Origin of the sequence: Pseudofrankia coriaricola (assembly GCF_001854805.1) — a bacterium.
Taxonomy (GTDB): domain Bacteria; phylum Actinomycetota; class Actinomycetes; order Frankiales; family Frankiaceae; genus Pseudofrankia.
The window spans coordinates 115,344-161,872 of sequence record NZ_MBLO01000243.1 but is presented as its reverse complement, the minus strand read 5'-3'; the positions used below and the strand labels follow the sequence as shown (position 1 = coordinate 161,872).

Here is a 46,529-nt window from a genome sequence, read left to right as displayed (position 1 = left end):
GTCCCCGGCTTCTTCGACGGCGACGAGCCGGCTGAGCAGGTCGTTCTCGGGGTGGGCGCGGCGGCGCTCCATGAGGTCCATCAGGTATGCGACGACGCCTGCTCCGGCCTGGTCGCGGCGGGTGATCTCCTCGGTGGTCAGCAGCGGTTCCGGGTCGGTGCCGCGGGCGATTGCCAGCTCCCAGGCTCGCAGCTGGTCGGCGTCCTGTTCGGGTACGCCGAGCAGCCGCTGGCCCACCATCGCGAGTGCGAGCGGCGCGGAGAGGTCCCGGACCACGTCGAGCCCGCCGGCCTCGACGGCCCGGTCCACGAGGGTGTCGACCAGCCGGGTGATCATGGGGGTGAGGTCGGCGACCATCCGGGCGCTGAAGGCCTTGTTGACCAGGCCGCGCAGGCGTCGGTGGTCCGGGGGGTCCATCCGGATGAACGAGCCCGGCAGGCTCGCTTCCTGGTCCCAGAACGGGCTGAGCCGGTCGGCGTTGCCGTGCCCCCAGGTGGCGCTCTGCAGCACGGCGGCGCAGTCGGCGAACCTGGACAGCACCGTCACCTCGGTGTCGCCGAGGCGGATGTCGGTCAGGCTGGGGGCCTCGCGCAGCCGGCGGTAGCCCGGGTAGGGGTCGAGGCGGTGGGCGGTGGTGAACAGGTCGACCGCGTCGGGGACGACGTTCTCGATCTGGGCTGAGGTCATGGGTCCCGCTCCTTCGTGGTGCCGACCCGGGCTGTTACCTCGGGTGCGCATTGCGAGAAGCACCGCCGTCCGGCGGCGTTATCGTCTGGTCGCGGTCCGTGCGGTGCTCGGGGCCGGACGCGTCGAAGACGAAGCCCGCCACGGCGTCGTCCGCGCCGCCGGAGGTGGACTGGGCCGGCTCGGTGGGCGCGGGGTTGAAGACGGTACGCGGCATGGCCGAAGTCACGTATCCACCCGGAGCTGGTCGTTGCCGGCGGCGGTCGGCCCGGGGATACGGCCGGCGGATTCTGGCCGCTTCCCCTCAGCCCGGTGGCGAGCTTTTCACGACGGCCTGCCCGAGTATGTCGCGAAAGCGATTAACATCGGTGTCGGCCGGAGTGGCGATCGGACATCGGTATCGCGCGATGGGTGGTGCTGATCGTGCTTGTCGGTGAGCGGGGACCGGTCTAGAAAAGCAGTGGAATGCTCTTTGGACCCAGGCAGAGAGAAACCGGGTCACCCACCGCGGACACCATCGAGAAGTAAACATTCACATGGTTTCGTGATCTTGCTGTGAGTGGTTGGCGTTCGAGCCGGGTGTCGATGTTGTTCGGTGTTCGGGGTGTCGCGCGTGGTGGCGCGGGTCGGGTTGTGGTGATCTGGCCGGGTGGCGCCGGAGGAGATGTCGCGTGAGGAGCTGCTGGCCGTGGTGGCCGCGCAGAGCGCGACCGTGGCGGCGCAGGCGGAGCTGATCGAGGAGCTGCGTGGGCAGGTCGTGCGGCTGACGGCTGAGGTCGACCGGTTGCGGCGGGCGTCGTCGCGGAACTCGGGAACTCGTCGTTGCCGCTGTCGTCGGACGGGGTGCTGCCGGGCCGGGAGGTGCCGAACCGGGCGGATCGCCGCGCCGCCGGCGGGGGAGAGGAAGCGCGGCAAGCAGCCGGGACAGGACGGGCGGACGCTGGCCTGGGCGGAGCGTCCGGACCGGGTCGAGGGGCATCTGCCGGCAGGGGCGTGCGGGTGTGGGTCGGGCCGCTGGCCGGGTCGAGCGGCGCGGTCCGCTTCACCGTCACGCCCTGGGAGCCGCTGGTCGAACTCCGCGCCGCCGTGGACAAGGTCACCGCTGCGTGCGGCCTTCCCGCCGTCGAGCAGCGTTTCCGTCCGCACGTCGGCATCGCCTACTGCAACCGCGACCTGCCCGCAGAGCCGATCATCCGCCGGGTCGCGAAAGGAGCGCATCCCTGGCCGGCCGGCTCGACTCGCGCACCACCAGCAGGTACTCGCCGCGTCGCTGCCCGCGCTCTCTGAAATGGCCCGGCCCGCTGCCCAACCATCCAACAGGCCGACAGCACCGCTTCCCGCTACCCAGTAGGAGAACCACGCCATGACCCCCCTGCACGCCTTCCCCCTGGAGCCCGCCCCGATCCATGTGTCCGACGAGGTCCTCGATGACCTGCGCGCCCGTCTCACGCTGACCCGTCCGCCGCTGGACGAGGGGAACGGGGACTGGTCCTACGGCGTCCCGGACAGCTATCTGCGTGAGCTGGTCGCCTACTGGCGGGACGGCTACGACTGGCGCAAGGCCGAGGCCGCCATCAACGCCTACGAGCACTACCAGGTGAGCGTCGCCGGTGTCCCGGTGCACTTCCTGCGCAGGCCCGGCCACGGCCCCCGCCCGATCCCGTTGATCCTCACCCACGGCTGGCCGTGGACGTTCTGGCACTGGTCGAAGGTGATCGACCCGCTCGCCGACCCGGCCGCGTTCGGCGGTGACCCCGCCGACGCGTTCGACGTCATCGTGCCCTCCCTGCCCGGCTTCGGTTTCCCCGGCCCGCTCACCGACTTTTCCGACGTCAACTTCTGGAAGGTCTCCGACCTCTGGCACACCCTGATGACCGAGACCCTGGGATACGAGAAGTACGCCGCCGGGGGCTGCGACATCGGCGGGATCGTCTCCAGCCAGCTCGGCCACAAGTACGCCGACGAGCTGTACGGCATCCACATCGGCTCCGGGCTGCCGCTCGACTTCTTCACCGGCCCCCGCGCCTGGGACTTCGCCCGGAATCGGCCCCTCACTGACGACCAGCCCGCCGACGTCCGCGCCCGGGTCATCGAGCTGGACCACCGCTCAGCGTCCCACCTCGCCGTGCACATGCTCGACGGCGCCACCCTGGCCCACGGGCTGAGCGACTCACCCGCCGGACTGCTCGCCTGGCTGCTGGAGCGCTGGAACGCCTGGAGCGACAACGGCGGCGACGTCGAGTCCGTCTTCAGCAAGGACGACCTGCTCACCCACGCCACGATCTACTGGGTGAACAACTCCATCGCGACGTCGATGCGGTACTACGCCAACGCCAACCGCTACCCCTGGGCCCCCGCCCACGACCGCACCCCGGTCGTGCAGGCCCCGGTCGGCCTCACCCTCGTCACCTACGAGAACCCGCCCGGCATCCACACCGCCGCCGAGCGCGTCCAGGCGTTCAAGACCGGCCCGCAGGCCGACTGGTTCAACCACGTCAACGTCAACGCCCACGACCACGGCGGCCACTTCATCCCCTGGGAGAACCCCGACGCCTGGGTGAGCGACCTGCGCCGCACCTTCCACGCCCGCAGGCCCTGAACGACGCTGGCCAACCTCGGTCACATCCGGCGTTCTGCCGCTGGCCAACAACCGCGATTCGCCAGCTCGGAGTGGGACTCCTGGACAACCCACCCTGCACCTGACCACGCCGACCGACATCACAACACCCCCAGGTTGGCCATCAGACCCGAACCGCCCCCCGACCGGACACGAATACGACAGCAACCATCGGAACCACCGTTAACGGGACAGTCCTCGGCCCGACGGGAACCGGGCGGACCAGTCGACCACCCCACCGTGGGCCCGGGACGCCCCGGATAATGCTCATGGACGCTCGAGGCGGACGCGCAGCGTGTCCAGGGTGCGGATCGCCACATTGGGACGGTAGACGGGAGGCTCGGCCAGCTCCACGGAGCGGGTGGCGGCGGCCAGCGCGGTGAGGGCGGCCTCGATCTGCACGCGGCCGACGAGGGCGCCGATGCAGAAGTGCACACCCAGGCTGAAGGCGAGGTGGCGGCGGGCCGGCAGCGGGCCGTGGTAGCGGGTGAGGTCGAGCCGGTCCGGGTCGGTGAACACCGCGGGGTCGCGGTTCGCCGAGGCGAGGATGACGACGATGCCGCTGCCGCGGGGAAAGAGCTGCCCTCCGACCGTCAGGTCCCGCAGCGCCACCCGGTGGGTGAACTGGACCGGCGGGTCGAACCGGATGAGCTCCTCGACGGCCGAGGCAGCAAGCTCCGGGCGGTGGCGCAGGAGATCGAGCTGGTCGGGATCGCGCGCGAGCGCGAGCACGGCGTTGCCGAGCATGCTCTCCGACGTGCCATAGCCACCGATGATCATCAGGGCGGCCAGCGCGCGCAGCTCGTGGCTGATGGGACCGTCGGGGCTGGCCGCGGCGGCGATCGCGCCGAGCAGGTCGTCGGTCGGCGCCCGCCGGCGCTCGTCGAGGAGGGCGCCCAAGGCGTCCTCCAGCACTCGCTCGCTCGTCGCACGGGCGGCGACGTCGGCTGGGGAGAGGAAGACGTCGGGGTCCACCCCGCGCGACATCGCGCGCAGCGGGCCGCGCAGCTCCTCGGCCAGTGACGTGGGTATGCCCAGCATCGTGGCGATGGTGTACAGCGGCAGCGGGTCGGCGAGCGCGGCCATTACCTCCGCCTCGCCCGCCCCGACCATGTCGGCGACCAGTCGCTCGGCGGTGGCCCGCACGCCGGCGCGCAGCCGCTCGACCGCGCGCGGCGTGTACCCCCGGCCGACGACGGCCCGCAGCCGGGTGTGGTCCGGCGGGTCGAGCACGAGGAACGAACCGGGGACGTCGGCCGCCGGGACGCCAGGCCGGAACGGGTTGATACCGGCGTCGTAGCCGTGTCCCCATGCCGGCTCGTGCAGCACCGCGGCGCACTCGTCGTAGCGCGGCGCGAGCCACACCGACGGAGCGAGCGGCTGCAGCGCCCCGCCCGCATGGATCCGGCGGTAGACCGGGTAGGGGTCGGCCCGGTGCTCCGGCGCGAAGGCCGCGAGCGGGTTCTCGGCCGCCGGGGCGCTCGTCATCCCAGCCACTCCTTCGATGGGTCGGGTCCAGCCATCCGGGTCGTCGGCGCCGCTCAGGAGAGGCGGACCGGAAGGCGGGCGAGGCCGCGCAGCACCAGGTTCGGCTTGTAGGTGGGCGCGTCCGCGCCGGGCTCGAAGTGGCGCACCCGGCGCGTGAGCGCGTCCAGCAGGATCTCCATCTCCAGGCGCGCCAGCGGCGCACCCAGGCAGTAGTGGATGCCCATGCTGAACGTCAGATGCTTGGGCGTGGTCGAGCCGCCGGCATACCGGGCCAGGTCGAGCTCGTCCGGCCGGTCGAACGCGCGCGGGTCCCGGTTGCCCGACCCGAACAGCAGCACGATGGCCTCGCCTGGCTCGAAGACGCGACCGCCGAGGACCAGCTGGCGGCGGGCGACCCGGGTCGTCAGGTGCACCGGCGAGTCGTGGCGCAGCAGCTCCTCCACCGCCGGTGCGGCGAGCTCGGGGTGCCGGCGCAGCAGCTCCAGCTGGTCGGGGTGGCGCAGCAGGGCGAGCAGGCCGTTGCCGACGAGGTTGACCGTCGTCTCGTGGCCGGCGACGACCAGCGTGACGCAGGTGGCAAGCATCTCGTGCTCGGTGAGCACGTCACCCCGGTCGTGCACGGCGCCGAGGCCGCTGACCAGGTCGTTCGCGGGCTCGGCACGCCGCAGGGCGATCAGGTGGGCGAAGTAGTCCAGCAGCTCCAGCGCCGCGTCCGATCGGGCCTTCGCCTCGGCCTCGCTGAGCAGCAGGTCGGGGTCGAAGCCGCGGGCCAGCGCCGGCGCGCACCAGTGGATGCGGTGCTGGTCGGCCGGCGGGACGCCGAGCAGCTCGCAGATGACCGTCAGCGGCAGCGGGTAGGCCAGCGTCTCGACGGCGTCCACCTCGCCCCGGCCGAGCACCCCGTCGAGCAGCTCGTCGACGATCTCGGTGATCCGGGGCCGCAGGTCCAGCACCCGCCGCGCGGTGAACGCCTTGCTGACCAGGCCGCGCAGCCGGGTGTGGTCCGGCGGGTCCATCCACAGGAACGAGGCCGGCAGCTCGGTGTGCTCCACGTCCGGGTGGAAGATCTCCGCCTCGTCCGCGTGGCTCCAGGCCGGCTCGGACAGTGCGGCCGCGCAGTCGGCGTACCGGGTGACCAGATATGGGCCGAGCGCGCTGCGCACGAGCGGCGTCGCCTCCCGCACGGCCGCGTACCGCGGGTACGGGTCGGCGCGGTGCTCCGGGTTGAACGCGTCGAACTCCGGGACCGCGAGCTCTGGCACCACGAGCTCCGGCGTCGCGCCACTGCCGGGCATCGCGCCACTGCCGGGCACCGCGCCGCCGTCGCGCGTCGCGTCGGCGTGTTCCGCGCCGGCCGTGTCCGTGACCTGGCTGGCGAGCCCGCCGGTCATGACGGCGCTCCGGCGGTGGTGGAGCGGCAGGCGTCGACGAAGCGGACCAGCTCGTCGACCCGGTCGGTGCGGGCGTCGACCGCGTGGTTCACGATCCGGATCAGGTGCCCGTAGGCGTCGGTGTGGTCGTAGCGGGCGGTGTCGGCGATCCGCAGCGCCCAGCGCCAGTAGCCGCGGATCGTGTCGGCCAGCGGCATGCGGAACTGGGCGACGACCTCGCGGATCGGCTCGACCACCGCGTCGCCGTACAGCCGCAGGTACCGTTCCACCACGTCGGCGAGGAACGCGAAGTGCCGCGCCTCGTCCCTGGCGAGGTAGCCGAGCACGTCGGCGAGCACCGGGTCGCCGACGACCGCGCGCAGCTGCTGGTAGTAGATCTGGGTCGCCTTCTCCTGGACCAGCGCGTAGGCGAGCAGCGAGACGGCGTGGTCGTGCGGCAGCTCGAAGGGCTTGCGCCCCTCCACCGCGAGCTCCCGGCGCAGGCTCGCCGGGTCGGCGAGGCCGGAGGCGACCTGGTAGCGGAACAGCGCCCGCGCGTGCGTGTCCTCCTCGAACCCCCACCGGATCGTGAAGTGGTACAGCTCCCGGTTGTGGATGAACGTCTCGAGGTCGACGTCCTCGTCGAGCGGGAAGGCCCGCTCGTAGACGCCGATGTAGCCGGGCAGGTGGTCCTCGATCAGCGTGATGAACTGGACCGCCGAGGCCTGCCCGTCGGTCAGCCGGCCCGCGTCGGCCACCTCCCAGGCGATCGAGGACTCCACGTCCCAGCGCCGGGCGGACGGCGCGGCCCGGTGAAACGCCTCGGCCACGTCGGCGATGTCCGCCGCCGGCAGCAGCGGCCCGAGCGCCGGCCGAACCGGCCCGGAGCCGGGACCGGTGCCGGTGCTCGCGTTGACGGCCCGCATGTCGTGGGCTGACCGGCCGGGGGTCGACAGCCTCGCGGACGTGGTGTTGGTGGCGGTCGGATCGGTGGTGGACTGGCCGGTCGTCAGCGGGTCGGCCGCGGGTCCGGGAACGGGCATCGGGGTTCTCCGTAAGCGTCGGTCGGGGAAGGCGGGGGCCGGCGTACCGACCGGCGTCTAGCGGGCGCGGCGGCAGACGAGGGCGTAGTGCTTGGTCGTGTAGCCCCAGCCGGCGTTGGCGACCTCCAGGTAGCGGCGCAGCGTGGCCGCGGTGCCGGGGCGGATCGCGTCGAGCTGGTCGGTGGCGGCGTCGACGTTCACCAGCCAGTCGTCGATCGTCCGCCGGTAGTCGTCGGTGAGGTCGTCGACGCTGGCGATGGAGAAGCCGGCGTCCTCCGCGGCGCGCACCAGGTCGGACAGCGGCCGCATGTCGCCCCAGCCGAAGATCGCCGAGCGCACGAACTGGGTGCCCTCCCGCGCGTCGAAGGCCGCGCGGGCTGCCGCGTTGCGAAAGCAGCTCTCCGACACGTAGAGCCGACCGCCCCGGCGCAGCAGCGCGCGGGCCCGGCGGAAGACCACGTCCAGGTCGGGCATGTGCACGATCGAGCCGAGCATGGTGACCGCGTCGAAGCCGCCGGCCGTGAGCTCGCCCGCCTCGACGGTCTCGAAATGGCCCTGCACGGTCGAGACCCTGTCGGCCAGCCCCAGCTCGGCCGCCCGCCGCGCTATGTAGGCGTGCTGGTTGCCGGCCGGCGACACCCCGACCACCTCGCAGCCGAGCGCGTCCGCGACGAACAGGGTGAGCGACCCCCAGCCGCAGCCGACGTCGAGCACCCGCTGGCCCTGGCCGAGCTGGAGCCGGCCGGCGACGAAGCGCAGCTTGTTGAGCTGGGCCTGCTCCAGCGTGTCGCCCTTGCTGAGGTACAGCCCGGAGCTGTACTTGCGCAGCGGGTCGAGGAACAGGCCGAAGACCTCGGCGGGCAGGTCGTAGTGCTGGTTGGTGTCGCTGAGCTCCACGCCGGCGGCGGGCGCCGCCGCGCTGGGCGGGGCGGTCGTCGTGGTGGTCACGCGGCGTCCTGGGCGAGGGCGACGAGGACCACCGCGGCCACGCCGTCGATGGAGTTCGTCGAGAAGACCTGCTCGTCCTCGAGCTCGACGTCGTACTCCCGCTCGACCTTGGCGATCATGCGAAGCACCTTGACCGAGTCGGCGCCCTCGACCGAGCGCAGGTCGGTGTCGGGGGCGAGGCTCTCGGCGGGGACGCCGAGCTCCTGGGCGACGATCCCGGTCACGGTCGCGACGATCTCGTCATGGGTGGTGGTCGCCTGGGCGGTGGACATCAGTGCTCCCTGTGGTGGTCGGTGACGGCCGCCGGCGCGACGGCCCGCTGGGGAACGGCCTGCTGGGGAACGTCCTGGTGGGGGACGTCCTCCTGGTGGGCGACGGCCCGGGGGGCGATGGCCGCCCGCGAGGCGGCCGGCGCGGCGGCGTGGGACGCGACCGCGTCGAGGGCGGCCGCGACCCGGTCGGCCTCGTCCGGGCGCAGCGCGAAGCGCTCGCGCGCGACCTCGATCGGCGTCGGCAGGTAGCTCGCGGTCGCGGTCGCGAGCAGCGCGCCGGCCGCGTCGAGGATCTCGGCCTCGGCCTGGAGGACCCCGCCCTCGGCGCCGGCGGCCGCGCCGTCGGGCCGCGCGGCCTGGCCACGCCCGCCGGTGGGGCGCAGCCGGGCGACGCAGGTGTACTCGACGCCGACGCGCAGCGGCTCCAGGTAGCGCAGCCGCATGCCAGTGGTGAACGCGGTGCGGCCGAGCCGCAGCACGATCAGGTTGCCCATGGTCTCGTCGCAGATCACGCTGACGATCCCGCCGTGGACGACGCCGGGGTAGGACTCGTGGCCGCGGTCGAGCCGGAACGTCGTCGCGATGCCCGCGTCGTGGGCGGTGAAGCGCAGGCCTAGGCCGCGGGGGTTGTGCGGCGAGCAGCCGAAGCAGTGGTAGTCGTCCAGCACCGACCACGGCACGCGCAGGTACGCCGGCTCGTCGGGGCACGCCGGCGCCTCCGTGCCGGGCGCCGTGTCGACCGGCGCGCTGGCCGCCGCGGCGGGCGGGGGCGGGTCCTGGAGCGGCTCCTGAAGTGGCGTGGCGCCAGGTGAGCCGGTCACAGCTCACCCCGGTCGAGCAGGCCGCGCACGGCGAGGCGCTGGAACTTGCCGCTCGATGTTCGGGGCAGCGTCCCCGGATCGACGAGCCGGGCCGCCACCTCGGCGCGCCCCAGCCCGAGGGCCGCGGCCGCGGCCGTCGCCAGTTCGGCCGCCAGCCGGTCCCGTTCGGCCGGCTCGGTCAGCGACGTCTCGCCTACCAGCGTCATCGCCGCGTCCGCCGCGTCCGCCACGTTGCCGTCGGCGGGGCCGTCCGGCCCGCCAACGGCGACCACGCGGCGGCGGTGCAGGCCCGGCAGGTCGCGGACGGCCTGCTCCGCGTCTTCCGGGTAGTAGTTGACGCCCCGAATAATGATCATTTCCTTGGCTCGGCCGGTGACATAGAGCTCGCCGTCGCGCAGGAACCCGAGGTCGCCCGTGCGCAGCCAGCCGTCCGCGGTGGGCGCCGCACCCGGTGTGCGGGCGGCGGTCAGGTAGCCGGCGGTGACCGGCGTGCCGCTGATCTCGATCTCGCCGACCCGCGTGTCGTCGTCGCCAACGCCGGTGGCGTCCACGGCCGGCAGCCCGCCGTCGTCCTCGCCGCCATGCACACCGTCGCCGTCGCCCGCGCGGATGCGTACGCGCACGCCCAGAACGGGCCGGCCGACGCCGACGAGACCGCGGGCGCGCGGGTGGTCCCGCCCCAACGGCACGACCACGCCGTCGGCCGTGAGCCGGTCGCGGTCGACCCACAGCACGACCGGCGGCCGGCCCAGCGGCGGGAAGGTGACCGCGAGCGTCGCCTCCGCCATGCCGTAGACGGGAAGCATCTGCTCGGCGGCGAAGCCCGCCGGCGCGAAATGCGCAAGAAAGCGCTCGAGGCTGTGCGGCGAGATCGGCTCCGCGCCGTTGAGCGCCACCCGCCAGTGACGCATGTCCAGGCCGGTGACCTCGCCGGGTTCCACCGCCGCCACCAGCTGGTCGTAGGCGAAGTTCGGCGCCGGGGAGACGGTGACGCCTCGGTCGAGGAACTCCCGCAGCCAGCGTGCCGGGTCACGGATGAACGCGGCCGGCGACCAGACGGTCATGTCGATGCCCGTCATGACCGCGCTGAGCGTCGCGAACAGGCCCATGTCGTGGTACATCGGCAGCCAGCTGCCGCCGCGGTCGTCCGGGCCGAGCCGGACCCCGGCGATGATCGCCCGGATACCGGCGAGCACGTTGCGGTGGGTGAGGACCACGCCCTTGGGCATCGCGGTGCTGCCCGACGTGAACTGCACGATCGCGACGTCGTGCGCGCCGACCTCCGGCGGGCGCCCCGCGCCCGGGGCTCCAGCGGCGAGCTCGTTCGCGGGCAGGAGGCGCAGGCCGTCCAGGCCGGCGCCGAGGCGGGCGAGCACGCCGGACAGACGCCGGCCGGTGATGACGCGGCGCATGCCGGCGGCGGCGGTCGTGCGCGTCAGCCGGCTGGCGTAGCCGGCCAGGTCGCCGGCGGCCGTCGGCAGCGCGAGCGGGCTCGCCGCCGCCCCCGCGCGGCTCACCGCGAACAGGGCGGTGAGGAAGTCCGCCGAGTTGGTGGCCAGGATGCCCACCCGCTCGCCGTGGGCGACCCCGTCGGCGAGGAGCGCGCCGGCCATCGTCCGGGACCGGTCGGCGAGCTCGCGCAGCGACACGGTCTCGCGCTCGTTCGGGAAGTCGACCGTGGCGTCTGGCGCGCAGGCCGCCGCGAGGTCGAGGGCGGTGTGCAGCGTCGCGGCCGTCGTCGGGTGCGGCTGCCCGTCGGGCGCCGGCGGATGGTTCACGGCGTGCTGGGCTAGGCGCTGGCCAGGCAAGGGCGGCCGCGTCGCGGCCGGCTGGCTGCGTGTGGGGGGCATGGGCGGCGCTCCAGTCTTCCGGACGTCGTGTCATGGCCTCGCGTCCCCGGCCGGCCGCGGGCCTTGACTGAGGACGTGCCCGGGCCCGGCGTCGTGGCCGCGGCCGGTGTCGCCTGGCGTTCGGTGCGCGGCACCGCGGGGTGGGGCCACGGTCGGGCCGCCGGGCGAAGGGAGGGGAGCCGAGAAAGGGAACGGAGGGGTGGGCTGTCCATGCCGGGCGGCTCTCGTCCACCGCGGCGGCGCCGGCGCGGCGGACGAGGTATTTCCGAGGCGGGCCGGCAAGAAGCCGGGGCGGGCGGGCCGACGATGACGCCAGCCATCAAGGAAGGCTTGTCGCAATGCTGACGGCCGTCAATGCCCGGCGGCCGGCGTCAATTGACCGATCCGCTCGACCAATCACCGCTCGCTCCACCGGCGACTGCCGCGAGGGAATTCATCGAACGGTACTCCAGCCGTTCACCGGCCGGAAAGAGCGGCGCGCTGCAATGGAAAAATTCCCTCGGCGCAGGTCAGAGCGGACCGGTTGCCTCCCCGGTGACACATACATTGTCGCAACGGCCGTCCCAAACTCTCCCGCCACGGTGCCCACCACCGGGCAGGGCCGGGATCCGTGGCCGGCAACAGCGGGGCCTCGATGAGGCGGCCCCGGGTGACGATACGAAATTTCCGGCCCGGTCAAGCGCTTTCCCTGGATGGTGGCACACGCCACACCGGTGCGAGCCGGTGCTTTACACCGCGCCTTCCGGAGTTTCACATGCCTGATTCACCGTGAGTTAGCCGGTGCCGGTAGCGTGTTCGCCGGAGGGTGCCATGGAGAGCAAGATGGAGTTCCGATACATCGTCTCCTTCCTGGCGATCGCGGAAGAGCTGCACTTCGGCCGGGCGGCGGCCCGGCTGCACCTGGCTCAGCCGTCTCTCAGCCAGCAGCTCCAGCGCTTGGAACGCGACATTGGCGTGGAGCTGGTGAACCGAACGTCGCACGAGGTGAAGCTCACCCCTGCCGGGCGGGCCTTCGAGGTGGAGGCCCGCCGGGTTCTCGACCAGGCGGCACGCGCCGTGCGTGCGGCGCGGGAGGCCGCGTCCGGGCGCACCGGCTCGATCTCGATCGGATTCAACTTCCCTGCGGGGCAGCGGGTCCTGCAACCGACCTTACGGCGCTTCAACGCCGACTACCCGCACGTGTCCACCCAGCTCTGGGAGGCCCGCAGCGGCCCGCAGCTGGCGGCGCTGGTGGAGGGCAGGCTCGACATCGCCCTCGTCTTCGCCGGACCGCTCGCGGCGCAGCTGCGCTCGCAGCGGGTGCTGACGGTGCCGCTCGTGGCCATCGTCGGCAGCCAGCACCCGTGGGCGCAGCGGCGGCAGGTCGCCTTCCGCGAGCTGGCGCAGCAGCGGTGCGTGCTGTTCCACCGGGAGCAGAGCCCGGCGATGCACGACGCCATCCTCGCCGCCGCCGACCGCAGCGGCATCCGGCTGACCATCGACGATGAGATCGACGACTCGGGCGCGACCGGCATCGTGGTCACGACCAAAGACGTCGTCGGGTTCGCCTCCGCGGCCCGCGGCGCGCACGTCGTCCCGACCAAGGGTCTGTCAGCGGTACGGCTGGTGGACCCGGTGCCCACGGTGGGGGTGTACGCGGTCTGGCGACCTGACCCGCAGCCGGCGGTCGGCGCCTTCCTGACCAGCCTGGACGCCGCGGGCCCGTTCAGCGAACCGGCCCTGACGCCCGCCTCCCCGCCGACGGATCCGGCGGTGCCGGCCGTGCCGCCGGCCGCTTCACCGCCGCCGACCGGCCCAGCGTCGGCGGTGTCGCCGTCCGCGCGGTCCGGCCCGGCCACGCCGTCGGCCGTCAACCTGCCCCAGATACCAGCGAGCCGGCAGGCGCCGGCCCGCCCGACCACCACCGCGGGCCGCTAAGGCGCTTCTGGCGGGAACCCCGGCCGCGGCGCCTGTCGGGCGCCAGGTCGTTACTTCTAGATCATCATCGGCCGGGCGTGAGAGTCCACTTCTCATGCCCGGCCGATGATTTTCGGCGTTCCCGGTGGGCGAGAGGCCGGGAATCCCGCCGGAGCTCGCGGTGCCCGCCGTCATGCCGGGGCGGCGGCGGGCCGGCGCGGCCCGATGAATGATGCGGGATCTTTCGCCGTCGTGTCATGGAATGAATGGTGAACATTTTTCCCTGGCCGGGGGAGCGCGGGCCGGCCGGGCGGGTGCCGGCGCCGGGCCGGCCGGCGCCGTGACCGGCGATTGCGCTGGCCAATCACACGTTCGGAACATTCAGGTTGCGACCGTTCACTCCGGGGCGGGAGCATCGACGTCGCGGAACGGCGTGTTCCGCCGAGGCCCGGGCACGCCGTGCTCCTGGCCCGCCTGAAAACGTCGGAAGAACGGACGAGAAACATGTGGCTGACCGTCATCGGCTGCCGCTCCGGAATGCCGTCCGGGGGGCGGTGCAGCTCTAGCTACCTGGTTTCCACGTCCTCGACGAGGATTCTGCTGGACTGCGGGCCCGGCGCGGCGACGGCGCTGAGCGCGGTCGGCCATCCCAACCAGCTCGACGGCATCGTCATCAGTCACCTGCATCTCGACCACTGCTATGACCTGCTGCCCCTGGGAAAGATGCTGCTCGCCGCCCACGTGCGTTATCCGATGAGCTTTCCGACGCTACCCGACAGGTTGCGCCCGGAACCCGCCCCGCCCGTTCCGCTCTACATCCCGGAAGGCGGGCGCTCCATCTTCGAGGCGTTGGCCTCGCTTTTCCCGGTAGCCACCATCCCGATGCTCGACAAGGCCTTCTCGGTCGCCTTCGACGTGCGCGAGTACCGGCCGGGGGACACGTTCACGATCGGTGACCTCAAGATCGGCATGCACGGGCTGCGGCACTCGGTTCTCAACTGCGGGACCCGGGTCGAGTCGACCGAGGGCTCGCTCGCCTACACCGGTGACACCGGAGTGACCGACGCCCTCGTCGACCTCGCGCACGACGTCGACCTCCTGCTGGCCGAGTCCACCCTCGAGCTGCCCGACCCCAGTGGCCACGGCCACCTGTGCGCCCTGGACGCCGGTGACGCGGCCATGAAGGCCGGCGTCGGCCAGCTGGTCCTCACCCACTTCGTCACCGATGACCCGGGCTGGCTCGCGGCCAGGCGCGCGGAGGCCGCCGGCCGGTTCGACGGACCCGTCCACCTCGCCAACCCCGGCCGCCGGTTCGCCGTCCGCGCGGGCTGAACCCGTCCGCGGGCCAGGTCACGTCCGCGGGGTCCCTCAGCGTCAGAGCTCCGCGGCGCCGCCGGAGAGCTCGCTCGATCTTCCATGACAAGCCACGTGAAGGGGCAGGACCAAATGAGACAGCGAACGCGGTGGGGTACACGGCTGGTCCCCGCACTGCTGGCCGTGGCCGGGCTGCTCGCCGCGGCCGCCTGCGGCGGTACCACCGATGACGAGAAGCCGGTCGCAGCCACGGGGGCGGCGACACCGAACGCCGACAAGCCGGTGACGATCAGCTTCCTGTCGTACAACTACGGCACGCCCGGCATCGGCGGCAAGGGCACCCAGTCGCTGCTCGATGCCTTCCACAAGGCGCACCCGAACATCACGGTCAAGCCGCAGGGCGTCGCGGTCGCGGACGTGCTGACCCGGCTGCGGACCGACACGGCCGCCGGCTCGCCGCCGGACGTGGCTCAGATCGGCTGGAGCAAGATGGCCGAGGCCGTCCGCACGCTGCCTATCGTCCCCGTGCAGAAGGCCGCGCCCGCGGACGAGTGGTCCACGCACGTCGCCGGGCTGTCGCCGTCGATCATGAAGGCCGTCACCCAGGACGGCGTCGTCGCGGCGATGCCCTACACGATGTCCATCCCCGTGATGTACATCAACGCGGACCTGTTCAAGGCGGCCGGCCTCGACCCGGCCAACCCGCCGAAGACCCTCGACGACGTCCGCGCCGCCGGCCTGGCGATCAAGAAGGCGACCGGCAAGGAAGGCGCCTACGTCGCGGTTGTCGACAGCGGCAAGTCGGACTACCTGACCCAGTCGGTCATCGCCTCGGCCGGCGGCTCGCTGGTCGGGTCCGACGGGTCGGTGACCCTCGACCAGAAGCCGGCCGTCGACGCGCTGACCGCGGTCGCCGGGCTGACCTCGTCCGGCGCCATGCCCAAGGTCGACACCACCGCCGCCGTCGCCTCGTTCACCAAGGGCGAGATGGGGATGCTCGTCGGCAGCACCGCCCTGCTCGTCAGCGCCCAGCAGGCGGCCGAGGGGCACTTCACCCTCACCACCGCGCCGTTCCCGCAGGTCAAGGCCGGCACGCCGGCGCGGCCCACCTACTCCGGCGCGGGCCTCGCGATCCTCGCCAAGGACCCGGACCGCCAGCGCGCCGCCTGGGAGTTCATCAAGTTCATCACCAGCGACGCCGGCTTCGAGATCATCACCTCGCAGATCGGCTACCTGCCGCTGCGGCAGACGATCGAGACCAAGCTCGCCGACACCCCGACCGTGAAGCTGCTCAAGCCGGCGCTGGACCAGCTGGCGACCGTCACCCCCTACACCTCCTTCCCCAGCGACCACGCGAACGAGGCGGTCGTGACCCTGCAGGACGACGCCGTCGAGCCGATCGTGCTGCGCGGCGCCGACCCGGCCGGGACCCTGTCCTCGGTCGCCGACAAGATCAGGAAACTGGTCGGCTGACGATGACGACCAGCGAGGCCGGCGCCCAGCCGGCGCTCCCCAGGGGGCGGGCCGACAGGCCCGCCCCTCGTGGGCATGCTCTGGCAGGCAAGCGCGCGGACGAGCCGCCGGCGCCCGGACCGCTGGCGGCGTCGACGCGGCGGGCGGGCGGGTGGCGCGGGGCCGCCACGCCGTGGCTGTTCCAGGCGCCGGTGCTGGTGTCGCTCGCGGTGTGGGTGTACGGCCCGCTGGTCTTCACCGGGGTGCTCAGCCTGCTCGACTGGGACCTGATCTCGCCGCACCCGGAGTTCGTGGGCCTGACGAACTACCGCCAGCTCGTCGAGGATCCCGAGTTCGGCAACGCCGTGCTGCGCACCGGGCTGTACGTGCTCGCGCTGCTGCCGTTCGCGACGGTGGTGCCGATGGCATTGGCGATCATGCTGTGGAAGCGGCCGGGGCGGGCGAGCGGCATCTACCGGTCGCTGCTGTTCGTGCCGGTCATGCTCGCGCCGGTCGCGAACGCGCTCTCCTGGCGGTTCGTGCTGGACCCGCTCGGCGGGATCGTCAACGAGGTCTTCGGCGGCCTCGGGCTGCCCCAGCGGGACTGGCTGGGTGACCCGAGCTTTGCCCTGCCGGCCATCACCCTCATCACGGCGGCGAAGTTCGTCGCGATGCACCTGCTGCTCTACGGCGCGGCGCTCGCCGCCGTGGACCGGCGCTCGCTGGACGCCGCCCGGGTCGACGGCGCCACCGAGTGGGAGATCACCCGCCACCTCGTCGTGCCGCAGCTGGCCAGGACGACGGCGCTGCTCGCGTTCCTGTGCGCGGTGTTCGCCGGCCAGTGGACGTTCACGAACATCGTCGTGCTCACCGATGGCGGTCCGGACGGCACCACCGACAACGTCTACTTCCGCCTGTTCCAGTACGCGTTCACCTTCTTCGACGCCGGCACCGGCGCCGCGGCCGCGATGATGATCGTCGCGGGCCTGGCGCTGGCGTTCGCCGTCGTGAGCCTGCCACGGAGGCGCCGTGCCACCGGCTGACCGGACCGCACCCGCGGTCACCGCCGCCGACGGGGCGAGCTCTGGCGCGCTCGCCACCGCGATCCCCCTGAGACGACAGCCCATGCCCACGCGCTCGATGACCGAGAACCCCACAGGAGGGGCCGCGGCCGTTCGGGGACCGGCCGCGCGGCGCGACCGACGGTGGTGGCGCGCGGCGCGGACGGCGGGGCGCCACGGGGTGCTCGTCGCCGTCGTCCTCGCGATGCTGTTCCCGACGCTGTGGGCGCTGAACACCTCGTTCAAGCCGACGTCCGATGTCTACGACTCGAGCCCGCTGCCGATCCCGGCGACGTTGGCCAACTACCGGGCGGCCATCGACGCGTTCCCGATCTGGCAGCTGCTGCTCAACTCGTTCGTCACCGCCGCCGGGGTGACCGTGCTGCACCTGCTGGCCGGGGTGCTCGCCGGCTGGTCGTTCGTCCGGTACGCCCACCGGGGGCAGCGCGTCGTGTCGGCCCTGGTGCTGGTCGCGCTGGTCGTGCCGCCGCAGGCGCTGATCATTCCGGACTTCCTGCTGGTGGCCCGGCTGGGCTGGCGTGACACGTTCGTCGGCCTGATCGTGCCGCAGCTGTCGACCTGCTCGCTCGCGGTGCTGCTGCTGCGCCAGCACATCCTCACGGTTCCGGCCACCCTGTTGGGGGCGGCGACCCTGGACGGGGCGACCGACGGGGAGATCCTGCGTCACGTCGTGCTGCCGCTGCTGCGCCCCGCGCTCGGCGCCGTCGCGATCGTCGTGTTCATCACCACCTGGAACGAGTTCCTGTGGCCGGCGCTGGTGGCGCCGAGCCCCGAGCACACCACCGTGCAGATGGGCCTGCAGCTCTTCCAGAACCAGGAAGGTCCCGAGTACGGCCCGCTGCTCGCCGGCGCGATGCTCGCCACCATCCCGATCGCGCTGATCTACGCCCTGGCATCGCGTCGCATCACCGACGCCTTCCTTCACTCCGGACTGCGGTGAGCGCCATGACCCACCCGACCGTGCCCGCGCGGGCCATGCCCGCTCCCGCTCCCGCTTCGGTCCCCAGCGTCGGTGTCGGTGCCGTCCGCGCGCCCGCCGCGGGGCCGACTGTCGCGGAGCCGGCGGCCGCCGGATCGGCCGGTGAGATGACCCGCACCGGCCAGACCGCCGTCGACCAGCCGGTCGCCGATGGCAAGGGCGTCACGGCCGAGGGCCGGGTCGCCGCGTCGGTAGACGACGGCGCCGCTGACTCGGCCGTCCGCCCGACGGCCACCGACGACACCGCGGCCGGGATCCTGTTCGACGGCGTCGCCAAGAGCTACGGCGGCCGGCTGGCGTTCGACGTGGGGCGCCTCGAGCTGCCGCCGCGGAGCTTCACGGTGCTCGTCGGGCCGTCCGGGTGCGGCAAGTCGACCGGGCTGCGCCTGGTCGCGGGGCTGGAGACACCCGAGGCGGGCCGCATCCTCCTCGGCGGCCTCGACGTCACCCACCTGCCGCCGGGCGAGCGCGGCGTGTCGATGGTGTTCCAGGACTTCGCGCTGTACCCGCACCTGTCCGTCGAGCGCAACATCGGCTTCGGCCTGACGCTTGAGGCCCGGCGCCGGCACTGGACAGGGCGCCGCCATCACCCCGGACCAGGGCGGACGGAGATCGCCCAGCGAGTCACCGAGGCCGTCGACCTGCTCCGCCTCGGCGAGCTGCGCCGCCGCCGGCCCGGGCAGCTGTCCGGCGGTGAGCGCCAGCGGGTCGGGCTCGCCAGGGCGATCGTGCGCCGCCCCGCCGTGCTGCTGCTCGACGAGCCGCTGTCCGCGCTCGACGCCCAGCTGCGCCAGCACGCCAGGGCCGAACTGGTACGGCTGCACCGAGAGCTCGCGAACACGGTCGTGCTGGTCACCCACGACCAGCTGGAGGCGCTGTCGATGGGCACCTACCTGGTGGTCATGAACGCCGGCCGGGTGGCGCAGGCCGGCCCGCCCGCGCTGGTCTACCACCAGCCGGCGGACACGTTCGTGGCGACGTTCCTCGGCAGCCCGCCGATGAACCTGCACCCGGTCGACGCCGAGGCGCGGGCCGGCGGGGCGACGGTGCTGGCCGCGCCTGGCCTGCGCGCCGGGCTGCCGTGGCGGGTCGGCGGTGGCGAGGCCGCGGCGACGCCGCGGGTCCTGCTGGGCTGGCGCCCGGGCGACGGCGTCGCCGAGACGGTGCCGTCCGGCGACGATCTCCCCGAATCCGATCTCACCGAATTCGGTCTTGCCGACCACCACCTCACCCGGCACGACCCCGCCGGCCTGAGCGCCGGTGGGGGAGCGGACGTTGGGGAGGGAGCGGGAGCTCACGACGGAGCGGATGGCGACGGCGACGGCGACGGCCTGACCGTGCTAGGCCGGGTCGATATCGTCGAGTTCACAGGCGACGCCGCCGTGGCGCACTGCGTCTCGCTCGCCGGCGACTGGACGGTGACCGTGCCGTCCCGGTCGGCCCCGCCGGTGGTCGGCACGTGGCTGCGGGTCCGAGTTCCGGTCCGGCGCCTACATCTGTTCGACGCCGACAGCGGCCGGCGTCTGCCGGCCCCCACGGAGGCCGCCACCCAGGCGCCGGCCGGCACGGCGGGTGGCCCCGGCAGAGAGGTCGACAATGACTGAGACCCGATCGCAGGTCGAGAACGGCGTGGCCGAGGCGGGCGGCGTGGCGGTTGGTGGGCCGGTTGGCGAGCCGGCGGTGTGGTGCGACTTCGGCGGGGTGCTCACCTCGCCGGTCGCCAACGCGTTGGGGCGGGTGGTCGCCGCCGCGGGTGTCCCAGCCGCCGTACTGCTCGCGGCGATGGAGGATGTCGCCGCGGCCCACGGCCTGACCGGGCTCGGCCCGCTGGAGCTCGGCCTGGTCAGCGAACGCGACTGGGGAGACCAGATGGCGGCGGCGCTGGCTCCGGCGTGGACGCCCGCGGTCGACCTGGGCAGGATGGGCGAGCACTGGTACGCGGCCCACCGCGCCGAGCACGCGCTGCTCGCCCGGCTCGTCGAGCTGTCGGAGCGCGGGGTGCGGCTCGGGTTGTTGACCAACAGCATCCGCGAATGGGAGCCGCACCGGGAGGCGCTGCTGCCCGGGGTGTTCCACGTGTTCGAGAGCAGGATCAACTCGTTCGAGGCCGGCGTCCGCAAGCCCGACGCGGCGATCTACGAGCTGGCGGAGCGGGCACTCGGGCGGGCCGGCGCCGACTGCCTGCTGATCGACGACACGGAGGAGAACTGCGCCGTTGCCGTCGGGCGCGGCTGGTCGGCGATCCACCACGTGTCCGCCGACGCCACCATCGCCCAGCTCGACGTCTGGCTCACCGGCCGGCTCGACCGACCCTGAGCGCCTCGGTCCCCGCCACCGCGTGTCGAGGCAGGTGAAGACTGGGGTTCGGGCGGCGCTCCTGACTCCAGTTTTGACTGCCTCGAACGCGGTGTCGTTCGCCGGTGGCGGGCCGTGCTACTCGGGCTTGGCCGCCTGGTCCTGGACCCAGGAGGCGACGTGGTCCGCCACCACCGCGGGCTCGCGGGCCCAGGCGAAGTGGCCGACGCGGCCGAGGCCGTCCGCCCTGGTCAGGTGCGCCTTGGTCACGGTGGTCCCGGTGAGGCGGTCGATCAGCGCGTCGACGGCGCGGCGGGGCGCGAGGGGGTCGGCCTCGAGGGACAGCGCGAGCACTGGCAGGGAGACGTCGGCGAGCAGCTCGGCCAGGTCCCGGTCGTAGCCGGTGGGCTGGTAGCGGCCCGTCCTGGAGTGGCGGCTCCAGTCCAGCATGAGCGCAGCGGGCTGGCGGCCGCCGAAACCGAACCAGTGGCCCGGCCAGCGCCCGAGCGTCCGGGTCACCGCGGGGATGATCCAGGAGCCGACGAGCACATAGGCGGTGCGGCGGCCGAAGGCCCGCCAGTAGGCGGTGCCCGTGGCGATGACGGCGATGCCGGCGAGGCCGTCCTCGTCGCCGTGGCAGGCGGCCCGAAGGAGGGACAGCTGCCCGCCGAGGCTGTGCCCGACGACGAAGACCGGTGCCTTCGGGAACCGGTCGCGGGCCACGGCCGTGACGGCGGGGAGGTCCAGCTCGATGCGGTCGTGGTAGCCGCCGCCGCGGCGGCCATGCGGCGCCGTGCTGTCGCCCTGGCCACGCAGGTCGGTGACCACCACCGAGTAGCCCGCCTCGTACAGCGCGTCGACGAACCTGTCGTAGTAGCCGGCGCGAACACCCATGGCCGGAAGAAAGACAAGCGCCGGCGCGGATTCGTCCGGCCGCGGCCGGACGCGCACCACGAAACGGGTGTCGAGGTTCGGGCCGACCCGAACCTCGACCTCCTCGACAGCGGACACCGCGGGGGCCTGGCCGTCGTCGGCGGCCACTCGCGTGGGGGCGGAGGCGACGCTGGTCGCGCCCGCTCCGGCGGTGTCGGCTGCCGTGGCCGTGACGCCTGTGGCGCCCGTGACGGCCTCGGCGGCCTCGGCGGCGCTCGCGGGGTGCGTGGTCACCGTCGGCTCCTTCCGTGAAATCCAGCCGGTGCGCCGCGCCCGAAGGTCTATTGGCACACACAATCGGCCGGTCTGGAAATGCGAATCGTTGGCGGCCCCGCGAGTGTGCCCGGGGCCTTCGCCGCGGCGCCTCCGGCGGTTAGCATAGTTCCGGAAGGCCGGACTATCCAGGTTCGGTGAACCTTTCGTCAGGCATCTGAAGAAAATCATCGATAAACAACCCGCGTGACGGCGGGTGTCATCTGGCGCGCCTCGTCGGTCATACCGACGATATTTGTTCGCGAAGCCGTGCGGAAAAGGTCGCCGGGTGTTTCCGCGTGCCCGTGCCGACGGCGCGGGCCAGACCGCCGCCGCTGTGAGCCGCGCTCGGCGGGACGGGCCCGTCGCCGGCGCTCGCCGGCAGGTCCACCGACGGCTCCGAGATCCGCTCCAGGCCACCGTCTCCGCCCGCCGTCGCCGTCGTTGTCGCCGCGAGGAGAACCCGTGCAGCACCTCCAGCCCGCCCCGAATCTCGGACACCACCTCAACGGACACCATGCGGGCGAGCCGCTCGCCGAGCGGCACCCGCCAGCCGGCGACCGAGGTGACGCACCCGGGACGCGGCTACCCGAAGAGCACGGCCTGGCCGGCGCGGTCCTCGATCTGGTCGAGGCGGCCGGCGGCCGGCCCGTGCTGGCGAGCCCCCAGGGCGACGGCTGGCGCGACGTCACCGGCGCCGAGTTGTGCGCCGACGTCCGCGCCGTCGCGCGCGGGCTGGTCGCCGTCGGGATAGGCCAGGGCGACCGCGTCGCCATCATGGGCGCGACCGGCTACGGGTGGGTGGTCGTCGACTTCGCGCTGTGGTCCGTCGGGGCGGTGACCGTCCCCGTCTACCCGACGTCGTCCGCCCACCAGACCGCGCACATCATGCGCGACAGCGGCGCCGTCGCCGCGTTCGCGCAGACCCCGGAACACGCCGGGCTGCTGCGTGCCGCGGGCGTTCCCGACGACCGTCTGTGGACGCTCGACGACGCGGTCGATGAACTCGCCGCGGTCGGCGGTGACGTCGACCAATCGCGGTTCGCGGCGTGCCTGGACGCGGTCCAGGCGGCGGACCTGGCCACCATCGTCTATACCAGCGGAACCACCGGTGAACCGAAAGGCTGCATGCTGACGCATGCCAACGTCTTTTATGCCGCGGTGAACGTCGTCGACATGCTCGACCCGGTCGTCCGGGCCGCCGGCGGCGCGCCGTCCACCGCGCTTTTCCTGCCGCTTTCTCATGTGTTCGGTCGGGTGACACTGGTGGGCTGCCTGTGGTCGGGGGTGCACACCGCGCTGGTGGCGAGCCCGGGGGACCTGCCAGCGGCTTTGGCCTCGTTCCGGCCGACCTTCCTCGTCGCCGTGCCCGCGGCGCTGGAGAAGCTGCGCAAGGGCGCGCGGGCGCGGGCCGGCGGCGGGCTGTCCGGGCGGCTGTTCGCCGCCGCCGAGCGGCACGCCGTCGAGCGTGGCCGGGCCGCCCGCGGCCGGCCTGAGCCGGCCGCGGCTGTGGAAGGCACGGGAGCCGCGCGCGGCGAGCGAGATGCCCAGGCGGACACCCGCGCCGGCGGGGCGGTCGACACGGGTGGGGCGCCCGGCCCCGCTGGCCCCGCCGGCCGGGGACTGCGCGGAGCGGTGTTCGAGCGGCTGGTGTACCGGCGGCTGCGGGTTGCGCTCGGCGGGCGGCTCGGGCACGTCGTCTGCGGGGGAGCCACCCTCGACCCGTCGACCGCCGAGTTCCTCACCGGTGCCGGCGTGCGGATCCTCGGGGCGTACGGGCTCACGGAGTCCGCGACGGCGGTGAGCATCAACGCGCCCGGCGCAGACCGCCCCGGGAGCGCCGGCCGGCCGCTGCCGGGCACGACAGTCGCGATCGGCGACGGCGAGACCGGCGCCGTCGGCGAGATCCTCGTCGCCGGCCCGCAGGTGTCCCCCGGCTACTGGCCGGGCGACGGGCCGGCGCCGCACGAGCCCTGGCTGCGCACCGGTGACCTGGGCCGCCTCGACGAGGACGGCTACCTCTACATCACCGGCCGGGCGAAGGAGCTCATCATCACCTCCGGCGGCAAGAACGTCGCGCCGGCGCCGCTGGAGGACCGGATCCGGCTGCACCCGCTGGTCAGCCACGCGATCGTGCTCGGCGAGGGCCGGTCGTTCGTGACGGCGCTGGTCACGCTCGACCGGGCGGCGCTGCGCGCCTGGGCGGCCCGCACCGGCGGCCCGGACGACCCGGCGGCCGCCCGCACCGACCCGGCCGTGCTGGCCGAGGTCCGCGCCGCGGTGGACGCGGCGAACGCGCTCGTGTCCCGGGCCGAGTCGATCCGCGAGTTCCGCGTGCTGCCGACGGACCTGACGGTCGAGGGCGGCCAGATCACCCCGTCCCTGAAGATCCGCCGGGCCGTGGTGGCCGAGGAGAACGCCGCGCTGATCGAGGAGATGTACGCCCCGCGCCCGCGCTGAGCCGTGCCTGCCTCATGACCGGCAGCGGATGGTGTCGAACCTGACAGCGACGGCGCGTCCGGAGGGGACGACCCTCACGGACGCGCCGGCGTCGCGGGTGGCGGACGGCAGGTAGCGGGTAGCGGTTGCGGTGTCAGGCGACGGTGGCGACGTAGTCGAAGTCGACCTTGGCCACCAGCACGCCGGCGTCGTCGTAGACCAGCGAGCGGCCGGTCAGGTCGAACCGCTCGGTGCCGGTGCGGGTGAGTACGTCGCGCGTGACGGTGGTGTCGATCGCACCGTGCGCCCGCAGCCGGCCCCGCGCCGGCTTCAGGTAGGACACCCGGCAGTCGCGCAGCACGAAGGCCTGGACGCCGAGGATCCGGGGCGCCATCGCCCCGGAGAAGGCCGCGGCGCCGGACACCTCGGCCACGAGGAAGATCGCGCCGGCGTGCACGGTGCCCATGTGGTTGCGCAGATCCGGCCGGTCGGGCAGCTCGGCGACGCCCGCATCCGGGCGCAGCTCGATGACACGCACCCCGACGAGGTCGCAGAAGGGCACCATCGCGTCGATGACCTGGCGCAGCTGTTCGAGGTCGGGCGCCGTGTCCCCGTGGGAACGCAGGTGCGACGCGCGGGCCTCCGCCAGAGCGGAAGGAATGTCAGACTGTGCGGACATACCCTCCAGCCTCACCCGCGAAGATTTACCGCCGGTGAATGGCCAGCAAACGCAGGCGGGCATCGTGAGTATTCGACGTGTCTTTGATTGCCCCTGTCAATTGCCCGATCGGAACGCGTCAGAGCGTCCGCCCGGAAACCGTCGGACGCGGTAGGAAAATATGCGACGCCCCCGACTGGGTGGCGCTCCGGCGCGCCGGACGACGTTTTTCGGCGCTGAGGGTACAACGCCGGGCGAGATCGCGCCGGCCGACACCGCGCCGGGCGGACTGGCATCGGACGACGTGAACGGACGACCGATAGGGGACTGACCGATGTACGACGTGGCTGTCGTCGGCGCACGCTGCGCCGGCTCGCCGGTGGCGATGCTGCTCGCGCGCCGTGGCTACCGGGTCCTGCTGGTCGACCGGGGCAGCTTCCCGAGCGACACGCTGTCCACGCACTACCTGCAGCAGGCCGGCCTGCTGCGGCTGCGCGACTGGGGTCTGCTCGACCGGCTGATGGCCACCGGGCCCACCCCGATCCGGCACATGACGATGTCCTACCGGGACCTGATGATCAGCGGATTCGCCGACCCGATCGACGGCCTCGACTTCTCGCTCGCACCGCGGCGCACCGTGCTCGACAAGATCCTCCTCGACGGCGCCGCCGAGGCGGGGGTCGAGGTGCGCGAGAACTTCTCCGTCCGCGAGCTGGTGTTCGACGACGACGGCCGGGCGGCGGGCATCCGCGGCCGCGACGCGGGCGGCGCCGAGGTGACCGAGCGTGCGCGGGTGGTCATCGGGGCCGACGGGCGCAACTCCGTCGTCGCGGGGCTTGTCGGCGCCGAGTTCTACAAGGTCGTGCCGGCCGCCTGCTTCATCTACTACTCGTACTTCAGCGGTCTCGACTGGCAGTTCCACAGCCGTTTCGGCGTGCGGGAGCAGTGCGCCGGCTGGCCCACGCACGACGGGTTGACGCTCGTCACCGCGATGCGTCGCCTGGACGCCTTCGAGCCGTTCCGCGCCGACATCGACGGCAGCATCCGCGAGGTCTTCCGCAACATCGACCCCCAGCTCGCCGCCGACCTCGAGGGAGCCGAGCAGGCCGACCGCTACTACGGCATCCGCTACCCCGACAACTACTACCGGACGTCGCATGGCCCCGGCTGGGCGCTGATCGGGGACGCCGGGTACCACAAGGACCCGGTCACCGGGCAGGGGATCGCCGACGCGTTCCACGCCGCCGAGCTGCTCGCCGAGGCGGTCGACGAGGGCCTGGGCGGCGCGCGCCCGCTGGACGAGACGCTGGCCGACTACCAGCGCCTGCGCGACGAGGAGTCGTCGACCGTGTTCGACCTGACCACCACGGTCGCGGAGCTCGACTTCCCGCCGGAGTTGGTCGCCGTGCTGACGGGCGTGGCCGCCAATGACAACGCGCGGAAGCTGTTCTTCGGGCTGCTCGCCGGCGTCGTCCCCGCGTCGGTGTTCTTCGCCCCGGAGAACCTCGAGGCCATGCTCTCGGCGGCCTGACCTGCCGAACGCGGCCGGCGCCCGTCTGCCGGTGCCGGCCGCCGCCGCCCGCCGCCATCCACCATCGCCGTCATCCGGCCGCCCGCCGGCCCGCATGAGGAGGAGCGACGACCATGCCCGCGCCGATGTTCACGGTGCTCGGCGACAGCTTCGCGCAGGGCCGCGGGGACCCGGCGCCGGGCGGTGGCTACCTCGGCTGGGTGCCGCGGGTCGCCGCGGCGCTGGGGATCCCGCCGAGCCGGGTGCGCAACCTCGGCGAGCACGGCGCCACCACGCAGACCGTCGTCGACCGCCAGCTCGCGCTCGCCACCGCCGCCCACTCGCGGCTCGTCGGCATCACCGTCGGCGGCAACGACCTGGTCAGCGACTACTCCCGGTCCCGGTTCGAGGACAACCTCGCAGCGATCTTCGACGCGCTGACGGTGCCCGGCACCGTCGCGTTCACGATCACCTTCCCCGACATCCCCGGCCGGCTGCCTATCCCACCCGGCCTCCGCGACCTCCTGCGCGAACGGTTCGACGCCGCCAACGCCTACATCCGCCCGCTCGCGGCCCGGCTCGGTATGCCGTGCTTCGACCTGGCGCACGCGCCCGGCACCGACGACCCGTCGCTGTGGAACCCCGACGGCATCCACCCGAGCCCCCGCGGCTACGCGGCCGTGGCCGAGGGCTTCGTCACCCTCCTGCGCGCCGGTGACGCCGAGGGTGCGCCGGCCCGGGGAAATAGCGAAGCCATGGTGTTCGGCCCATGATGTGGCCCGAATTACAGGAAGCCACGAGCGGGCCTTTTGGGGACGTTCAGCACGCGCGATAGGCAGCCCCGATCGAGTGTTCGGGCCACCGATATTGATAGCCGCCTTGTCTGACCCTAAGACTCTGCCTGGAATCCCGGCGCGATGAGCGCGTCGACGCCCGCCGCTAGCCACGAAAACCTCTATCAGACCGAGTTGGACCGTCAGCCGCCGCTCGCGGCAACCGAAAGAGGGAAGCTCGTGCACGAGGCCGACCGACCCGAGGACCGACGGCTCGCGAACAATCCGATCGCCATCGTCGGGCTTGCCGGGCTGTTTCCCCTGGCGCGCGACGTCCGGGAGTTCTGGAGCAACGTCGTCGACGCCGTCGACTGCGTGACCGAGGTGCCGGCGACCCACTGGCGGCCGGACGACTACTACGCGCCGGACCCCAAGGTGCCGGACCACACCTACGCTCTGCGCGGAGGCTTCCTGCCGCCGACGCCGTTCTCCCCGATGGAGTTCGGCGTCCCACCGAACCAGCTCGACGTGACCGGCGTCGTCCAGCTGCTGAGCCTGCTCGTCGCCCGCGACGCGCTCGCCGACGCCGGGGCGCCCGGCTCGGGCTGGTACGACTCCGAGCGCACCGGCGTCGTCCTCGGGGTGACCGGGCCGACGTCGCTCGCCCACCCGCTCGCCGCCCGCCTGGAGAGCCCGGTCGTGCGCGAGGTCGCCCGGGCCGCCGGACTGAACAACGACGAGGCCGCCTCCGTCGCCACCGCGTTCGCCGAGGCGTTCCCGCCGTGGGAGGAGAACACCTTCCCGGGCCTGCTCGGCAACGTCATCGCCGGCCGGATCGCCAACCGCCTCGACCTCGGCGGCACGAACTACACCGTCGACTCGGCCTGCGCGAGCGCGCTGACCGCCGTGCGCGCCGCGATCGGTGAGCTGCTCGACCACCGCGCCGACCTCATGCTCACCGGCGGCTGCGACACCGAGAACACGATCTTCAGTTACATGTGCTTCAGCAAGACCCAGGCGTTGTCCCGGACCGACAAGATCAGCCCGTTCGACGCCGAGGCCGATGGCACCCTTGTCGGCGAGGGCATCGGGATCCTCGCGCTCAAGCGGCTGGCCGACGCCGAGCGCGACGGCGACCGCGTCTACGCGGTGATCCGCGGCCTCGGGTCGTCCAGCGACGGCCGGTTCACCAGCATCTACGCGCCGCGCGCCGAGGGCCAACTGCGGGCGCTGCGCCGCGCCTACGCGGACGCCGGGGTCAGCCCCGCCACGGTCGAGCTGTTCGAGGCCCACGCGACCGGCACCGCCGTCGGCGACCAGACCGAGCTGACCGCGCTCTCGACCGTGCTCACCGAGGCGGGCGCGCGGCCCCGATCGGCGGCGGTCGGCAGCGTGAAGTCGCAGATCGGGCACACGAAGGGGGCAGCGGGCGCCGCGAGCCTGATCAAGCTGTCGCTCGCGCTGCGCCACCGGCTGCTACCGCCGACGATCAACGTGTCGGCGCCGAACAAGGTGCTCGCCGCCGCGGACTCGCCGCTGTACGCGAACACCAGCACGCGGCCCTGGGTGCTCGACCCGGTGCTCGGCCGCCGCCGCGCCGCCGCCTCCGCGATGGGCTTCGGCGGGACCAACTTCCACGTCGTCCTCGAGGAGTACGCCGCCACGGCTGGCGCCGGCGACGCGACGGCCGCGACGCCGGTCGCGCCCGCCCTGCACGGTGCCGCCCGCGCCTACCTGTGGCACGCGCCGACGCCCGCCGCGCTCGGCGAGCTGCTCCGGTCCGGGGGCGAGCCGAACGGTGACGACACCGTCCCGGCGTCCGCCGCCCGCGTCGGCTTCGTCGCCCGCACCCTCGAGGACGCCGACGCGCTGCGGGCGCTCGCCGTCGAGCAGTTGGCCAGCCGGCCGGACGCCGACGCCTGGTCGCACCCGCGCGGCGTCCACTACCGCCGGGCGGCGCTCGCGAACCCCACAGTCGGCGTGCTGTTCGCCGGTCAGGGCAGCCAGTACGTCGGGATGGGCGGCGCGGCGGCCATCGATGTTCCGCCGGTGCTGGCCGCGTTCGACGCGGCGAACGCCCACTTCGCCGGCGCGGAGCCCACACTGGCCCGCGCCGTGTTCCCCGCGCCGACCTTCGACGAGGCCGAGGCGCGTGCCGCCGAGGCCACGCTGACCAGGACCGAGTACGCCCAGCCGGCGATCGGAGCCCTGTCCGCCGGACACTTCCAGTTCCTGCGCGAGCTCGGCCTGCGCCCGTCGGGGCTGCTCGGGCACAGCTTCGGCGAGCTGACCGCCCTGTGGGCGGCCGACGCGATCAGCGCCGACGACTTCTTCCGGCTGGCGCGGGCCCGCGGCCAGGCGATGGCGCCGCCCGCCGCTGACGGCGGCACGGGCACGGGCGCTGTCGGCGACACCGGGTTCGACCCGGGCACGATGGCCGCCGTCCGGGCCTCCCGTGACGAGGTCGTCGCCGCGCTCGCCGAGCACCCGGACGTGGTCGTCTGCAACCACAACGCCCCGGACCAGGTGGTCGTCGGCGGCCCGACCGCCGCCATCGAGGCATTTGTCGCCGCCACCGGCACGCACGGGCTGGACGCCCGCCGGCTGCCGGTCGCCGCCGCCTTCCACACCCGCCTCGTCGAGCACGCTGTCGACCGGTTCGCCGCCGACCTCGCCGAGGTCACCATCGCGCGGCCGGCCACCCCGGTGTACGCCAACACGGCCGGCGCGGATTACGGCCCCGACCCCGTGGCCAACAGCCAGGTGCTCGCGGAGCAGCTACGCAACCCGGTGGAGTTCGCCGCCGGCCTCACCGCGCTGCGCGCGGCCGGCGTCGACGTGTTCGTCGAGGTCGGCCCCGGCCAGGTACTGACCGGCCTGGTCCGCCGTACCCTCGGCGACGACGTCGTCGCGGTCGCGGTCGACGCCGGACGCGGTGGCGACGGCGCGGCGAGCCTGCTGGCCGCCGCCGTCCGCCTGGCCGTGCTCGGGGTCGAGCTGACCGGCCTGAACCGGTACGCGGCCCCGCTCGCCGCGCGGCCGGAGCCGACCGGCCTGACGGTCACCCTGACCGGCGCCAACCACGTCTCCGAGTCGCGCCGCCAGGCCTACCGCGATGCCGTGACCGCGCTCGCGCCGATCGCGGCCAGCCGCCAGCTCGCCGCGATCCCGGCGCCGGCGCCGCCCGCCGTGGAGATGCCGGCCGCCGCGGCTTCGGCCGTGGCGACTTTGGTGGACGCGACGCCGGTGGCGACGCCGCCTGTGCGGCCGGAGCCGGCGCTCGTGCCCGAGTGGACATCCGCGCCGGGAGCGATGGTGCCCGCGGCCACCGCGGCCACGCCTGAGCCGGGCCCCGTCGCCGCGTTCGCCGCCGGCGCCGCGGGGCCGGCGGGTTCCGCCGCCGCGGCGGCGGAACTGAGCACGCTCGCGCGGGACCACCTCGCGCTGCACGGCCAGTTCATCGAGGGCCAGCTGCGGGTCGCCGAAGGGCTCGTCGACCTGCTGCGCCAGGCCCCTGGCGACGGCGTGGCCGGTCAGGAGATCGGGCTCGCCGCGCAGGCCGTGGCTCACCAGAGCCTTGCCACCGGCGACGCGCATGTGCGCGTCAACGAGATCCTCGCGTCGCTCGCCACCCTCGCGCCCAGCGGAGCGGTCGCGACCGGCCTGTCCGCCGGCGGGTCGGCGGCGGGTGGCCTGTCCGCCGGCCGATCCGGAAACGGGCTGGTCGGCGACGGCGGCCCACACGGCGACCAGCCCAGTGGCATCGGCCAGCCACCGGTGGCGGCCAGTCTCACCCATGCGATCCCTGCCCAGGCCGGACCGTCGGCCGGCGGCTACCTGAACGGCTCGTCCAACGGGCACGCGCCGAGCACGCACCCCGCCGCCGGTCCGGACCCTGACGTGGCGGCACCCACGGCCTCGGCCTTGGAGAGCTGGCTGCCGGCGGGAGCGACCGACCTGCTCGACCGCCCCGCGCCGGCGAGCTTGCCGACTGCCGCGGCTCCGGCTGTGGATTCGGCGACGGTGTCCGCGGCGGTTGCTGAGGTGGTGGCGGGGAAGACGGGCTATCCGGTGGATGTGCTGGATCCGTCGATGGCGTTGGAGTCGGATCTGGGTGTCGACTCGATCAAGCGGGTGCAGATTCTGGGTGCGCTTCAGGACCGGTTCCCGGGTGTGCCGGCGGTGGGTCCGGAGCGGCTCGCCGAGCTGCGCACGCTCGCCGACGTGGCCAGCTTCCTGACCGACGGCCTCGGGCTCACAGCCGGGACGCCGGCGGCGGTGCCCGCCGCCGTGCCGCCCGCCGTCGCGCCCTCCTCGCGGCCAGTCCCGGCCTCGCCGGCAGCCGGCGGCGCCGGCCAGCCTCGCGACGCCGCCGACGACAGCGCCGCCGCGGCGGCGGCCGTGGTCGAACGGATGCCGTTGGCGCTGCGGCGTATACCCGCCGCCGACCCACTCGACATTCCGTTCGGCACCGGAGCACGCGCGCTCATCATCAACCTCGGCGGCAGGGCCGCCGCCGCGTCCGAGGCGGACGACACCGGTGACAGCCCCGCCTCCAGGCTCGCCCGTCGCCTGGAGGCCGAAGGGCTGCGCGTCGACGTCGTCACCGTCGGCGCGACCAACCTGCCGCTGGACGCGGACCCCGGTCATACCAGCACCGGGCTCGCCGGCTGGGACGGCGGTGACGCGGAGGCCGCCCTCGCCGCCGTCGAGGACTTCACGCGCCTCGACCTCTGCCTGCTCCTCGTCGAGCCGACCGGCCTCGACAGCCGCGCCGAGGGCGCTCTCGTCGACCAGCCGGGCGCGGTGAGCGCCACCCGGAGGCTCGCCGACGCCGTGCTCATCGCCGGCCGGCTGGTCGACGCGCTGCGCACGACCGCGGCGGCTGGCCGGCGCGCGGCGTTCGTGGCCGTGACCCGGCTCGACGGCGCGCTCGGCCACCGGGGTGACGCCCCGGCGGCGGCCGCCATGACGGGCGGCGTCGCGGGCCTGGTGAAGACCCTGGTCCAGGAGGCGCCCGAGATCTTCTGCCGGGCGGTCGACGTCCATCCCGCTCTCGACGCGGCGGCGTTCACCGGCGCGGTCCTGCGGGAGGTCACCGACGTCGCCAGAGATGTCGTCGAGGTCGGAGTCGGCGAGGACGGTCTGCGCTGGGCTCCCAGTTATCTGTCCGCGGGTGACGGCTCGCGGGGCCAGACGCGGCCGGATGTCGTCGTCGACGGCGACGACCGGCCGCCGGTCGACGGGTCAGACGTGCTCGTCGTCACCGGCGGGGCGCGCGGCATCACCGCCCGCTGCGTCGAGGCGCTGGCCGTGGCCTGCCCGGCCGAGCTGGTCCTGCTCGGCCGGACGGAACAGGAGGACGACCCGGACTGGGCCCAGGGCGTGTCCGACGACCGGCTCAAGGCGGCACTCGTCGCCGCGACCCGCGCCGCCGGCGGCGCGCTCGACCTGCCGGCGGTGGACGCGGCCGCCCGGCGGGTCACCGCGTCCCGCGAGGTGCGCGCCACACTGGCGGCCCTGGCCTCGGCCGGCGCGAGCGCCCACTACCTGGCCGTGGACATCGCCGACCCGGCCGCCACCGCCCAGGCGCTGGCGCCGTGGCGCGAGCGGGCGACCGGCGTCGTCCATGGCGCGGGGGCGCTCGCCGACGCGCTGCTGGCCGACAAGTCGCCCGCGGCGGTCCGCGCCGTGCTCACCCCGAAGCTCGCCGGGCTGTCGTCGGTGCTCACCGCGCTGCGCGACGCCCCGCTGCGCCACCTGGTGCTGTTCGGCTCGGTGGCGGGCGCGTTCGGCAACCCGGGCCAGGCCGACTACGCGGCGGCGAACGAGGCCCTCACCCGCCTCGCCGCCACCGCCCGCCGCCGGCTGGACGGCCGGGTGGTCGCCGTGAACTGGGGCGCGTGGGACGCAGGCATGGTCGGCGCCGACCTTCGGGAGCTTTTCCTTGCCAGGGGCGTCACGCTGCTCGAACCGGCCGACGCGGCCGCGCGCTTCGTCGCGGAGCTCCTCGACGGCACCGGCCGGCAGGCCGCCGTGGTGGTCGGCGCCGCCTCGCCGCTGACCGGGCCGGCTGACACCCCCATGGGCCCGGCCGTCGCGACCGCCTGGGAACGCCGGCTCGCCGCTTCGGTGCCGTTCATCGCCCACAGATCGCTGGCCGGGCTGGAGACGGACCCGGTGATCGACGACCACCAGATCGGCCCGTCACCGGTTCTGCCGGCGACCGCCGGCCTCGGCTGGTTGATCAACGGTGTCGAGCGGGCGGTGCCGGGCCTGCGGGTGGTCGGCGCGGAGGACTACGAGGTGCACAAGGGCGTCGTGTTCGACGGCTCGCACCGCCGCGACTACTGGCTGGACGTCCAGCCAGGCCGGCCCGCCGCCGCCGACGCACGCCCCGGCTCGCCCGCGCGGGTGCGCGCGGTGGTCCGTGGTGATGGCGGCACGGCGCTGCCCCCCTCGCACTACGCCGCGACGCTGCTCCTCGCTCCCGCGCCGCTGCCTGCGCCGGCACCCACCGCCGGCGCCTGGCCGCCGGTCATGCCGTGGCCGCCCGCTGACGCGACCGACGCGTCCTGGGTCTACGCCGAGGGCGTCCTCTCGCACGGTCCGCGGCTCGCCGGCATCCGTCGGATCCTCGTCCGCGAGCGGACCCGGCTCGTCGTCGAGTGCCAGCTCGCCGAGACGCCGCTCGCGGCCGGCGCGTTCGCCGGCGCGCTGCACAGCCCCGGCCTCGCCGACGTCCTGGTGGCCGCCGCGTCGCTGCTCGGCCGCTGGTACCTCGGCGACATGGGCTGCCTGCCCCTGGGCATCGGCCGGGCCGAGCTGTTCGCGCCGCTGCCCGACGATGATCCGTTCGTCACCGTCGTCGACGACCTGCGGCCCCGCTCGTCGGGCGTGACGGTGACGGTCACGGCATACCGCCCGGATGGGCTTGTGCTGCAGCGGCTCTCGGAGGTCTCGCTCGTGCCTACGCCCGACATGGCCGAGCACATCCGCGCGGCGGCTCGCCGACGCGACGCCCGGACGGAGGCCTGACGGTGACCAGCCCGACCATCACAAGCGCGGCGCACGCGGACCGCGGCGGTGCCGCGGCCCTGGATGTCCTCGACGAGCTCGCCTTCGACGGCGACCCGGCCGACCCGAGCGTCTGGACCGCCGTCACCGGCGGCGCTCCAAGCTGGGACGACAGCGCGGGCGAGCCCGCCGATATGGCCAGCGGGGACCCGGCGTCGGGCGAACGGGGTGACCTGGCGGCCGAGCTGGTGGGCCAGCTGCGTAGGGGGCTGGTCGCCGCGCACGCTTCGGCGCTGCGAGTCCAGACCGCGTTCGCCGACCAGGCATTGACGCTGCTGCGCGAGGCGGTCTCCGCGCCCGTGCCGTCGACGGCCACCACGGCCGTCAGGCCGCCCGTCATCGAACCTCCGGTCATCGAGCCGCGGGTCGCTCTGCCGGCCGAGATCACAGTGGCGACCGAACTCACCCCGGCCATGCCGGCGGACACCGGCGGCTGGCTGACGCTGCCCGCGCTGCTGCGAGCCGCCTGGGCGGAGCTTGCCGCCCGGTCGGCGCACCTCGCCAGCCTCCCGCCGGGCGGTCTCGAACTGACCCGTGCGACTGTGCGGGCCCTGGGCCCGCTGCCCGCGGCCGGTGAGCGGCTGTGGCTGCACGCGACGACCCGGACCGCCGGCGGCGTCGCCGGTGCGGCCGGCACGGGCGGCACCGACGCCGGCCTCACCGTCGAGATGCGGATCGACGGGCCGTCCGGGCCGATCGTCCAGGTGACCGACTGCCTGCTGTCGCTGGCCACCGCGGGCGTCGACCGCCCAGCGGCGCGCGGCGGCGCGGGCGGTGCGGTCACCCGGCCCGCCAGCCGGGAGCCGGGGCCGTACGCGTGGACACCGCGTTGGACGGAGCCGGCGTTCAAGCCGCTCGCCCGCGCGGCCGTGAACATGCTCGACGCGGCGGCGCTGGGACAGCTCGCGCGGGGCGACGTCGCGGGTGTCCTCGGCGCTGCCTACGACCAGGAAGGCGCGAATCCCGCGATCCGCCTCGCCGGGCCGTGGCCGCTCGCCGCCGTCACCGAGCTCGCGCCGCGCGGCGGTCAGCTCGGCCGTGGCCTGCTGCGCGCGGCGGCGTCGCCAGTACCGCCGGCCGGTGTGCCTGGCGCGGACACGGCGCTGTGGGCGCTGGACGCCGCCTGGCAGGCCGTCTCGGTCTTCGCGCTCTACCTGGGCCTGCACCTGGTGATGGCCGACAGCCACCTGGACGTCGCGCTGCCCGACCCGCGCCTTGTGCTTCCCGACGGGATCGGCTTCGCGGACGTCGAGATCCACGACACCGCCGGGCTTGGCGCCGCCGGGTTCGACACGGCCGGGCCCGAGGTGGAGCTGGAGCTGACCGTCACCGACGTCGACCTGGTGCCGCGGCCGTGGCTGCGCGGCGACGTGGCGCTGCTTGCCGGCGGGCGGCCGGTCGCGACCGTGCGGGGGATGGCCGTCGCCGTCCGCGAGGCTCCCGGCGCGCCCATCGCCCCGCTCACCGGCGGGGAGGTGCCCGGCTTCCTCGGCCGGCGCGGCCCCGACGGGACCAGGGCGCTGCTCGGGGAGCTGCACATGGCGCACGGCGCCCGCGGCGACCTCGCCATCGCGCTCGGGCCCGAGTTCGCCTCCTCGATGGGCCGGCGCGCCTGCCGGCTGCCGGGCGGCGGCCTGCGCCTCGTCGACCGGTTCATGTCCGTCCAGGGGCGGCGCGGCGAGCTCGGCGGCGGCGCGACCGCCGTCACCGAGTACGACTCGCCGGCCGACGCCTGGTACTACGCCGACAGCGCCACGCCGACGATGCCCAACGTCATCCACATGGAGACGTCGCTGCAGTCGGCGCTCATGCTCGGCTACTACCTGGGCGCCACCCTGACCGCCCCGGACGAGCAGTACTGCCTGCGCAACCTCGACGGCACCGCGACGCTGCTGCGCGACGTCGACCTCGCCGGGCGCACGATCCGCCAGACCTCAACGCTGCTGTCCACCACCGTGCTGACCGGCGCGGTCCTGCAGAACTTCTCCTACGAGCTGGCCGTCGACGGCGAGCCGTTCTACGCCGGCGAGTCGCTGTTCGGCTTCTTCAACGACACCACCCTGGCCAACCAGAACGGCCTCGACGGCGGCGACCACGTGCCGACGTGGCTGGAGCGGACCCGGCCGCCCGCCGCGGCGGCGCGCACCATCGACGTGGCCGGCCGCCGCGCGGCCGGCGCGCCGCTGTGCGCGACCGGCGCGATGGCGCTGCTCGACGAGGTCACCGTCGTCGACGGCGGCGGCGACCACGGGCGCGGCTACCTGCACGCGACCCGCGAGGTACGCGCCGACGACTGGTTCTTCTCCCGGCACTTCTGGCTCGACCCGGTGATGCCCGGCTCGCTTGGCATCGAGGCCGTCATCCAGGCGATCCAGGAGTGGATGGTCGACACCGGCCTGGCCGACGGGCTCGACGAACCGGTGTTCGTCCTGCCGACCGGCCTGCCGATGAGCTGGCGGTACCGGGGCCAGATCCTCGCCGAGGACGGCGAGATGACCATCGAGGCGCACATCCGCGAGGTCCTGCGCGGCCCGGGACGGGTCCGGGTCGTCGCCGATGCCAGCGTCTGGAAGCCGGGACTGCGCATCTACGGACTCACCGACATAGCGGCGGAGATCCGCGCCGCCGACGCGCGCGGCCAGGACGTGGGCGACCTCGTCCCGACCGGCGGGCGCGGCGAGCGCGGCGAAGGAGCCTGAGCATCGTGACGACACCACCCCCAGCCCTCGCACGACCGGCCCCGCCCATGACATCCGTCCCACCCCAGGCGGTCCGGCCCGCGGCGGGCGGCCCGCGCGCGGCCGGCCGAGGCGCCGACGTGCCGGCCACCCTCGACGCCGACGGTCTCGGACGCACGGGGCGCGACATCTACGCGGCGCTTGCCCGGGTGGGGAACCCCTGCCTGCTGGTCCGCGACCAGGCGGGCCGGCTCGCGGTGACCGCGGACCCGGCGGCCGCCCACGCCGCCGGCGCGGCGGTGCTCGCCGTCGCCCCGCCCACACTGCCCGAGCAGCTCGGCGCGGCCGGGTTCCGTGCCGACCACGGCGTCCGCCTGTCCTACATGACCGGCGCGATGGCCAACGGCATCGCCTCGCCCCGGATGGTCATCGCCCTGGCCCGCGCCGGCCTGCTCGCGTCGTTCGGAGCCGCGGGTGTCCTGCCCGACCGGCTGGACACCGCGCTCGCCGAGATCCGCCGCGGCGTCGGCGCGGCGCCGTTCGCCTGCAACCTCATCCACAGCCCGAACGAGCTGGAGCTGGAGCGGGCCACCCTGGCCGCCTGCCTGCGCCACCAGGTTCGCTGCGTCGAGGCGTCGGCGTTCGTGGCGCTCACCCCGCAGATCGTCGCCTACCGTGTCTCGGGCCTGCACCGCGACCGGTCCGGCCGGCCCGTCGCCAGCCACCGGGTGGTCGCGAAGCTGTCCCGCCAGGAGGTCGCGGAGCACTTCCTGCGCCCCGCGCCCGAGCCGATCGTGCGGGCGCTGGTGGCGGCGGGGACCGTCACCGCCGAGCAGGCCGAGCTGGCGAGGGCGGTGCCGATGGCCGACGACGTCACCGTCGAGGCCGACTCCGGCGGGCACACCGATCGTCGCCCGCTCGCGGTGCTCCTCCCGGAGATCATCCGGCTGCGCGACGCCGTCGCCGCCGAGCTCGGCTACCGGCGCCCGCCACGGGTCGGCGCCGCGGGCGGCATCGGCACGCCCGCGGCCGTGCTGGCCGCGTTCGCGATGGGCGCCGCCTACGTGGTCACCGGCTCGGTCAACCAGTCGTGCGTCGAGTCCGGCCAGTCGGAGCCGGCGAAGGCGCTGCTGGGCCGCGCCGGCCCGACCGACGTCGACCTCGCGCCCGCGTCGGACATGTTCGAGATCGGCGCCGAGGTCCAGGTGCTGCGGTCCGGCACGATGTTCGCCGGCCGCGCCCGGCGGCTGCTGGAGATGTACCGGGCGCACGACGGGCTCGAGGCGCTGCCCGCCGCCGACGTCGACTGGCTGGAGCGTTCGGTGCTGCGCCGCCCGGTCGCCGATGTCTGGGCCGACACCGTCGCCTACTTCAACCGCCGCGACCCCGAGCAGATCACCCGCGCCGAGGGCAACCCGAAGCGGCGGATGGCGCTGGTATTCCGCTGGTACCTCGGCCTGTCGTCGAGCTGGGCGATCTCCGCGGCCGCCGACCGGGTCACCGACTACCAGATCTGGTGCGGCCCGGCGCTCGGCGCGTTCAACGAGTGGGCCGAGGGCAGCTACCTCGCCGACGTGACCAGCCGCAGCGTGGTCGACGTCGCGGATGAGCTGATGCTCGGCGCGGCCTACGCCGCCCGGGCGGCCGCCCTGCGCTTCGCCGGCGGGTACCTGCCGGCCGCCGCGGCCGGCTACCGGCCACCCGCCGGCGCACCCGCCGGCTCCGTCGCCGCCACCCTCGTCGCCGGTGGCCCCGTCGCGTACCGGGGCGCGGCGTGAGCGCCTCCGGAGCGCCCGCCACCGCGCGGCCCGCCGGGGAAGCCGGCGCGGGCCGAGACGTCGTCGACCGGTCGGCGTGGCACCTGTGCGGGCGCTGCCGCGCACTGCTCTATGGCAAGCGGTTCCTCGCGACCGCCCGGGTCTGTCCCGACTGCGGCTGGCACGCCCCGCTGACCGCGCCGGAGCGGATCGCGCTGCTGCTCGATCCAGGCTGGTCCGAGCTCCCGACGCCCGAGCCGGCGGACCCCGACCCGCTGCGGTTCACAGACACCCGGCCGTACGCCGAGCGGCTGGCGAAGGCCAAGACGGCGACCGGCCTCGACGAGGCGGTGCTCTGCGCGCGCGGCCACCTGGACGGGGCGCCGGTCGTCGTCGCCGCCATGGACTTCCAGTTTCTCGGCGGCAGCCTCGGCTCCGCGGTCGGGGAGGCCATCACCCGCGCGGGGGAGCTGGCGCTCGCCGAGCGGGTGCCACTGCTGCTGGTGACGTCGTCCGGGGGAGCCCGCATGCAGGAGGGCGTGCTCTCCCTCATGCAGATGGCCAAGACCAGCCAGATGCTCGGCCGGCTCGACGAGGCCGGCGTGCTCACCATCGCGCTGGTCACCGATCCGACGTTCGGCGGCGTGGCCGCGTCGTTCGCGACCCTGTGCGACGTGATCGTGGCCGAGCCGGGTGCCCGGCTCGGCTTCGCGGGGCCGCGGGTGATCGAGCAGACGATCCGCCAGAGCCTGCCGCCGGGCTTCCAGACGGCCGAGTTCCTGCTGGAGCACGGCATCGTCGACCAGATCGTGCCGCGCGGCGACCTGCGCGCGATGCTGTCGCGCCTGCTGACCGTCGCGGCCTCGGGCCGCCGCGCGCCCGCCACGGCCCAGGCGGCCGACAGCCAGCCGGCGCCGAGTGGCGCCGCGCCGGCTGGTCCCGCGCCGTCGGGAAGCATGATCACCGACCCGTCGCGGCTGCCGCCCAGGCACCCGTGGGACGTCGTCCGGCTGGCGCGCGGGCTCACCCGGCCGACCACGCTGGACCTGGTCTCGCTCATGCTCGACGACTTCAACGAGCTGCACGGGGACAGGGCGGGTGCCGACTGCCCGGCCATGGTCGCGGGCCTCGGCCGGCTCGGCAACCTCGGCGTCGCCGTCATGGGAACCCAGAAGGGGCACACCGTCGAGGAGCTGACGGCGCGCAACTTCGGCATGCCGAGCCCCGCCGGCTACCGCAAGGCGGCCCGGGTGATGCGGCTGGCCGCGAAGCTCGGCCTGCCCGTCGTCACCTTCATCGACACGGCGGGCGCCCACCCCGGGATCGAGGCCGAGGAACGCGGCCAGTCGGTCGCGATCGCCGAGAACCTCCGGCTCATGGGCGCGCTCCCGGTGCCCGTCGTCGCGCTCGTCACCGGCGAGGGCGGCAGCGGGGGAGCGCTCGCGCTCGCCGTCGCCGACCGGGTCCTCATGTGCGCGAACGCCGTCTACTCGGTGATCAGCCCCGAGGGGTGCGCCGCGATCCTGTGGAAGGACCCGGCGGCGGCGCCGCGGGCCGCGGAGGCGCTGCGGGTCGACGCCCGCCAGCTGCTCGGCCTCGGCGTCATCGACGCCGTCGTGCCCGAGCCCGACGGCGGCTCGGGGGCTGACCCCGTACAGGCCGCCGCTCTCGTCGAGGCCGCGCTGCGCGACGTTCTCGGCGAGCTCGTCGGCCAGGGGCCGGCCGAACTCGTCGCCGGCCGGCACGCCCGCTTTCGCCGCTTTGGCGCGCCCGCGCCGTCCCCGGAGTCGCCGTCCACCGCATCCGCGCCGTCCGCCGAGCCCACGCCGCCGACCTCACCCGCGCCGACGGCGTCCACCGCGTTCCCGGCGGCCGGCGCCGACGCGCCACACGGGCAGGCCGACGGAAACGGGGGGCCTGTGGCCGACGGTGGCGCCGAGAAGGCAGACCCGACCGCCGCAGAGCAGGGAGCCCCCGCATGAGCACCATCAGTACCGCCCGCCGCCCCGACACTCCTCCATCCGGCGCGGACCTGGCCGGCGACGGCCATACGCCGCCCGGCGTCGCCGACCACTCCGGCCCGGCTCTGGCCGGCCTCGGCGTCGCCGACCTGGACCTCGTCCTCACCGCGGTCCGGCACAACGCTGTCGCGCTGTGCGAGGAGGCCGGCCGGCCCCCGACGCGCCTGCGCGTCACCGCCGGGCCGCTGACCGTCGAGGTCTCCTGGTCGGACGGCGGCTCCGCCGGCACGGCGGGATACGGCTGGGACGAGCCCACCACGAACGGCGTCGACCAGGCCGCCGCGAACGGCTGGTCGCGGCGCGGTGTCCCGGCGCCCCGACGGGACCTGGCGCCGGCGGGCGCCGCCACGGGCAGGGGCGCCGCACCGGGCGCCGCCACCGCCACCGGCGCGGCTGCCGACGACGACCGCCAGGCTGGCCGGGAGGCCGGTGGGCCGCCGGCCGCGGGCCAGATCGAGGTGACCTCGCCCAGCGTCGGGGTCTTCTACCACGCGCCCGAGCCGGGGGCGCGCCCGTTCGTCCGGGTCGGCGACACGGTCAAGGCCGGCCAGCAGCTCGCCATCCTCGAGGTGATGAAGCTGATGATCCCGATCGAGGCCAGCCAGTCCGGCCGGATCGTCGAGGTGTGCCGGCCGGACGGCGGCGGCGTCGAGTTCGGCGACCGGCTGTTCCTGCTCGCCCCGGTGGCCGCGGCCTGATGGTCACCACTGTCCTGATCGCCAACCGGGGCGAGATCGCGCTGCGGGTCGTGCGCACCTGCCGCGAGCTCGGCCTGCGCACCGTCGCCGTCTACTCGACCGCCGACCGGGACTCGGCCGTGGTCCACCAGGCCGACCGCGCCATCCACATCGGCCCGGCGCCCTCCGGGCGCAGCTACCTCAGCATTCCCGCGATCATCGAGGCGGCTCGGCTCGGCGGCGCGGACGCCATCCATCCCGGCTACGGGTTCCTCTCGGAGAACCCGGACCTCGCCGAGGTCTGCGAGGCCGAAGGGCTGACGTTCGTCGGGCCGCCGTCGGGGGTGCTGGAACGCCTCGGTGACAAGGCCGTCGCCCGGGCGATGATGGTGGCTGCCGGCCTGCCGCTGCTGCCCGGCAGCCACACCGCCCTCGACCACGCCGACGAGGCGCGGGCGTTCGCGGACTCCATCGGCTACCCGGTCATCATCAAGGCGGCCGCGGGCGGCGGCGGCCGGGGCATGCGGATCGTGGTGCAGCCGGAGGAGTTCCTACGCGCCTACACCGAGACCCGCGCCAGCGCGCAGGCTGTCTTCGGCGACGGCCGGGTGTATGTCGAGCGTTACCTGCCGTCGGCCCGGCACGTCGAGATCCAGGTGCTCTTCGACCAGTACGGCAACGGCGTGCACCTCGGCGCCCGCGACTGCTCGGTGCAGCGCCGCCACCAGAAGCTGGTCGAGGAGACCCCGGCCCCTGGCCTGCCCGCCGACCTGGTGGAGCGGATGGGCCGGGACGCGCTGCGTGGCACCGGCGCGGCCGGGTTCGTCGGCGCCGGCACGGTCGAGTTCCTCGTCGACCCGGACGGCAACTACTACTTCATGGAGGTCAACTGCCGCCTGCAGGTCGAGCACCCCGTGACCGAGATGGTCACCGGTATCGACATCGTCGCCGAGCAGTTCCGGGTCGCCGCCGGGGAGAAGCTCGACCTCACCCAGGACGCGGTCCAGCCGCGCGGCGCCGCGCTGGAGTGCCGGATCAACGCCGAGGACCCGGCCCGCGCCTTCGCGCCGACACCCGGCGTGATCGAGGAGTGCCACCTGCCCGGCGGGCCGTTCGTGCGGGTGGACAGCCACGCCTTCCCCGGCTACCGGATCCCGGCGATGTACGACTCGCTGCTGGCCAAGCTCGTCGTCTGGGCGCCGGACCGTGACGGCGCGCTGCGCCGGATGCGCGCCGCGCTCGAGGAGCTGCGGCTCGCCGGCCCCGGCGTGTCGACGACGGTGCCGTTCCTGCGCCAGGTGCTCGACGACTCCCGGTTCCGCTCGGCCACCCACGACACGTCGCTCGCCGACGCCCTCCGTCAGTCCGCCCCACCTGGTCTGGGCAGCCACGCTCGGTGACGCGGCGGGACCGGGTCGGCGGGCCCCGCGTCCACGCCGACGGGCCGGCGTCCACGCCGACGGGCCCCGCATCCACGCGAAGTGCCTGGCCATGGCAGAGTCGGGGTTTCTGGTGGTGCGGGGGCGGCCAGAATGACAGGGTGGGGGCTGTCGGACTTTGGCCGGGGTTTGGCGACGGAGGAGCCGGGTGCGTCCGAGCACAGGACTAGGAGACGCCACGCCGCTGCCGCGGCGAGTGCGTCGGCCGGTGCCGCCCGCGAAGGGGCCCGTCACGTTCGTGGACGACCCAGCCCTGCTGGAGCGCGTCGCCGAGCGGCTGCGCGTCCTCGACCTCCGCCGTCTCGCCGGTCTGCGCCGCCTGAACTAGTGCCGGTCGCGCGGAGGTGGCGTGGCCGGCAGAATGCGGGCGATGAAGCTTTCGGGCCGACCAGCTGAGGCCGTAGCCACGGGCGCGGTCACCGGCGCCGCCACGGGACCGGTGGCCCAGGGGCTTGGCGGGTCGCTGACGGACGTGCCGGGGATCGCCGTCGGGCATGCGCAGCGGATCGGCGGCGGGTGGCGGACCGGGGTGACCGTCGTCCTCGCGCCGCCGGGCGGGGCGGTCGGCGGAGTCGACGTCGCCGGCGGGTCGCCGGGGACCCGGGAGACCGATCTGCTCGACCCTCGCAACGCCGTCGAGCTGGTACACGCGGTGGTGCTGACTGGCGGGAGCGCCTTCGGGCTGTCAGCCGCGGACGGGGTGATGCGCCGGCTCGCGGACGCGGACATCGGCTTCCCGGTCGGGCCGGCGGGGGTCGTCCCGATCGTCCCCGGAGCGGTGATCTTCGATCTGGGCCGCGGTGGCGCCTCGCCGGCGTCACACGCGGTACCCGGGCCGGAGCTCGGCGCGCTCGCCTACGACAACGCGACCGCCGGGCCCATGACGCGCGGCACCGTCGGCGCCGGGACGGGCGCGGTCAGCGACGCCCTCGCGGGCGGGGTCGGCGGGGCGTCGACAGTGCTCGGCGACGGGACGACCGTGGCGGCGTTGGCCGTGGTCAACTCGGCGGGCTCCGCCGTCGACCCGCGCACCGGCCGTCTCTACGGCGACCTGGACGCCGAGCTACCTCCGCCGGACGCCCAGCTGCTCGCGGCCTGGCTGGCCTCGGACCGGGCGCCGAGGCCGTTCCCGCCGGACTTCGCCACGGCGGCCCACGAGTCCGGCCCGCGGGGCTCGACGCCCGCCCAGGCGCCGGCTCCGGGCCTGCTCATGAACACCACGATCGGTGTCGTCGCGACTGACGCCATACTGACGAAGGCCCAGTGCTGGCGGCTCGCCTCGAGCGCGCACGACGGGATGGCGCGGGCGATCCGCCCGGTGCACACGATGGTTGACGGTGATTCCGTCTTCGCCCTGGCCACCGGCGCCCGCCCGGCGGGCAACCTCAACGAGCTGCTCGCCGCCGCGGCGGACACCTTCGCCCGCGCCGTCGCCGACGCCCTTTACCAGGCGACCGGCTACCCCGACTTCCCCAGCTACCGCCAGCTCCTGCTCGGCGGCCACCAGTCGGCGTAGCTCCCGGTGTCAGCGCAGCGCGGAGACGAGGCGATGGTCACCGGCCAGGGCGTCGTCCGCCGTGGCGGGGGAGTCGGCGCGGGTGAGGATGGAGGCGAGGATCTCACCGGCGCGGACGGCGACGTTGGACAGCAGGGTCGACGAGATGCCGTGGGTGTGTTCGGTGGCTCCCGTGATGTAGACGGCGGCCGTGGCGGGACCGGCCGTGACCAGGCGGTAGTCGCGGGTGAACAGCGGGCGGCCCGCGTCGTCGACGCGGTACGCCTCGGCGGCCTCGCCGAGCAGCGCGCGCGGCTCCCGTGGCCGGTAGCCGGTGGCGAACACGACGACGTCGACGTCGAGGTCGCGTCGCTCGCCGGTTGGCAGGAACTCGACGATCGCGCGCACCCCGTCGTCCAGCCGCTCCAGCTCCGCGAGCCGGGAGGCACGCAGCAGGTGCAGGCGGCGCGGGCCGCGCACCTTCTCCTGGTAGACCCGCCGGTACAGGTCCTCGATGAGATCCATGTCGACGACGGAGTAGTTGGTCGAGCGGTGGTAGTCGGTGAGCATCCGGCGGACGTCCGGCGACGCCTCGAAGAAGTCGTCGACGGCGTCCGGGTCGAAGATCTGGTTGGCGAACGGGCTGTTGTCCGCCGGGCTGTAGCCGTAGCGGGCGAAGACGGCGTGGACCTCGGCGCTGGGGAACGTCCGGTGCAGGTGGTCGGTGACCTCCGCACCGCTCTGGCCAGCACCAATGACCATGAACCGGCCGTGCCGCAGCGGCGGCAGGTTGCCGAGCCGGTCAAGCAGATCGCGGTTGTGCCAGACCCGGTCATCCAGCGCGACGCCGGCCGGAAGCCGCGGCTCCAGCCCGAGCGCGACTACGACGTCGCGGGCACGGCGGACGACGGTGTGGCCGTCGCCGTCCTGGCTCACGACGTCGACGTGGGTGATCTCACCGTCCTCGACTACTGGGCGCAGGGTCGTCACCGTCTGGCCGTATTGGACCAGGTGGTCGAGCCGGCCGGCCGCCCACTCCAGGTAGTCGTGGAACTCGTGGCGCAGCGGGAACATCGTCTTGTGGTTGATGAAGTCGACCAGCCGCCCGAGGCCGTGCAGATAGGCCAGGAAACTGAAGTCGCTGGTCGGGTTGCGCAGCGTTACCAGGTCCTTGAGGTAGGAGACCTGCATCGTGGCGCCCTCGATGAGCATCCCGCGGTGCCAACCGAACCGCTCCTGGCATTCCAGGAAGACGGCACGCCGTCGGTCCCGCTCGTCAACGCGCGTGTTGTGCTCCTCGATCGCGATCGCCAGGGCCAGGTTCGCCGGACCGAACCCGACGCCGATGACGTCGTAGAGCTCCGACGCCGTCGTCTGCGTTGACTGCGGTGCCGCGGGATGCGGTCGCCCTACCACGGGTGCCTCCGGTGGGTGTGGGTGCGGGTTGGCTGGTGCGGAACGACGGCCGTCGTACAGCCGGGCAGGTCGGGCAGGGCGGGCAGCGGACGGGCGCCGGCGCGCCGGCGGAAACGCCGGCTCGCGCTCCCTGCGCGCCGCCGCCGTTCGGCCTGGTGGGGAGACCGCGCGGGCCGGCCTCTGTCGTCCGGTCGGCCGTGCCTTCTCGGGGCGTCAGCCGGTTCGCTCGCCAGGACGTGCGGGCGGGCGGGCGTGCTGACGGCCCGGGGCGCGGAGCTGGCCGCTCGGGGGAGGTGACATCCCCGACGCCGGCGAGTCCGGGGACCGCGGGTTGGGACGGAAGGGGCGGACGGCCAGCGCGGCGGTGTCAGGAGACGGCGCCGTTGACGCCGAGGACACCGGAGCCGACGCCGACGATGCCGGAGTCGACGACGTCGGGGATGGCATGGGCGGCCAGGTGACCGCCGTTATCGATGTCGATGTCGACGACCCGGACCTGCTCGCCCTCGATGAGGCCCGCCGCGGCCGTCAGCTCCTGGTCGATCTTGATCGAACCGACGCGGTGCGGGTCGGCCTGGGTGGCGGCGGCGCGATGGATCTTGCTTGTGAGCAAGGACCGGTACACGGGGACGTACTCCCTGGATGAGGCGTCGGGCTACTGGGTCATGCCGCCGGGCGGCGGGTGCAACGGTGCCTCGGTGCCGCGGGTCGAACGGTGCCGTGAGCGGCGGTTGGCGCGGCGGCGCGGGGCGACGGCGCGGTGTCACCCGCGCGCTGGTGGCGGCGGGCCGGGTACGTCGGGTGGTCAGGTCGGTTGCTCATGGTGACCATACCGGTGCATTTCGCGGCTCCTAAAGTTAGGCTAGCCTAAGTTGTCGTCGATGTCATGTGGCGACGTCCGCGGTCACGTCGCCGGGCCTCTCGTCGGGCCGGCCGGGGTCCGGGTGGTCCGGGTGTGGGTTCGCGGGGCGGGCCTCCTGTAACCGTCGGCCTGGCTGGCGGCCCAGCCCCTGGGTGGCGCGCCGGCCTGACCGGTAGGATTGCTGCTGGTTAAGTTAGGTTTCCCTAATATCCGTCTCGCCGCAAGGGCTGCCGCCGTGGTCGCTCTGCCGGATGGGAAGGCCCGAAGCGGGCGGTCGCGCTCGGCTACCAATCGGGAGGTGTGTCGCGTGCGCCGGCGGCACCCATCACCCGCGCTGGTCGTGTCGCTCGGTCTGCCGTCCCGCGCGAGATCACGTCGGGGAGCTCGGTCGACGGCCTCGTGTCGCGGTCCTCGTCTTACCTTTGGCCGTC

32 protein-coding genes are annotated in these 46,529 nt (G+C 74.1%); 19 read left to right on the top strand and 13 right to left on the bottom strand.

The window, feature by feature from the left end; genetic code table 11:
• Together BCD48_RS33985 and BCD48_RS33980 are read right to left on the bottom strand one after the other, a co-directional pair.
• Positions 1-687 (bottom strand): cytochrome P450 family protein (locus BCD48_RS33985; RefSeq protein WP_131803896.1); only part of this gene is annotated, 687 nt, incomplete at its 3' end.
• A gap of 34 nt (positions 688-721) precedes the next feature.
• Positions 722-901, bottom strand: a complete 180-nt coding sequence (locus BCD48_RS33980; protein WP_071052460.1) for a hypothetical protein — start codon at positions 899-901, stop codon at positions 722-724.
• Positions 902-1,677: 776 nt separating this feature from the next.
• Between BCD48_RS33980 and BCD48_RS33975 the strand changes: the two genes are divergently transcribed.
• Both BCD48_RS33975 and BCD48_RS33970 read left to right on the top strand, forming a co-directional pair.
• Entirely contained in the window at positions 1,678-1,971 is a 294-nt protein-coding gene (locus BCD48_RS33975) for a 2'-5' RNA ligase family protein (RefSeq protein ID WP_071052459.1), read from the top strand.
• A gap of 76 nt (positions 1,972-2,047) precedes the next feature.
• Entirely contained in the window at positions 2,048-3,283 is a 1,236-nt protein-coding gene (locus tag BCD48_RS33970) for an epoxide hydrolase family protein (protein ID WP_071052458.1), read from the top strand.
• Positions 3,284-3,568: 285 nt separating this feature from the next.
• On the opposite strand, the gene BCD48_RS33965 is transcribed toward BCD48_RS33970, so the two are convergent.
• The 7 genes from BCD48_RS33965 to BCD48_RS33935 all read right to left on the bottom strand — a co-directional run bounded on the left by BCD48_RS33965 (position 3,569) and on the right by BCD48_RS33935 (position 11,093).
• Complete coding sequence (locus tag BCD48_RS33965; RefSeq protein ID WP_071052457.1) at positions 3,569-4,789, bottom strand: cytochrome P450; 1,221 nt, start codon at positions 4,787-4,789, stop codon at positions 3,569-3,571.
• Between the two features lie 53 nt (positions 4,790-4,842).
• Positions 4,843-6,180, bottom strand: coding sequence for a cytochrome P450 (locus tag BCD48_RS33960; RefSeq protein WP_083419604.1), 1,338 nt, complete (start codon positions 6,178-6,180; stop codon positions 4,843-4,845).
• Positions 6,177-7,085, bottom strand: coding sequence for an acyl-ACP desaturase (locus BCD48_RS33955; RefSeq protein ID WP_071052489.1), 909 nt, complete (start codon positions 7,083-7,085; stop codon positions 6,177-6,179). Before BCD48_RS33955 ends, BCD48_RS33960 begins: the two co-directional genes overlap by 4 nt.
• A 174-nt stretch (positions 7,086-7,259) precedes the next feature.
• Complete coding sequence (locus BCD48_RS33950; RefSeq protein ID WP_071052456.1) at positions 7,260-8,150, bottom strand: SAM-dependent methyltransferase; 891 nt, start codon at positions 8,148-8,150, stop codon at positions 7,260-7,262.
• The gene (locus BCD48_RS33945; RefSeq protein WP_071052455.1) at positions 8,147-8,422 is read right to left on the bottom strand and encodes an acyl carrier protein; all 276 of its coding nucleotides are present in this window, start codon (positions 8,420-8,422) and stop codon (positions 8,147-8,149) included. Before BCD48_RS33945 ends, BCD48_RS33950 begins: the two co-directional genes overlap by 4 nt.
• Complete coding sequence (locus BCD48_RS33940; protein ID WP_071052454.1) at positions 8,422-9,243, bottom strand: PaaI family thioesterase; 822 nt, start codon at positions 9,241-9,243, stop codon at positions 8,422-8,424. Before BCD48_RS33940 ends, BCD48_RS33945 begins: the two co-directional genes overlap by 1 nt.
• Entirely contained in the window at positions 9,240-11,093 is a 1,854-nt protein-coding gene (locus BCD48_RS33935) for an AMP-binding protein (RefSeq protein ID WP_083419603.1), read from the bottom strand. The genes BCD48_RS33940 and BCD48_RS33935 overlap by 4 nt, the downstream gene beginning before the upstream one ends.
• An 822-nt stretch (positions 11,094-11,915) precedes the next feature.
• Between BCD48_RS33935 and BCD48_RS33930 the strand changes: the two genes are divergently transcribed.
• The 7 genes from BCD48_RS33930 to BCD48_RS33900 all read left to right on the top strand — a co-directional run bounded on the left by BCD48_RS33930 (position 11,916) and on the right by BCD48_RS33900 (position 20,132).
• Entirely contained in the window at positions 11,916-13,010 is a 1,095-nt protein-coding gene (locus BCD48_RS33930; protein ID WP_083419616.1) for a LysR family transcriptional regulator, read from the top strand.
• Between the two features lie 483 nt (positions 13,011-13,493).
• Positions 13,494-14,321, top strand: a complete 828-nt coding sequence (locus BCD48_RS33925) for an MBL fold metallo-hydrolase (RefSeq protein WP_071052452.1) — start codon at positions 13,494-13,496, stop codon at positions 14,319-14,321.
• A gap of 114 nt (positions 14,322-14,435) precedes the next feature.
• Positions 14,436-15,776 (top strand): ABC transporter substrate-binding protein, encoded by a 1,341-nt coding sequence (locus tag BCD48_RS33920; RefSeq protein WP_071052451.1) that lies wholly within the window; start codon positions 14,436-14,438, stop codon positions 15,774-15,776.
• Between the two features lie 2 nt (positions 15,777-15,778).
• On the top strand, positions 15,779-16,798 hold the full coding sequence (locus tag BCD48_RS33915; RefSeq protein ID WP_083419602.1) for a carbohydrate ABC transporter permease: 1,020 nt from the start codon (positions 15,779-15,781) through the stop codon (positions 16,796-16,798).
• A complete protein-coding gene (locus tag BCD48_RS33910; RefSeq protein ID WP_241842205.1) occupies positions 16,785-17,777 on the top strand; it encodes a carbohydrate ABC transporter permease in 993 nt (330 codons plus the stop codon). Before BCD48_RS33915 ends, BCD48_RS33910 begins: the two co-directional genes overlap by 14 nt.
• Positions 17,778-17,782: 5 nt before the next feature.
• Positions 17,783-19,420: an ABC transporter ATP-binding protein gene (locus BCD48_RS33905; RefSeq protein ID WP_071052450.1), complete on the top strand. Its 1,638-nt coding sequence runs from the start codon at positions 17,783-17,785 to the stop codon at positions 19,418-19,420.
• Positions 19,413-20,132 (top strand): HAD-IA family hydrolase, encoded by a 720-nt coding sequence (locus BCD48_RS33900; protein ID WP_083419601.1) that lies wholly within the window; start codon positions 19,413-19,415, stop codon positions 20,130-20,132. The genes BCD48_RS33905 and BCD48_RS33900 overlap by 8 nt, the downstream gene beginning before the upstream one ends.
• Before the next feature lie 117 nt (positions 20,133-20,249).
• On the opposite strand, the gene BCD48_RS47660 is transcribed toward BCD48_RS33900, so the two are convergent.
• The gene (locus BCD48_RS47660; protein ID WP_116271749.1) at positions 20,250-21,278 is read right to left on the bottom strand and encodes an alpha/beta hydrolase family protein; all 1,029 of its coding nucleotides are present in this window, start codon (positions 21,276-21,278) and stop codon (positions 20,250-20,252) included.
• Between the two features lie 483 nt (positions 21,279-21,761).
• Here BCD48_RS47660 and BCD48_RS33890 point away from each other — a divergent pair, with 483 nt between their 5' ends.
• Positions 21,762-23,756 (top strand): AMP-dependent synthetase/ligase, encoded by a 1,995-nt coding sequence (locus BCD48_RS33890; RefSeq protein ID WP_274536611.1) that lies wholly within the window; start codon positions 21,762-21,764, stop codon positions 23,754-23,756.
• Positions 23,757-23,889: 133 nt separating this feature from the next.
• Here the strand turns inward: BCD48_RS33890 and BCD48_RS33885 are convergent, their stop codons facing one another.
• Positions 23,890-24,414, bottom strand: coding sequence for a DUF4442 domain-containing protein (locus BCD48_RS33885; RefSeq protein WP_071052449.1), 525 nt, complete (start codon positions 24,412-24,414; stop codon positions 23,890-23,892).
• 313 nt (positions 24,415-24,727) lie between these two features.
• Here BCD48_RS33885 and BCD48_RS33880 point away from each other — a divergent pair, with 313 nt between their 5' ends.
• The 9 genes from BCD48_RS33880 to BCD48_RS33835 all read left to right on the top strand — a co-directional run bounded on the left by BCD48_RS33880 (position 24,728) and on the right by BCD48_RS33835 (position 43,841).
• Positions 24,728-25,924 carry an NAD(P)/FAD-dependent oxidoreductase gene (locus BCD48_RS33880; RefSeq protein ID WP_071052448.1) on the top strand — a complete coding sequence of 399 codons (1,197 nt, stop codon included), beginning with the start codon at positions 24,728-24,730 and terminating at the stop codon, positions 25,922-25,924.
• Positions 25,925-26,037: 113 nt separating this feature from the next.
• Positions 26,038-26,676, top strand: coding sequence for an SGNH/GDSL hydrolase family protein (locus BCD48_RS33875; protein ID WP_071052447.1), 639 nt, complete (start codon positions 26,038-26,040; stop codon positions 26,674-26,676).
• A 240-nt stretch (positions 26,677-26,916) separates the two neighbouring features.
• Positions 26,917-33,714, top strand: a complete 6,798-nt coding sequence (locus tag BCD48_RS33870) for a type I polyketide synthase (RefSeq protein ID WP_071052483.1) — start codon at positions 26,917-26,919, stop codon at positions 33,712-33,714.
• A gap of 2 nt (positions 33,715-33,716) precedes the next feature.
• The gene (locus BCD48_RS33865; protein WP_071052446.1) at positions 33,717-36,452 is read left to right on the top strand and encodes a beta-hydroxydecanoyl-ACP dehydratase; all 2,736 of its coding nucleotides are present in this window, start codon (positions 33,717-33,719) and stop codon (positions 36,450-36,452) included.
• A 5-nt stretch (positions 36,453-36,457) separates the two neighbouring features.
• On the top strand, positions 36,458-38,209 hold the full coding sequence (locus BCD48_RS33860) for a PfaD family polyunsaturated fatty acid/polyketide biosynthesis protein (protein WP_241842204.1): 1,752 nt from the start codon (positions 36,458-36,460) through the stop codon (positions 38,207-38,209).
• On the top strand, positions 38,206-40,170 hold the full coding sequence (accA, locus tag BCD48_RS33855) for an acetyl-CoA carboxylase carboxyl transferase subunit alpha (protein ID WP_083419597.1): 1,965 nt from the start codon (positions 38,206-38,208) through the stop codon (positions 40,168-40,170). Before BCD48_RS33860 ends, accA begins: the two co-directional genes overlap by 4 nt.
• Positions 40,167-40,907 carry an acetyl-CoA carboxylase biotin carboxyl carrier protein gene (locus BCD48_RS33850; protein WP_116271748.1) on the top strand — a complete coding sequence of 247 codons (741 nt, stop codon included), beginning with the start codon at positions 40,167-40,169 and terminating at the stop codon, positions 40,905-40,907. Before accA ends, BCD48_RS33850 begins: the two co-directional genes overlap by 4 nt.
• Positions 40,907-42,286, top strand: coding sequence for an acetyl-CoA carboxylase biotin carboxylase subunit (locus BCD48_RS33845; protein ID WP_071052445.1), 1,380 nt, complete (start codon positions 40,907-40,909; stop codon positions 42,284-42,286). The genes BCD48_RS33850 and BCD48_RS33845 overlap by 1 nt, the downstream gene beginning before the upstream one ends.
• A 409-nt stretch (positions 42,287-42,695) precedes the next feature.
• Positions 42,696-43,841 (top strand): P1 family peptidase, encoded by a 1,146-nt coding sequence (locus BCD48_RS33835; protein WP_083419610.1) that lies wholly within the window; start codon positions 42,696-42,698, stop codon positions 43,839-43,841.
• A 9-nt stretch (positions 43,842-43,850) separates the two neighbouring features.
• Here BCD48_RS33835 and BCD48_RS33830 read toward each other — a convergent pair whose 3' ends face one another.
• Together BCD48_RS33830 and BCD48_RS33825 are read right to left on the bottom strand one after the other, a co-directional pair.
• Positions 43,851-45,236: a lysine N(6)-hydroxylase/L-ornithine N(5)-oxygenase family protein gene (locus BCD48_RS33830; protein WP_071052443.1), complete on the bottom strand. Its 1,386-nt coding sequence runs from the start codon at positions 45,234-45,236 to the stop codon at positions 43,851-43,853.
• A gap of 367 nt (positions 45,237-45,603) precedes the next feature.
• Positions 45,604-45,861: an aspartate 1-decarboxylase gene (locus BCD48_RS33825; RefSeq protein WP_071052442.1), complete on the bottom strand. Its 258-nt coding sequence runs from the start codon at positions 45,859-45,861 to the stop codon at positions 45,604-45,606.
• Positions 45,862-46,529 lie beyond the last annotated feature (668 nt).

Bases quoted from the DNA above. Each gene is read 5' to 3' on its own strand.
- BCD48_RS33875 (WP_071052447.1), top strand. From the start codon at position 26,038: ATGCCCGCGCCGATGTTCACGGTGCTCGGCGACAGCTTCGCGCAGGGC.
- BCD48_RS33915 (WP_083419602.1), top strand. From the start codon at position 15,779: ATGACGACCAGCGAGGCCGGCGCCCAGCCGGCGCTCCCCAGGGGGCGG.
- BCD48_RS33920 (WP_071052451.1), top strand. From the start codon at position 14,436: ATGAGACAGCGAACGCGGTGGGGTACACGGCTGGTCCCCGCACTGCTG.
- BCD48_RS33880 (WP_071052448.1), top strand. From the start codon at position 24,728: ATGTACGACGTGGCTGTCGTCGGCGCACGCTGCGCCGGCTCGCCGGTG.
- BCD48_RS33845 (WP_071052445.1), top strand. From the start codon at position 40,907: ATGGTCACCACTGTCCTGATCGCCAACCGGGGCGAGATCGCGCTGCGG.
- BCD48_RS33835 (WP_083419610.1), top strand. From the start codon at position 42,696: ATGAAGCTTTCGGGCCGACCAGCTGAGGCCGTAGCCACGGGCGCGGTC.
- BCD48_RS33945 (WP_071052455.1), bottom strand. From the start codon at position 8,422: ATGTCCACCGCCCAGGCGACCACCACCCATGACGAGATCGTCGCGACC.
- BCD48_RS33980 (WP_071052460.1), bottom strand. From the start codon at position 901: ATGCCGCGTACCGTCTTCAACCCCGCGCCCACCGAGCCGGCCCAGTCC.
- BCD48_RS33930 (WP_083419616.1), top strand. From the start codon at position 11,916: ATGGAGTTCCGATACATCGTCTCCTTCCTGGCGATCGCGGAAGAGCTG.
- BCD48_RS33955 (WP_071052489.1), bottom strand. From the start codon at position 7,085: ATGCGGGCCGTCAACGCGAGCACCGGCACCGGTCCCGGCTCCGGGCCG.
- BCD48_RS33905 (WP_071052450.1), top strand. From the start codon at position 17,783: ATGACCCACCCGACCGTGCCCGCGCGGGCCATGCCCGCTCCCGCTCCC.
- BCD48_RS33885 (WP_071052449.1), bottom strand. From the start codon at position 24,414: ATGTCCGCACAGTCTGACATTCCTTCCGCTCTGGCGGAGGCCCGCGCG.
- BCD48_RS33970 (WP_071052458.1), top strand. From the start codon at position 2,048: ATGACCCCCCTGCACGCCTTCCCCCTGGAGCCCGCCCCGATCCATGTG.
- BCD48_RS33925 (WP_071052452.1), top strand. From the start codon at position 13,494: ATGTGGCTGACCGTCATCGGCTGCCGCTCCGGAATGCCGTCCGGGGGG.
- BCD48_RS33960 (WP_083419604.1), bottom strand. From the start codon at position 6,180: ATGACCGGCGGGCTCGCCAGCCAGGTCACGGACACGGCCGGCGCGGAA.
- BCD48_RS33850 (WP_116271748.1), top strand. From the start codon at position 40,167: ATGAGCACCATCAGTACCGCCCGCCGCCCCGACACTCCTCCATCCGGC.
- BCD48_RS33965 (WP_071052457.1), bottom strand. From the start codon at position 4,789: ATGACGAGCGCCCCGGCGGCCGAGAACCCGCTCGCGGCCTTCGCGCCG.
- BCD48_RS33935 (WP_083419603.1), bottom strand. From the start codon at position 11,093: ATGCCCCCCACACGCAGCCAGCCGGCCGCGACGCGGCCGCCCTTGCCT.
- BCD48_RS33900 (WP_083419601.1), top strand. From the start codon at position 19,413: ATGACTGAGACCCGATCGCAGGTCGAGAACGGCGTGGCCGAGGCGGGC.